Annotated in this window: 50 protein-coding genes and 2 tRNA genes (2 of these 52 cut by a window edge); 31 read left to right on the top strand and 21 right to left on the bottom strand. The window is 63.5% G+C overall.

The window, feature by feature from the left end; translation table 11 throughout:
- The 7 genes from rfbG to ACFPPA_RS12855 all read right to left on the bottom strand — a co-directional run.
- A protein-coding gene (gene rfbG / locus ACFPPA_RS12885) for a CDP-glucose 4,6-dehydratase (protein ID WP_377320458.1) crosses the window boundary here: on the bottom strand, positions 1-300 show its 5' portion. 777 nt of this gene lie to the left of the window's left edge; 300 of the gene's 1077 nt are visible here — the first part of the coding sequence; the start codon lies at positions 298-300; its stop codon lies off the left edge, out of view.
- Positions 297-1067 carry a glucose-1-phosphate cytidylyltransferase gene (gene rfbF / locus ACFPPA_RS12880; protein ID WP_377320456.1) on the bottom strand — a complete coding sequence of 257 codons (771 nt, stop codon included), beginning with the start codon at positions 1065-1067 and terminating at the stop codon, positions 297-299. The genes rfbG and rfbF overlap by 4 nt, the downstream gene beginning before the upstream one ends.
- 97 nt (positions 1068-1164) lie before the next feature.
- Positions 1165-3267: a tetratricopeptide repeat protein gene (locus tag ACFPPA_RS12875; RefSeq protein WP_377320717.1), complete on the bottom strand. Its 2103-nt coding sequence runs from the start codon at positions 3265-3267 to the stop codon at positions 1165-1167.
- Positions 3267-5321, bottom strand: a complete 2055-nt coding sequence (locus ACFPPA_RS12870; RefSeq protein ID WP_377320454.1) for a tetratricopeptide repeat protein — start codon at positions 5319-5321, stop codon at positions 3267-3269. The genes ACFPPA_RS12875 and ACFPPA_RS12870 overlap by 1 nt, the downstream gene beginning before the upstream one ends.
- A gap of 42 nt (positions 5322-5363) precedes the next feature.
- Complete coding sequence (locus ACFPPA_RS12865; protein ID WP_377320452.1) at positions 5364-5798, bottom strand: pilin; 435 nt, start codon at positions 5796-5798, stop codon at positions 5364-5366.
- 345 nt (positions 5799-6143) lie between these two features.
- Positions 6144-6587: a pilin gene (locus tag ACFPPA_RS12860; protein ID WP_377320450.1), complete on the bottom strand. Its 444-nt coding sequence runs from the start codon at positions 6585-6587 to the stop codon at positions 6144-6146.
- A 73-nt stretch (positions 6588-6660) separates the two neighbouring features.
- Positions 6661-8103, bottom strand: coding sequence for an ArnT family glycosyltransferase (locus ACFPPA_RS12855; protein WP_377320448.1), 1443 nt, complete (start codon positions 8101-8103; stop codon positions 6661-6663).
- Positions 8104-8294: 191 nt separating this feature from the next.
- Between ACFPPA_RS12855 and ACFPPA_RS12850 the strand changes: the two genes are divergently transcribed.
- Positions 8295-9029, top strand: coding sequence for a class I SAM-dependent methyltransferase (locus tag ACFPPA_RS12850; protein ID WP_377320446.1), 735 nt, complete (start codon positions 8295-8297; stop codon positions 9027-9029).
- A gap of 498 nt (positions 9030-9527) precedes the next feature.
- Positions 9528-11657 (top strand): prolyl oligopeptidase family serine peptidase, encoded by a 2130-nt coding sequence (locus tag ACFPPA_RS12845; RefSeq protein ID WP_377320444.1) that lies wholly within the window; start codon positions 9528-9530, stop codon positions 11655-11657.
- A gap of 162 nt (positions 11658-11819) precedes the next feature.
- Here the strand turns inward: ACFPPA_RS12845 and ACFPPA_RS12840 are convergent, their stop codons facing one another.
- The 6 genes from ACFPPA_RS12840 to ACFPPA_RS12815 all read right to left on the bottom strand — a co-directional run bounded on the left by ACFPPA_RS12840 (position 11820) and on the right by ACFPPA_RS12815 (position 17471).
- Positions 11820-12095 carry a transposase gene (locus tag ACFPPA_RS12840; RefSeq protein ID WP_377320442.1) on the bottom strand — a complete coding sequence of 92 codons (276 nt, stop codon included), beginning with the start codon at positions 12093-12095 and terminating at the stop codon, positions 11820-11822.
- A 438-nt stretch (positions 12096-12533) separates the two neighbouring features.
- Positions 12534-13553, bottom strand: coding sequence for a magnesium/cobalt transporter CorA (gene corA, locus ACFPPA_RS12835; RefSeq protein ID WP_377320440.1), 1020 nt, complete (start codon positions 13551-13553; stop codon positions 12534-12536).
- A 111-nt stretch (positions 13554-13664) separates the two neighbouring features.
- Positions 13665-14867 (bottom strand): lipoprotein N-acyltransferase Lnb domain-containing protein, encoded by a 1203-nt coding sequence (locus tag ACFPPA_RS12830; RefSeq protein WP_377320438.1) that lies wholly within the window; start codon positions 14865-14867, stop codon positions 13665-13667.
- Between the two features lie 56 nt (positions 14868-14923).
- Positions 14924-15766: an HlyC/CorC family transporter gene (locus tag ACFPPA_RS12825; RefSeq protein ID WP_377320436.1), complete on the bottom strand. Its 843-nt coding sequence runs from the start codon at positions 15764-15766 to the stop codon at positions 14924-14926.
- Positions 15767-15936: 170 nt separating this feature from the next.
- Positions 15937-16407 carry an rRNA maturation RNase YbeY gene (ybeY, locus tag ACFPPA_RS12820; protein ID WP_377320715.1) on the bottom strand — a complete coding sequence of 157 codons (471 nt, stop codon included), beginning with the start codon at positions 16405-16407 and terminating at the stop codon, positions 15937-15939.
- Positions 16408-16490: 83 nt separating this feature from the next.
- Entirely contained in the window at positions 16491-17471 is a 981-nt protein-coding gene (locus tag ACFPPA_RS12815) for a PhoH family protein (RefSeq protein WP_377320434.1), read from the bottom strand.
- 132 nt (positions 17472-17603) lie between these two features.
- Between ACFPPA_RS12815 and ACFPPA_RS12810 the strand changes: the two genes are divergently transcribed.
- The 4 genes from ACFPPA_RS12810 to ACFPPA_RS12795 are packed head-to-tail and all read left to right on the top strand — an operon-like array spanning position 17604 to position 21335.
- A complete protein-coding gene (locus tag ACFPPA_RS12810; RefSeq protein WP_377320432.1) occupies positions 17604-18284 on the top strand; it encodes a TetR/AcrR family transcriptional regulator in 681 nt (226 codons plus the stop codon).
- Positions 18281-19255: an HlyD family secretion protein gene (locus ACFPPA_RS12805; protein WP_377320430.1), complete on the top strand. Its 975-nt coding sequence runs from the start codon at positions 18281-18283 to the stop codon at positions 19253-19255. The genes ACFPPA_RS12810 and ACFPPA_RS12805 overlap by 4 nt, the downstream gene beginning before the upstream one ends.
- A 23-nt stretch (positions 19256-19278) precedes the next feature.
- Positions 19279-20229 carry an ABC transporter ATP-binding protein gene (locus tag ACFPPA_RS12800; RefSeq protein WP_377320713.1) on the top strand — a complete coding sequence of 317 codons (951 nt, stop codon included), beginning with the start codon at positions 19279-19281 and terminating at the stop codon, positions 20227-20229.
- Positions 20226-21335 (top strand): ABC transporter permease, encoded by a 1110-nt coding sequence (locus ACFPPA_RS12795; RefSeq protein ID WP_377320428.1) that lies wholly within the window; start codon positions 20226-20228, stop codon positions 21333-21335. Before ACFPPA_RS12800 ends, ACFPPA_RS12795 begins: the two co-directional genes overlap by 4 nt.
- An 84-nt stretch (positions 21336-21419) precedes the next feature.
- Here the strand turns inward: ACFPPA_RS12795 and miaB are convergent, their stop codons facing one another.
- Positions 21420-22763, bottom strand: coding sequence for a tRNA (N6-isopentenyl adenosine(37)-C2)-methylthiotransferase MiaB (gene miaB / locus ACFPPA_RS12790; RefSeq protein WP_377320426.1), 1344 nt, complete (start codon positions 22761-22763; stop codon positions 21420-21422).
- 443 nt (positions 22764-23206) lie between these two features.
- Here miaB and ACFPPA_RS12785 point away from each other — a divergent pair, with 443 nt between their 5' ends.
- Positions 23207-24196: a lytic transglycosylase domain-containing protein gene (locus ACFPPA_RS12785; RefSeq protein ID WP_377320424.1), complete on the top strand. Its 990-nt coding sequence runs from the start codon at positions 23207-23209 to the stop codon at positions 24194-24196.
- Between the two features lie 44 nt (positions 24197-24240).
- Here the strand turns inward: ACFPPA_RS12785 and ACFPPA_RS12780 are convergent, their stop codons facing one another.
- Entirely contained in the window at positions 24241-25419 is a 1179-nt protein-coding gene (locus ACFPPA_RS12780) for a S1C family serine protease (RefSeq protein WP_377320422.1), read from the bottom strand.
- Positions 25420-25590: 171 nt separating this feature from the next.
- Between ACFPPA_RS12780 and petA the strand changes: the two genes are divergently transcribed.
- From petA to ACFPPA_RS12755, 5 genes are all read left to right on the top strand, one after another.
- Positions 25591-26187, top strand: a complete 597-nt coding sequence (gene petA / locus ACFPPA_RS12775) for a ubiquinol-cytochrome c reductase iron-sulfur subunit (RefSeq protein WP_377320420.1) — start codon at positions 25591-25593, stop codon at positions 26185-26187.
- Entirely contained in the window at positions 26187-27488 is a 1302-nt protein-coding gene (locus tag ACFPPA_RS12770) for a cytochrome b (RefSeq protein ID WP_377320418.1), read from the top strand. Before petA ends, ACFPPA_RS12770 begins: the two co-directional genes overlap by 1 nt.
- A 13-nt stretch (positions 27489-27501) precedes the next feature.
- Entirely contained in the window at positions 27502-28242 is a 741-nt protein-coding gene (locus ACFPPA_RS12765) for a cytochrome c1 (protein ID WP_377320416.1), read from the top strand.
- A 69-nt stretch (positions 28243-28311) separates the two neighbouring features.
- Complete coding sequence (locus tag ACFPPA_RS12760; protein WP_377320414.1) at positions 28312-28950, top strand: glutathione S-transferase N-terminal domain-containing protein; 639 nt, start codon at positions 28312-28314, stop codon at positions 28948-28950.
- Positions 28951-28960: 10 nt separating this feature from the next.
- Positions 28961-29389, top strand: coding sequence for a ClpXP protease specificity-enhancing factor (locus tag ACFPPA_RS12755; protein ID WP_377320711.1), 429 nt, complete (start codon positions 28961-28963; stop codon positions 29387-29389).
- Between the two features lie 44 nt (positions 29390-29433).
- Here the strand turns inward: ACFPPA_RS12755 and ACFPPA_RS12750 are convergent, their stop codons facing one another.
- From ACFPPA_RS12750 to ACFPPA_RS12735, 4 genes are all read right to left on the bottom strand, one after another.
- The gene (locus ACFPPA_RS12750) at positions 29434-29838 is read right to left on the bottom strand and encodes a DUF3301 domain-containing protein (protein WP_377320412.1); all 405 of its coding nucleotides are present in this window, start codon (positions 29836-29838) and stop codon (positions 29434-29436) included.
- Between the two features lie 48 nt (positions 29839-29886).
- Positions 29887-30744 (bottom strand): carboxylating nicotinate-nucleotide diphosphorylase, encoded by an 858-nt coding sequence (gene nadC, locus ACFPPA_RS12745; RefSeq protein WP_377320410.1) that lies wholly within the window; start codon positions 30742-30744, stop codon positions 29887-29889.
- On the bottom strand, positions 30741-33038 hold the full coding sequence (locus tag ACFPPA_RS12740; RefSeq protein WP_377320408.1) for a DUF1631 domain-containing protein: 2298 nt from the start codon (positions 33036-33038) through the stop codon (positions 30741-30743). The genes nadC and ACFPPA_RS12740 overlap by 4 nt, the downstream gene beginning before the upstream one ends.
- A gap of 121 nt (positions 33039-33159) precedes the next feature.
- The gene (locus ACFPPA_RS12735) at positions 33160-33429 is read right to left on the bottom strand and encodes a Trm112 family protein (protein ID WP_377320709.1); all 270 of its coding nucleotides are present in this window, start codon (positions 33427-33429) and stop codon (positions 33160-33162) included.
- Positions 33430-33496: 67 nt separating this feature from the next.
- Between ACFPPA_RS12735 and purE the strand changes: the two genes are divergently transcribed.
- From purE to ACFPPA_RS12720, 3 genes are all read left to right on the top strand, one after another.
- Positions 33497-34000, top strand: a complete 504-nt coding sequence (gene purE, locus ACFPPA_RS12730; RefSeq protein WP_377320406.1) for a 5-(carboxyamino)imidazole ribonucleotide mutase — start codon at positions 33497-33499, stop codon at positions 33998-34000.
- On the top strand, positions 33997-35154 hold the full coding sequence (locus ACFPPA_RS12725) for a 5-(carboxyamino)imidazole ribonucleotide synthase (RefSeq protein WP_377320404.1): 1158 nt from the start codon (positions 33997-33999) through the stop codon (positions 35152-35154). Before purE ends, ACFPPA_RS12725 begins: the two co-directional genes overlap by 4 nt.
- A 188-nt stretch (positions 35155-35342) precedes the next feature.
- On the top strand, positions 35343-36845 hold the full coding sequence (locus ACFPPA_RS12720) for a SulP family inorganic anion transporter (protein ID WP_377320402.1): 1503 nt from the start codon (positions 35343-35345) through the stop codon (positions 36843-36845).
- A 65-nt stretch (positions 36846-36910) separates the two neighbouring features.
- Here ACFPPA_RS12720 and ACFPPA_RS12715 read toward each other — a convergent pair whose 3' ends face one another.
- Entirely contained in the window at positions 36911-37489 is a 579-nt protein-coding gene (locus ACFPPA_RS12715; RefSeq protein ID WP_377320400.1) for a superoxide dismutase, read from the bottom strand.
- Positions 37490-37601: 112 nt separating this feature from the next.
- Between ACFPPA_RS12715 and grxD the strand changes: the two genes are divergently transcribed.
- The 7 genes from grxD to ACFPPA_RS12680 all read left to right on the top strand — a co-directional run bounded on the left by grxD (position 37602) and on the right by ACFPPA_RS12680 (position 46494).
- Positions 37602-37925 (top strand): Grx4 family monothiol glutaredoxin, encoded by a 324-nt coding sequence (grxD, locus tag ACFPPA_RS12710; RefSeq protein WP_377320398.1) that lies wholly within the window; start codon positions 37602-37604, stop codon positions 37923-37925.
- Entirely contained in the window at positions 37925-38692 is a 768-nt protein-coding gene (locus tag ACFPPA_RS12705; RefSeq protein WP_377320396.1) for an SDR family NAD(P)-dependent oxidoreductase, read from the top strand. Before grxD ends, ACFPPA_RS12705 begins: the two co-directional genes overlap by 1 nt.
- 71 nt (positions 38693-38763) lie before the next feature.
- A complete protein-coding gene (locus ACFPPA_RS12700) occupies positions 38764-39363 on the top strand; it encodes a YhgN family NAAT transporter (RefSeq protein WP_377320707.1) in 600 nt (199 codons plus the stop codon).
- Positions 39364-39459: 96 nt separating this feature from the next.
- Positions 39460-41172, top strand: coding sequence for a bifunctional ornithine lipid synthase OlsF (olsF, locus tag ACFPPA_RS12695; protein ID WP_377320394.1), 1713 nt, complete (start codon positions 39460-39462; stop codon positions 41170-41172).
- A gap of 385 nt (positions 41173-41557) precedes the next feature.
- A complete protein-coding gene (locus ACFPPA_RS12690) occupies positions 41558-44797 on the top strand; it encodes a TonB-dependent receptor (protein ID WP_377320392.1) in 3240 nt (1079 codons plus the stop codon).
- A 150-nt stretch (positions 44798-44947) separates the two neighbouring features.
- Positions 44948-46348, top strand: a complete 1401-nt coding sequence (gene ppnN / locus ACFPPA_RS12685; RefSeq protein ID WP_377320390.1) for a nucleotide 5'-monophosphate nucleosidase PpnN — start codon at positions 44948-44950, stop codon at positions 46346-46348.
- A 69-nt stretch (positions 46349-46417) separates the two neighbouring features.
- A tRNA-Asn gene (locus ACFPPA_RS12680) sits at positions 46418-46494 on the top strand.
- Between the two features lie 236 nt (positions 46495-46730).
- On the opposite strand, the gene ACFPPA_RS12675 is transcribed toward ACFPPA_RS12680, so the two are convergent.
- Positions 46731-47249: a GspH/FimT family pseudopilin gene (locus tag ACFPPA_RS12675; RefSeq protein ID WP_377320388.1), complete on the bottom strand. Its 519-nt coding sequence runs from the start codon at positions 47247-47249 to the stop codon at positions 46731-46733.
- Positions 47250-47445: 196 nt separating this feature from the next.
- Between ACFPPA_RS12675 and uvrB the strand changes: the two genes are divergently transcribed.
- From uvrB to tssG, 9 genes are all read left to right on the top strand, one after another.
- On the top strand, positions 47446-49470 hold the full coding sequence (gene uvrB, locus ACFPPA_RS12670; protein ID WP_377320386.1) for an excinuclease ABC subunit UvrB: 2025 nt from the start codon (positions 47446-47448) through the stop codon (positions 49468-49470).
- Positions 49471-49557: 87 nt separating this feature from the next.
- Positions 49558-49632: transfer RNA gene (locus tag ACFPPA_RS12665), tRNA-Val, on the top strand.
- Positions 49633-50862: 1230 nt separating this feature from the next.
- The gene (gene tssB, locus ACFPPA_RS12660; protein WP_377320705.1) at positions 50863-51384 is read left to right on the top strand and encodes a type VI secretion system contractile sheath small subunit; all 522 of its coding nucleotides are present in this window, start codon (positions 50863-50865) and stop codon (positions 51382-51384) included.
- Between the two features lie 6 nt (positions 51385-51390).
- Complete coding sequence (gene tssC, locus ACFPPA_RS12655) at positions 51391-52884, top strand: type VI secretion system contractile sheath large subunit (protein ID WP_377320385.1); 1494 nt, start codon at positions 51391-51393, stop codon at positions 52882-52884.
- Positions 52885-53006: 122 nt separating this feature from the next.
- Positions 53007-53501, top strand: coding sequence for an Hcp family type VI secretion system effector (locus ACFPPA_RS12650; RefSeq protein ID WP_377320383.1), 495 nt, complete (start codon positions 53007-53009; stop codon positions 53499-53501).
- 204 nt (positions 53502-53705) lie between these two features.
- The gene (locus ACFPPA_RS12645; protein ID WP_377320703.1) at positions 53706-54497 is read left to right on the top strand and encodes a type VI secretion system accessory protein TagJ; all 792 of its coding nucleotides are present in this window, start codon (positions 53706-53708) and stop codon (positions 54495-54497) included.
- An 18-nt stretch (positions 54498-54515) separates the two neighbouring features.
- Complete coding sequence (tssE, locus tag ACFPPA_RS12640; protein ID WP_377320381.1) at positions 54516-55019, top strand: type VI secretion system baseplate subunit TssE; 504 nt, start codon at positions 54516-54518, stop codon at positions 55017-55019.
- Positions 55020-55025: 6 nt separating this feature from the next.
- Entirely contained in the window at positions 55026-56909 is a 1884-nt protein-coding gene (tssF, locus tag ACFPPA_RS12635; protein WP_377320379.1) for a type VI secretion system baseplate subunit TssF, read from the top strand.
- On the top strand, positions 56873-56989 hold the start of the coding sequence (gene tssG / locus ACFPPA_RS12630; protein ID WP_377320377.1) for a type VI secretion system baseplate subunit TssG. Its footprint extends 906 nt past the window's final position; 117 of the gene's 1023 nt are visible here — the first part of the coding sequence; its start codon is at positions 56873-56875; its stop codon lies off the right edge, out of view. The genes tssF and tssG overlap by 37 nt, the downstream gene beginning before the upstream one ends.

Genomic DNA, 56989 nt, shown 5'->3' with positions numbered 1-56989 from the left:
TTCGCGATAACTGCGGCGGACCAGGGGTTGGGCGGCCAGGTGGAAGATGATTTCCGGCTGCGCGTGCTGCAGGGTCTGCCGCACCGCTGCTGCGTCGCGCAGATCCACGTGCAAGTCCTCCACTTCGCTCAGGCCAAGCAGGTTCCAGTGCGCCGGTTCAGTGTCAGGTGCCAGGGCCAGCCCCGTAACACGTGCGCCCAGCGCGGTCAGCCACAGACACAGCCATGAGCCCTTGAAACCGGTATGGCCGCTGACCAGCACCCGTCGTCCGGCGTAGACGCCTCCAAACAGATCGTTCAAGGCCAGACTTTCCATGGGGCATCGCCGTTTTGCCAGAGCTCCTCGAGTTTCAGCTTGTCACGCAGCGTATCCATCGGCTGCCAGAACCCGTTGTGCGTGTACGCGGAAAGCTGGCCATCACGCGCCAGCGCCTCGAGCGGGTCGCGCTCCCAGATCGTGGCGTCGCTCTTGATGTAGTCGAGCACGGCGGGCTCAAGGATGAAAAAGCCGCCGTTGATCCATGAGCCATCGCCCGAAGGCTTTTCCTCGAAGCGGGTGATCCGGTGGTCCTGGATATCGATGGCACCGAAGCGGCCCGGCGGCTGCACCGCGCACATGGTGGCCAGGCTTGCCCTGGCCCTGTGGAAGTCCAGTTGCGCGGTGATGTCGATATCGGCGAGGCCGTCGCCGTAGGTGAAACAGAACGTCTCGCCGTCCAGGTAATTTTCAACGCGCTTCAGTCGACCACCGGTTTGGGTCTGGTCGCCGGTATCGACCAGGGTGACCCGCCACGGCTCGGCATGCTGATGGTGCACGTCCATGCGGTTGTTGGCCAGATCGAAGGTAACGTCCGAGGTGTGCAGGAAATAGTTCGCGAAATACTCCTTGACCATGTAGCCCTTGTAGCCCAGGCAGATGATGAAGTCGTTGATCCCGTACTGCGAGTAGATCTTCAGGATATGCCAGAGCACGGGCTTGCCGCCGATGTCGATCATCGGCTTGGGGCGCACTACGGTCTCTTCACTGATTCGTGTGCCCAGACCGCCTGCGAGGATGACTGCTTTCATAGGTATCTGGTTTGCCATATGACCTGACGATTAGAGACCAAGGATAAAGGGTTGGCGCGGGAATGAAATCCCTGCACTGCCTTGGTGTCCGTGCCGGTTATTTGAGACCCGGCAGGGTATGCAGGGTAGACAGGTCATGATCCAGCCTGCCGCCGATGTTCAAGGCAGCGAGCTGCTGTAGTGCGTGTTCGGCTTCGGCCCTTCGGCCTTGCGCCGCCAGCATGCGAATCAGGGTAATCTGGTACGCAGGCTCATTCGGGCTGCCGTTGACGGCGTCCTGGATCATGCGCTCACCAAGCGCATGGTCGTCCAGTACGTTCCAGGCGTAGTCGCCATACGTGGCGAGCAGGCGCGGGCTGGAACCCGGATGTGCCAGCGCCGCCAGGAACGCTGCCGTCATGGGAGCCTGGGGCAGGTCGCAGCGCTGCTCCCGTACGCACTGCGTCAGCGCCGCCAGGGAGCTTTCGTCTTGCACGCCGGGTTTGTGTGCCTTCAGTTTGGCGATCATGCTGATCCACCACGCATCCTTGATCGGCAAGTGCATGCGCGCATTCATGAAGATCAGCGCCTGTTCGGGCAAGATCGAAGAATCCGGCAGCGCGGCAGCTCTTTCCAGCGGCGCATAAACCAGTTTCGTGAATGGGGAAGCCGGGTCGTAGCGGGAATAGATGATGTAGGTGCGGCCCAGTTCGTACTGTGCGCGCGGCGATCGCGGCGCGCGGCTGGCAAGATCCTCGGCAAGCCGCAGCGGATTGCTCCATGCGTAGGCCGTAAAAGCGGTGAGCGCCGTCCAGCACACCATCAGTCCGCCGAGCAGCACATGACGGGGCAGCGCGAAGGGCGCGGTGCGGGGCGCGGCGAGCATGGGTGCGACGGCCAGCAGCAAGCCGAAACTGGCGAAGTAGTTGCGGTGTTCGTAAATCAGCTCCAGCGGCAGGATGGTGCCGGTAAGCAGCTGGCAGCCGAGGAACAGCGCGATGCCGAGTGCGGCCAGCGGCTGGCGTCGGCGCAGCCAGAACATCAGCACGATCAACGCGGCGAGGAACACGATGCTGACCAGGGTGCTCCACGGCGTCAGCAGCCCCTGCGAGATATGGAAATCGTCGTGATAGAACGAGAGCGCACCCGGGGTCGGCAGCAGCGTCCACCCGATGTAGTCGACTACGATGCGTGCCTCGCTGAGCAGGCGCGTGGTCAAGGTGAAATCACGGCTGGCCCATGCCCCTGAATTCAATATGCCCGGCAGCAACCATGCCAGCCCCGCGATCATGGGTAGCACCAGCACCAGCAGAAACAGGCCGATTACGCGACGATCGCGCGGCGGAGGCGGTAACGCATTCGGTCCTGGCTCCAGGGCAGCGTTCCGCCGGGATTGAAAGTCGAACACAATCCACTCGATCAGCAGCGCATACAGCGGCAACATCACCGCTGTTTCCTTGGCCAGGATGCCGACGGCTGCCGGGATGGTGATGCTGGCAAGACAGAGGATGAAGCCCCGGCTGCTGGTTGAAGGGCAATCCCACTCCAGCATGCGGCGGCGCCCGGCAACATAGCCGATCAGGCCAAGCAGCACGAACAGGTTGGCCATGCTCTCCATCCGCTGCACGACATACAGCACGCCGGTGAGGTTGATCGGCAGCAGCATCCAGCCGGCGGCGACCAGGGCCGCGATGACGCCGATGCGGCTCCGCGTCTCAGGGATGCTCCCTCCGATCGTAGGAGCGCACCCTGTGCGCAATGGCTCTACGTGATCTGGCAAAAGAGCGTCGCGCACGACCGGAGGAAGTCCCTTCTTGTAGACAGGGTGCGCTCCTACCAATGAAGCAGGCCAACGTGGGACCGGCGAGGAACGCAGCAATGCCCGTGTCAACAGGAACACCAGCAAGCCGTTGAGCAGGTGGATGACCAGGTTGGTCAGTTTCATCCAGTACGGATCGAGCCCGCTAGCGAGGTAGTTGGCGGCGAAGCTCAGCGACGCCAGCGGCCGCTTGAATTCGCTCGATGGCGAGGACAGCGCGGCGTTTACCAGTGACGACAGGCTGGCGTCATGCGGCTGCACGCCGTGGTTGTCGACAATGTTGGGAAAGTCGTCGAATACGAAGCCACCTGACAGGCCGGGCCAGTAGACGGTTGTCGTGACGGCGAAGGCCGCCAGCAAGATCCACCGATGCCAGGATGGGCGAGAGGGTGTTGGATGCATCAGGGTGTTGTGCTCTGGAGCGGTACAGGTACGGCAGTATTGTTGCTGCTGGCGCGCGCGTCGAGCGTAAGCTGATGTCTCAAGCGGTCCACCTCGCGCGGCCAGAAATCCTGCCGGGCAAGCACCCATGCGTGGACCATCGGCATGCCGATATTTGGAGCCATGGTCTGATCACGAACCTGCTCATAGTGGTCGAGCAGACTGAGGCCTTGTTTCGGATACTCGTGGGCGCCAAGCAAGGCTGCTGCCTGCAGGGCCATGCCCGGACGCACCTGAAGATCGAGCGCGTGGACGAAATTGGCCAGTGCTCGATCCGGCTGGTGTTGCGCGAGGGCGATGCGGCCCCGCAGGTAGATCAGGTCCTGCCTTGGGCCGGCCGCGGTCAGTCGCGGATTTTGGAGGCCCGCATCGATCAGGCTCAGCAGGACCGCGGGGCTCCATCCGGGACAGCGCAGCGAGATGGCCAGCGGCAGGCTGCGCTCGCTCCATTGAATCAGGAGCGATCCGGTGTTGGCCGTGCCAAGCATGGCCTTGCGAGCCACAGTGATGTCCCCAGAGTCGATGCCGCCGGTCATGCAGCGCGCATCGATCAGATTGAATACGAGCTGGGCCTGATCGGGTTGTTTCGCAAGCAGTTGCTGCAAGCGACGAATGGCATCCTGCGGATGTCCTGTACGCATCTCGACATCGGCTGCGTTGGCTTGGGCGCGTGGTGAATCGGGATTGATACGGGCCCAGATCAAAGCCTGCGCCTGCGGGTTGCCCCATAGCTCGGCGCGGGTATGGGTCATCCAGGCCAGTGCCAGCGGTAGCGCCAGCATCAGCGCGCGTTTGAGCACCAGCAGGCTCCGCGTATCGGCTAGCCACAGGCCCAACGGCCAGAACATCAGCATCGCCGGCAAATAGTTGCGATGCTCGAAATACAGTTCCAGTGGAATCGAGGTGGATTCCAGCAACTGGCCCGCGAAATAGAACAATATCGCCAGCGCCAGCGCCGGGTATCGCCGGCGTTGCCACCAGGCGCCCGCGATCAGCACGAACACCGCGAGCATCGCGGGGAGCGTCGTGGCTGGATGCAGCCACGAGGTCGAGGCCACGTACTGGTCGTTGAACAGCCCGCTGGAAAACGGTCGCGGCAGCCACAGCAGGCGCAGGTAGTCCAGCAGCACGCGCGGCTCGGTCAACAGCCTTTGGGCGTAGCTCCATGGGCGTATTCCCGGGGTGCCGCCAACCAGCATGCCGTGGATTGCGGTCCAGCCGAGATAGCCAAGGAAGGCGGCGGCGGGGACGATGGTGAATAGCAGCAGGAAAAGACGATAGGCTCGGCCCGCCCGGGCCGGCAGCGGCCAGCGCGGCGCCAGCACGATCACCTCGATCAGCAACGCGTAAAGCGGCAACAGCGCTCCATTGGCCTTGGCCAGTACCCCGAGCAAGGTAAAGCTACCCAAGCCCAGCGCACACCAGACCAGGCCCGCACCCCGCCGGTTGTCCTCCAGCCGCTGACGACCGTGCAACCACAGCAGCAGTCCGGCCATGCCGCAGGTCGCTGGCAGCATCGCTTCCCGCTGGACGATATACAACGTGGTCGAGACCAGCAGCGGGTGCAGCAGCCATAACGTGCTGCCTAGCGCGGCGGCAAGTCGTGCGCGCCGCAAGTCGTGCCCCAACCGCTGGCCGAGCGCGGCCAGCAGCAGATAGAGCAGGCTTCCATTGGCCAAGTGAAGCAGCAGGTTGGTGCGCTTGAACGGATAGGGATCGGCCGGCCAGTTGTGCGCGTCGAGCAGAAAGGTCAGCAGGGTCAGTGGTCTGCCCGTGGGATCCGCCTTGCCCGACGTGATGTAGCGCCAGAATACATCCCAGTGATCGATCGGCCCGCTGTTGCCCAGGGCCGGCAGACTGCCAAAGTCGTCAAACAGAAAGCTTCCCTGCAGGCCCGGCCAGTAGACGATCAGTGCGAGCAGCAGCGCCGACAGCAAAAGGGCGAGAGCCATTGGAATGCGGATGCGGTAATGCATGATGCCCAACGCGAGGCCGAAAGAAGAAGGGCCGCGCATGGCGGCCCTTCCAGGTAGATCTTTACTGCTGATGTCAGCAGATCACTTGCGGCAGGAGCTGGGCAGATATTTCTGGTCGACCGTGGACTTGGTGGCGCAGGTCCAGTTGATGCTGCCGCCGTTGTCCACCGCCGACAGCACAAACGCCTTGCTGGCAATCTTGCTGCTGGACTGGTTGCCGAAGTTGGCGGTGATGATGCCGGCCGTGATGGTCACATCTTTGACGTACTTGCCCGAAATGGATGCGGCGGCGGTAGGCAGGCCGGCCGAGGCGTTGTTCGGCGGGAAGTTGCCGTGGTTCGCGTAGTACTCGGCGACCGCGGTCTTGGCGCCGTCGCTGAGTGTGGCGCCTTCGGACACCTGCGAACGAACCAGGTAATCCTGATAGGCCGGGATGGCGATGGCGGCGAGGATCGCGATAATCGCAACCACGATCATCAGTTCGATCAGGGTAAAGCCCTTTTGCATGTTCTTCATGGTGGTTCCTCTGTTTTGGTTAGCTAACCGTGTGATGCCCCCTGAGCCCCAGTCCCTATCCCCCTAGGCGGGATCGGACCCCATACTCTCGGTCAGGAACGACCAGGAAGCTCGCGGCAAATGAAGCAGATTATGTGCCACAAGTGCCGCGGGTGTATTCCCGCACAACCGCAGGCATTGGGATTGTGCCCTCCGTCACGATAGGCTGCAAGCGCTGTGGCGACAGGTCCTCCGACGACTGAAATGTGAACCCGTTAGCAGGGTGGTACCTGTCGCGACCGGGCAGATAGTGACGATTTTTGTCAACTTGTGTGCCTGTGCCAACACAAGGAAAGTCCGCGGCGCTCAGTTGCGACAGGACGAGGGCAAGTACTGGCTTTCCAGCGTGCTGGGTGTGCAGGTCCAGACGATGCTGCCGGTCAGATTGATGGGAGACAGCACCAGATATTTGCTGCTGTTGTTGATGTGGCTGTTGGCCTTCGGTTCTTGGAACCATACTTGGATTTTGCCGTTTGTGACATCGACGCGGGAAGCGTAGCTACCAGTTATCGACGTGTTGGCGGCGAGGCCGGCGGACTGGTTGTTGGGTGGAAAGCGCCCGGTGTTCGAGACAAAGTCCAGGACCGCGTCCTTCGCACCGCCAGCCAGGGTCAGGCCTTCGGTAACTTGGGCGCGCACAACATAGTCCTGGTATGCCGGAATCGCGATGGCGGCAAGAATCGCGATTATCGCAACTACGATCATCAGTTCGATCAAGGCAAACCCCAAAGAAATGCACTGACGCAACATGGTCGACTCCCCTGTAAGTGAACCAAATGCCCGCACGTTTTGTACCAAGCGGCAGGTACGAGTGTGGGCTGCATCACCTTTCTGGCGTCGAGCTAGAGGAGGGCGGGTCGGCATGGTTGACTTGTGAGGGCTGCCGACTGGCCCGCGGGCTTAAGCGTCTGTTGTTCTGCCACCAGCGGGCAACCGCCCAAAGCGGCGTGATAGCCAGCAGTATCTCGAACGACCGAAACGGAATGGAATAGCGCGGTTCCGACTGCAGGCTCGTATAGACCGCCGTCACGAAGGCTGCCAGGGCCAAGACAGTTATGAAGCTGGCGCGGCTGTATGGCTTCTCCAGGCTGGCGAATGGTCGCCGAGCGGGCCATGCGAGGAATGCACTGGCAAAGCCAAGCAACATCAATGGCAGGTTGAGTGCGTGGCAAAGTGCTGCCAATGCGATCCACGCGGGCCGGGTCTGGAAGGGCGAGTTCGCAGTCGGGTAGACATAAATGTCGCCCTGTCCGATCTCGATGTTCCAACCCCACAAAAGATACGGCTTCTCGATCAGATACCACCTTGCGTAACGCAGAGGGTGTTGAGCAAAGCGTCCAGTCAGTGCCGCTGCGCCCAGGCGCGGATCACTGCGCAGCAGCTGATATTCCGCATCAACCTGGCGCAGCACGACCTGAGCCGGGATGCGTGCGGCGGGAGTGCCCACGGCAGACTGCCGCCACGCGAACTGAAAGTCGGGCCAGCTACCCTGCTCAAGATTCTGCAGCGCGCGAGCCAGTGACGAGCTTTCTGCCGCTGGCGGGGCGATTTGCGCATTTCGGATGGCCCAGGCGCCGGGGAGCAGTATGCAGCCGATAGCCAGCACGATGCAGACCCCCGGACGAGCCAGTCTTCGCCAAGCGAAAAAAATAGCCAGCAGGACGCCGAAAGGGAGCAGCATCGCATTGGTCAGCGAGGCCATCCCGAAGACGACACCAGCAAAGATCGCCCAAAGCCGGCTTTCGCGTCGGAATGCGCTCGCGCACAACAGGGCGGCGAGCACGCACAGGAAACCAAACAAGGTCTCGCTGAGCAGGTAGCTGGTGATGGTGATGCTGTGTGGCCATACAGCCATCAAAACGCCGGCGGCGAAGGCCCAGCGCGATGGCAACCAATACCTGCCCAATTGGGAGGCCAACATGACAGTCAGCGCGCCCAAAAACGCCTGGCATAGCAGCACGGCTGAATACCAAGCATCCCCGTCTCCCAGCCATTTCATCCAGATGGCGAGAAACAGCGGGTAGCCTGGGTCGCGGTAATTGTCCGGATGGATGACCGCAGCTCCCGGGGCGTCCTTGGCAAATACGGCATGCTGGGCGAGGTTCCACGCGTAGGCGACATACTGCGTTGCATCGCCGCGAACTGGTTGCAGCACCAGCGCCGTGCTGACGTAATACCAGCGCAACGCCAAGGCGAGCAGGCTGACGGCGAGCAACGCCAAGGGCCAGCGCCAGCGCTTGCCGGCGGTTGAATCGTTGAACTTCATGATGTGCCTGTAGCTTCGTCTGGAGATCTAGTATGCATGGGCGCGTATGGACGAAGGTATCGCTCCCAAGGGGGGGCGAGTTATGGGGAGCCAGCACATTTTCGACTCGCTACGGACGCGCTCGTGGCACACTCATGACTGCCTTGGGCCTGCTTTGGGGAGGGCAGCCTCTTGTTGATGATGGATAGAGCATGAATCCGGAAGCCTATTTGGAAATGGCGAGCACCGAATCCAGGCATTGGTGGTTCGCCGCACGCAGGGAAATCCTGAGCAGGATCATCGAAGGTCTTGCCTTGCCGCCATCGGCCAGGATTCTCGAGGCGGGTTCTGGCACTGGTGGAAATCTGATGATGCTGTCGGCGTATGGCTTGGTCAGCGCTATCGAGATGGACGAGGGTGCATGTGCAGTCTCCAGGCTAAAAACCGAGGGCCGCTTCGTCATCCGCCAAGGTTGTTTTCCTGACGATGTGCCTTACGAGGGCGAGACCTTCGACCTGATATTCATGGCCGACGTACTCGAGCATGTCGAACGGAATGTCGAGACCCTGGTGGCGCTGCGTCGTATGCTTGCGCCGGGTGGGCGCATGCTGATCACGGTGCCGGCCTACCAATGGCTGTGGAGCCCGCATGATGTCTTCCTCCAGCACACACGGCGCTATACATCGAAAAGTCTGAGGCAGGTGCTGATGCAGGCGGGTTTGAGGGTGGACAGACTGTCCTATTTCAACGCCTTGCTACTGCCGCTGGCGATCCTCGCACGGGTCAAGGACCGCATGATGTGGGGCGGGAAATCGTCCGGGACGACCACTCCACCCGCCTTGGTCAATCGAACACTGTTCTCCATTTTTCGCAGCGAGCGGCGTCTGCTAGGCAGGTTCAATCTGCCTGCGGGCGTTTCCGTGTTGGCCATCGCCCGCGCCGAATGATACCGGTGTTTCATATTCATCCGAAAGCCAGAAGCCACCTAGATGCGTGCGCCAATGCCGCCAAACACGGGTGCTGGCGATGATGATCGTCGGCGTCCAACTTGCCAAAGCGCAGGTCCAGACGTCCACCTCCCCCGTGAGTGGGATCATCAAACGGCGCGCACCGACTGCGATGAAATGGGGTGGCGGAAACTAGCGGCATTAGGGCAGTACACCGATACCCGCCGCAAGCCCGGAGCCGATGTCTGGATGGGTGGTGGCCGCGTTCCAGCGGTTCATGGATCGGTTTTTCTAGGGAACTCGTGGCCGGAATTACCGTTTGCCATGGCATTGGCACGAGCATCTTCATGCGCGTCATCGGTGGACGCCCGTTGTGCTTTCTCGCGGGTCGATGCCTTCCTTTCGGGCGATTGAGCGCGCTATTTGTCTGGCAGTTTGCTTGCGTTCCACCCTCTCCACACTTAACGTCATGCTTTCAGCCAACTGGAAATACTTGTCATGAAACCTCTGATTGCCGCGCTCCTGCTTGCGTTGATGGCTGCGCCTGCATTGGCGGGTGATGTCGTGAACACCAGCTTCGTCAAGGCGCAGGGTTCGCATCCCTTCAACGTGCGCGACCTGGTGATGATGGATCGGATCAGCGACCCGCAGCTGTCGCCGGACGGACGCTATGCCGCGTTCGGTGTGCGCAGCACGGATTACGCCGCCAACAAGGGGATTCATGCGATCCATGTGCTGGATCTGGCGGATGGCGGCAAGCCGGTGAAGGTGGTGGACAAGGGCAGCTCGGCGCGCTGGTCGGCGGATGGGCGCAGCCTGTACTTCATCGCGCCGGCCAAGGGCGTGGCGCAGCTGTGGCGGCTGGACCTGGGTGGCAAGGCCGGCTTGAACCTGGCGAAGCACGCGGCACCGGTGCAGGTCAGCCATTCGGTGCTGGACCTTGGCGGCTACAAGCTGTCACCGGACGGCAAACGCGTGCTGCTGTCGTATGAGGTGTTCACCGATTGCGCCACCCTCGCCTGCACGGAACAGCGGATCAAGGCGCGCGAGCAGGACAAGGCCAGCGGCACGCTGTATACCAAATTGTTCGTGCGGCACTGGGATACCTGGGCCAACGGTCGCCGCAATCAGCTCTTCGTGGCCAGCTTCGACGGCAAGGGCCGGCTGCCGGCCGAGCCAAACCTGCTCAGTCGCGGCATCGACGGCGACGTGCCGAGCAAGCCGTTCGGCGATGAGGGCGAGTTCTCGTTCGCGCCGGACGGCAGGACGGCTTATTTCGATGTGCGCATCGCCGGCACCACCGAGCCGTGGTCGACCAACTTCGACGTCTACAGCGTGCCAGTGGATGGTTCGGCTGCACCGAAGAACCTGACCGGCGAGAACAAGGCCTGGGATGCGGATCCGGTGGCGTCGCCGGACGGCAGGACGCTGTACTACCTGGCAATGAAGACGCCGGGCTTCGAGGCCGATCGCTTCGCGATCATGGCGCTGGACCTGGCGACCGGGGCGAAGCGTGAGGTCGATCCGACGTGGGATCAGTCGGCCGGCGGGCTCACGCTATCCGCTGATGGCAAGACGCTCTACACCACGACCGACGACAACGGCCAGCATCCGCTGTTCGCGATAGACGCGGCCAGCGGCAAGGTGACCCAGTTGGTCGGCGACGGCACAGTGGCTGGCTATTCGTTTGCTGCCGGCAAGCTGTTGCTGGCGCGCGACGACCTGAAACGGCCGGCCGATCTGTATCTGGCACAAGCCGATGGCCGCGACCTGAAACAGGTCACCCACTACAACGCGGCCGACCTGAAGAACGCCAGGGTTGGCGACTTCGAGTTCTTCGACTTCAAGGGTTGGCACGACCAGAGCGTACAGGGCTACGTGGTGAAGCCGGTCGGCTACCAGCCGGGCAAGACCTATCCGGTGGCCTTCATCATCCATGGTGGCCCACAGGGTGCGATGACCAACGGCTGGAGCTACCGCTGGAATCCGCAGACCTATGCCGGCCAGGGGTTTGCGGTGGTGACGATCAATTTCCACGGCTCCACCGGCTACGGACAGGCCTTCACCGATGCGATCTCCGGCGACTGGGGCGGCAAGCCGCTGGAGGATCTGAAGCTGGGCTGGAAGGCGGCGCTGGACAAGTACAGTTTCCTCGACGGCCACCGGGCCTGCGCGCTGGGCGCCAGCTACGGCGGCTACATGACGTACTGGATCGCCGGGGTGTGGAACCAGCCGTGGAAATGCCTGATCGACCATGATGGCGTGTTCGATACGCGTGCGATGTATTACGACACCGAGGAGCTGTGGTTCGAGGAGAAGGAGAATGGCGGCACTCCGTGGGAGCACCCCGCCAATTACGAGAAGTTCAACCCGGTCAACCACGTCAAGGACTGGCGCGTGCCGATGCTGGTGGTGCACAGCGGCGATGATTTCCGCATCCCGATCACCCAGGGTCTTGGCGCGTTCACCGTGTTGCAGCGCCGCGGCATCCCCAGCGAATTCCTGACTTTCCCGGACGAGAACCACTGGATCCTGAAGCCGCACAACAGCGTGCAGTGGCATGACACGGTGAATGCGTGGCTGAAGAAGTGGACGGCAACGGATAGGCCGCAAGCCGCCTCGAACTGAGGTGGGTTGATGCCCTCGAACGGCGGCCCGAGGGCCGCCGTTTTTTGTTGTGTGTGGGACTTTGCGCCAAGAGCATCGCGACTGAAGTCGCTCCTGCAACACCCTCAAATCCGGTGATTCTGTGGGAGCGACTTCAGTCGCGATGCCTTTTCCTTTCGACGCTCACCCATAAACGTTATCGCGGTCAACGAACCATGCGTCCCAATACGGATAGTCCATCGGGTCGCGCACTAGGCCGGCACGCACCGGATTGGCGATGATGTAGCGGGCTGCTTTTTCGACAGATTCGTCCCGACGCAGCGCGTGATCATGGAACCCTTTCTCCCAGAGTCTTCCTTCAAAGGGGCATTGTTGTTTGACGCGGCGAGCGGTGCCCCCCCTTGATGCGTTGCATGGTTGCCGGCAGGTTGGCGCCATCGCCCAGTTCGACCAGTCCATGCCAGTGATCAGGCATCAATACCCAGCATGGGCAGCGACTGGGAATCCAGAGCTCTGCATGGTTCATTGCGCGAGCTGTCGCTCGTGCCAGTTCGCAGTCAAGAAAACGAGCTTGCCGATTTCGGGTAACTGTAGTGATCAGGTACAACTGACAGGGGACGGATCGCCGACCGTTTCGCAGCTGTCGATAGCCGAGCGTGGGGATAGATGACATGTCTGTAATCTGCATGACCACGATCCGGGTGTCATGCAGCGAGGGCTCGCCGGGGTGTAGTCGGGGCAGGGCTCTTGAGGTAGGGCATCGCGACTGAAGTCGCTCCCACAGGGCTGTCGCCAATCGGTGGGAGCGGTTTCAGCCGCGATGTTCCCTGGTGGGTGTTCCGAACAGCCTTCGCGACTGAAGTCGCTCCTACAGGGTGTGCCCTTGCACGGATCTGCTCAGAACCACTTGGCCCGCTTCAGCCCGGCATAAATGCCACCTACGACCAGCACCATCACGGTGATCATGGCCGGATAGGCCCATGGTTTGCTGAGCTCGGGCATGTGCTGGAAATTCATGCCGTACCAGCTGGTGAGCAGGGTCGGGGCGGCGAGCATGGCGGCCCAGCCGGCAAGTTTCTTCATTACCTCGTTCTGGCCGAAACTGACCAGCGAGAGGTTGACGCTGATCGCGGCGGCGAGCATCTCGCGCATCGCGCCGATCGATTCGTTGACCCGGAACACGTGGTCGTAGACATCGCGGAAGTAGGCGCGCAATTCGTCGGTAATCAGGTGCGGGTGCAGCCGCACCAGCTGGCTGATGATGTCCTGCAGCGGCGCAACGGCGAGGCGCAGCGTCATCAGGTCGCGCTGCATGTTGTACAGCCGGCGTATCGTGCCGCGATTGAAGGTCTCCGCGAAGATGTCCTGCTCGAGCTGCTGCAGTTCCTCGCGGAAATCGCGCACGATCGGCAGCAGGTTGTCGACGATGAAATCGAGCACGCCATACAGGCCGTAGCTGGGCCCGTGGGCCAGCAACTCCGGTGTGTGTTCGCAGTTGCGTCGCGCCGGCGCATAGGACAGCGAGGCGCCGTGCCGGATCGTGACCAGATAGCGCGGTCCGAGAAAGATGTGGGTTTCGCCGAACTCCAGCTGGCCCTCGATCAGCTGGGCGGTCTGTACCACCAGGAACAGCGAGTCGCCGTAGGTTTCCAGCTTGGTACGCTGGTGCGCGTTGTGGGCGTCCTCGATCGCCAGGTCGTGCAGGCCGAATTCTTCCTGCAACTTTTCCAGCAGGGGTTCGTCCGGCTCATGCAGGCCGACCCAGACGAAGGTATCCGGCTCCGCCAGCACGTCGCTGATCGCGTCGAGACTGATCTCGCCGATCCGGTTGCCATCGCGGTGATAGGCGATGCAGTTGACCACCATCGGCTGGTCGGCAGTCGACGATACGGCAGGTGGCGGCGTGATCAGATTCATGTGCGCATGATGCCCCGCGCCGGAAGGCGGGGCAATTGCGTCTTGTCATGGAATCGGCCGGGTCGGCCGGTCGTCGTGCCACCATCCGGAAATCCTCCGGCGTGTTTGCTGCTATCGGCGGCGCATGCCCGAGGCCAGGGTCAGCCAGCAGGGCAGGGCGAACAGCAGCCACGGCTGGTTCTGCTGCACGGTGCCGGGCAGCAGGTGCAACAGCACGGCGATCATGACCGCGAGCAGCTGCACGGCGATCACGCCATCCGTGAAGCGCGAGGCGGCCAGGCCGCGACGGGATCGCCACAGTGCCGGCAGCAGCAGGAACGCGAGCGGACTGAACAGCAGCAGGTTGGCGTTGGCCCAGGCGGCATGGTGGCTGGTCAGCGTCCACAGGACCAGCAGCACGAGTCCGACGAAGCCGGCCGAGAGCAGATAGACGGTGGCGAGCAGGACGTATCCGATGGGCCACCAGCGTCGCGTCGCCACGATCGATCCGCCGACCAGGAGGCCGGCCAGGGTCAGTGGCAGGCGCAGGTCGGGCGCAGAGGGGGGCGGGACCTCCAGCCGATTCGGCGAGACGAGCCGCTCGTTCTGCACCAGCGGCTGCCGTCCGCCGTGACCATTCGACACGCTTGCTTCGCGCAACCGGGTCTGCAACACCTCGGGCAGAAAGCTCTCCTGCCAGGCATTCAGCGGCCGGTCGGCATACGGTCCCAACCCCAGATCCAGCACCAGCATCAGCCAGGGCTGCGCACTCATCAGGCGCACGGTCTGCTGGCGGTAGGTCATGCCGCCGGGGCGGGCGTCGAGCTGGGTTTTCAGGATGCCGCCGAGCGCCTTGTCCAGCGCGTCGCGAACCCGGGTGGTGCAATTGTCGACGTAATAGTCGTAGTGGTAGCCGGCGTTTTCCGGGCGCAGATTCCACAGCAGGAAATCGCGCAACGCGGCGGCCTGCCCGGCGGTGAACGCGAGCCGTTGGCGGGTGACCGAGCGGCCGCTTTCGACGTAGAACCTTTCGTCGTAGGCGCTGGGGTCGGCGTCCATCAGGTAGTGCATGCGGCCGCGAGCGAAGTTGAGGAAGAAGTTCGCCTCGTTGAAATCGAACACGCCGTAGTTGAAGTTGATCGCCTCGCCCGAGACGCTGTCGCGCAGCTCGATCGCATCGTGGCCGAAGCGCTCCCAGTACGTTTCACCGGGGCCGTAGGTGATCAGCGATACCTCGAGGTTGGCGCCGGGCGCATTGGCGACACTGGCATGGGCTGGCTGCACAAGGAGCAGCCATGCCAGCAGAGCAAGAAACGTGAATCCGACGTAACGCATGAATACCGCCTGGTCGAGGTGCCGGTTGGTCCGGTGGGGGAGTCGCTCCCACCACATCAGCGTTGACGCACCATGCGGAACTGCTGCACGCGACGATCGTCGGCTTCGGTGACGTGGAACAGGTAGTCGCCGATGGCGACTTCTTCGCCGACCTCGGGCAGGTGACCGAATTCGGACGTGACCATGCCACCGACCGTGTCGTATTCCTCGTCGGAGAATTCGGCGCCGGTCAGTTCGTTGAAATCCTCGATCGGAGTCAGCGCGCTGACCAGCCACTCGCCGCCGGGCTGTTCGTGCATCAGCTCGGGTTCTTCCTCGTCGTCGTGTTCGTCGTCGATCTCGCCGACGATCTGCTCGAGTACGTCCTCGATGGTGATCAGGCCGGCCACGCCGCCGTATTCGTTGACCACCAGCGCCATGTGATTGCGGCTGAGGCGGAATTCTTCCAGCAGCACGTTCAGGCGCATCGATTCGGGAATCAGCACGGCCGGCCGCAGGATCGTGCGGATGTCGAAATGCTCGGCTTCACCGAAGAATTTCAGCAGGTCCTTGGCCAGCAGGATGCCCAGGATCTCGTCCTTGTCCTCGCCATGCACGGGGAAGCGCGAGTGACCCGATTCCACCACCACGGCAAGCAGGTCGGGCAGCGGCGATTCGACCGCCAGCATCACGATCTGGGCTCGCGGCACCATCACGTCGTCCACGCTCAGTTCGGTGACCTTGATCGCGCCCTCGACCATGGTGAGCGTGTCGGCGGACAACAGCCCGTTGGACTGGGCGGAGCGCAACTCCTCGAGCAGTTCGCTGCGGTTGCGTGGCTCGCCGGAGAACATGTGGCCCAGCCGATCCCACCATGTTCGGTGTGCCGGGCCGCTGGTACTGCCAGGGTCGTCGTTCATTACTCTTTGCGATTCAGCCCAAGCGGGCGGAACATCGATTCTAGCGGAAAAATTCTGACGCTTCAGAGCGTCAGCGCGCAGATACGCCGACCGTGTCCGCCGGTGGGGTAGCCGGGGAGCCCGCCTGAACGTCCACCCGCAGTCGAACGAGACGCATGGGGTCGCGCCGGTCAGGCATACGGATCGGCGATGCCGAGGCCGGCCAGGATGCGGGTTTCCAGCGCTTCCATCGCTTCGGCCTCGGCTTCGTCCTGGTGATCGTAGCCAAGCAGGTGCAACACGCCGTGGATGGTCAGATGGGCCCAGTGCGCGCGCGGCGACTTGCCCTGTTCGGCGGCCTCGCGCTGCACGACGGGGGCGCAGATTGCCAGGTCGCCGATCAGCGGCAAGGCGGCGCCGGACGGCAGTTCGGCAGGGAACGACAGTACGTTGGTCGCGTAGTCCTTGCCGCGATAATCGCGGTTGAGTGCGCGGCCCTCGTCGGCGTCGACGATCCGGATCGACAGTTCCGCCGGCTTGCGTCGCCGGGCACCCCGCAGGGCCGCGTCCACCCAGCGCCGGAAGCTGATGGACGAGGGCAGGCCGGCGCGTGGCACGACGTATCCGACATGCACCACATGGTTCGACTGCGGCGATGCCAGTGGGAGCGACTTCAGTCGCGATGCCTCTGCTCGGGAAGCTGTCGCGGCTGAAGCCGCTCCCACAGGGGCGCGAGATCGCCGGTTCATTGCCCCTCCTCGGCCTTCTGTTCGAACGCCTCGTAGGCGCGCACGATCTTCGCCACCAGCGGATGGCGCACCACGTCGCGCGAGGTGAAGAAAGTGAAGCTGATGCCGCTGACGCCGCGCAGTACCTCGACCGCCTGGCGCAGTCCCGAGCGGGTGTTGCGCGGCAGGTCGACCTGGGTGACGTCGCCGGTGATCACCGCCACCGTGCCGAAACCGATGCGGGTCAGGAACATCTTCATCTGTTCGACGGTGGTGTTCTGCGCTTCGTCGAGGATCACGTACGAATCGTTGAGGGTGCGCCCGCGCATGTAGGCCAGCGGGGCGATCTCGATCACGTTGCGCTCGATCAGCTTGGCGACTTTCTCGAAGCCGAGCATCTCGTACAGTGCGTCGTACAGCGGGCGCAGGTAGGGATCGACCTTCTGCGACAGGTCGCCGGGCAGGAAGCCGAGCTTTTCGCCGGCCTCCACGGCCGGGCGCACCAGCAGCAGGCGCTGCACGCGGTTGGCCTCCAGCGCCTCGACCGCGCTGGCCACGGCCAGATAGGTCTTGCCGGTGCCGGCCGGACCCACGCCGAAGTTGATGTCATGGCTGGCGATCGCGTGCAGGTAGCGCGCCTGGTTCGCGCCGCGACCCTTGATCAGGCCGCGCTTGACCTTGATCACGACTTCCTGGGTGCCTTCGACCGCCGCCTCGGTGATCGCGTCGATGCCGGATTCGGCCAGCACCAGGTTGATCTTCGCACCGCTCAGCGACTCGTCCCCGGCGCTGGCATACAGCGTGCGCAGCACCTTCTCGGCGGCCCGCGTGACGGCGTCTTCTCCGATCACCTGGAACAGGTTGCCGCGGTGGTTGATCTCCACGCCGAGGCGCAGTTCGACCTGGCGCAGGTGTTCGTCGAACGGCCCGCACAGGTTGGCGAGGCGGGCATTGTCTTCCGGGTCGAGCGCGAAGTCGCGCTGGTTCAGTTCGCTCATAAGCCGACTAGGTTAACGCGCGCCCGGTAGCGGAGCCACTGCTGTCGTCGGTGCTGCCCCGTGTGCCTTGGCGTGGGCATCGGGTCACCCGTGGCCATTGCATTAAATTAATCATTGAATTAATTTAAGCGCATGACCGGACCCGAGCCATCCCGCAAGTCCTCACGAAGCCGCGGGGCAGGTCGCCCCAGCGGCGACGAGCGCGACCTGCGCGAGCGTCTGCTCGACGTGGCGGCCGCGCTGTTCGCGCGCACGGGCATCGAAGCCACCTCGTTGCGCGCGATCGCCACCGAGGCCCGGGTGACCCCGGCGATGCTGCACTACTACTTCGGCGACAAGGCTCGCTTCACCCAGGCGCTGATCGAGGAGCGCCTGCTGCCGGCGGTGGCGCCCCTGCGCGCGCACCTGGAACGGGCCGGCGACGATCCGCGGGCACTGGTCGAGGCGTTTGCGCGCGGGGTCGGCGAGATCGTCGCGCGCAACCCGTGGCTGCCGCCGCTGTGGGTGCGCGAGGTGTTGTGCGAGGGCGGTTCGCTGCGCGAGCTGATGTTCAGCCGGATCGTGCCGAACCTGCCGCAGATGCTGGCGCAGCGTTTCGCATCGGCCCAGGCCAGGGGGCTGCTCAATGCGGCGCTCGACCCGCGGCTGCTGGTCGTTTCACTGGTCGGCCTGACCCTGTTCCCTGCCGCTGGCGCGCCGATCTGGCGGCACGCCTTCGGTGCGGAAGAGCTTGATGCGGATGCACTGCTCAACCATACGCTGGCGCTGCTGGATCATGGCGTGGGCGCGGCTGAATCGGGAGACTCTTCATGATCATCGCGGGAAACTTCGGCCGTGTCCTCGCTCTCGTCGTGCTGGCCACGGCGGCGCTGTCGGGTTGCAGCAAGGCGCCACCGCAGGCGCTGGGCACCCTGGAATACGACCGCATCACCCTGCCGGCGGTGGTGGCGGAACGGATCGTTGCAATCGACGTGCACGAGGGCGAGCGCGTCACCGCCGGGCAGACCCTGCTGCAACTGGACGAGGCGCAGACCCGGGCTGGGTTGGCCGCGGCCCTGGCCCAGGCGCAACAGCAGCAGGACGTCCTGACCGAACGGGTGAACGGTCCCCGCAGCGAGGATATCGCCCAAGCCCGGGCGAGCCTGGCGGCTGCCCTGGCGCAGGCGCGGGAGACGCGTGCGTACTACCAGCGATTGCAGGCGCTGAAGACCCGCAACTACGTGGCCGCGGATGATCTCGACCGTGCCCGCGCCGCCGCGGGTAGTGCCGACGGCCAGGTGGCGGCAACGAGGGCGGCGCTCGACCTGCTGCTGCACGGAACCCGTCCGGAGCAGGTCGCCCAGGCACGCGCCGCGCTGGCGGCGGCGCGGGCGCAGGCCGAGGCCGACCGTGTGCTGCTGGGGAAATTGCATGTGGTGGCACCGCGCGCGGGGGTGGTCGACAGCCTGCCGTACCGGCTCGGCGATCAGGCACCGGTCGGCGCGCCGCTGGCCATCCTGCTGGTCGGCGACGCGCCGTACGCACGCATCTACGTGCCGGTGCAGCAACGGGCGAACGTGCACGTGGGCGACAAATTGCAGGTGTTCGTGGGCGACCGCAAGCAACCCTACGCGGGCAAGGTGCGGATGCTGCGCAGCGAGCCGGACTTCACCCCTTATTACGCGCTGATCGGCGATGACGCGGCCCGCCTGAGCTACCTGGCCGAGGTGTCGCTTGGCCCGGACGCGGCCACCCTGCCTGCCGGCCTGCCGGTCAGGGTCGAGTTCGCCGGGAGCGGCAAATGAAGGGGGAGGGCGCCGCCGTTGCGATCCGGGCGCACGGGCTGACCCGCCGCTTCGGTGACCTGGTGGCGGTCGATCATGTCGACCTGGAAGTGCCGTCGCGGCAGGTCTACGGCTTTCTCGGGCCGAACGGTTCGGGCAAGTCCACCACGATCCGCATGCTCTGTGGCCTGCTGACTCCGAGCGCAGGCGAGATCGAGGTGCTGGGTTTGCGCATTCCCGCGGAAGCCGAGGCGCTGCGTTCCCACATTGGCTACATGACCCAGAAATTCTCGCTGTTCGAGGATCTCACCGTGCGCGAAAACCTGGAGTTCCTGGCCGCGATCCAGGGCGTGCCGCGCCAGCGCACGCGGGCCCGCATCGACGAACTGGTCGAGCAATATCATTTCGGCGATCTGCAGAAACAGCTCGCCGGCACGATGAGCGGCGGACAGAAACAGCGCCTCGCGCTGGCCTGCGCGGTGATCCACGAGCCCGAGTTGCTGTTCCTGGACGAGCCGACCAGTGCGGTCGATCCCGAATCGCGCCGCGACTTCTGGGAGAAGCTGTTCGAGCTGGCCGACGCCGGCACCACGTTGCTGGTCTCCACCCACCTGATGGACGAGGCCGAGCGTTGCCACCGGCTGGCGATTCTCGATCACGGGGTGCTGGTCGCCGACGGCACGCCGCACGAACTGACCGCCCGGCTGAGCCGGCGCACGTTCATGGTCGAGGCGGCCGATCCGCGGCGCGCGCAAAAACGGATCGTCGATCTGCCGGGGGTGCTCAGCGTCGCCCAGGTCGGCAACAGCCTGCGCGTGCTGATGGACGAGCCCGCAGCCGACGGCGAGGGCGCGGAACATACCTGCCGGGTCATCGACGATGCCTTGTCCGGGGCCGGTCAGCAGGCAACCACCGTGGCGGTGCAGGCGAACCTCGAGGACGTGTTCGTCGCGTTCACCCGCCACGATGCAGATCAGCGGCAGCAGGCGGCATGAACTGGCGCCGGCTCTGGGCGATCGTGATCAAGGAGCTGCGGCAGCTGAGCCGCGACCGCATCACGCTGGCGATGGTCGTCGGCATCCCGGTGATCCAGCTGGTGCTGTTCGGCTACGCGATCAACCTGAATTTGCGCGGGCTCGATGCCGGCATCGTGGATCAGGCCAACAGCGCCGGTTCGCGGGCGCTGGTGATGGACATGCTGGCCACCGACGTGGTCTCACCGGTGGCCCACGCCGATACTCCGCAGCAGCTGATGGCGATGATCCGTCGCGGCCAGATCAGCATCGGCATCGTGGTGCCGGCGGATTTCGAGCGTCGCCGCATCGACGGCCGCCAGGTGGCCCAGATCCTGGTCGATGGCAGCGACAGCACGGTGCAGGTGGCGGCGGCCCAGCTTGCGCAGACCCCGCTGGACAGCGCTGCGCCGGATACGCGCGCGCCGGCCACCAGCACGCCGATGCAGCCGCGGATCAGCGTGGTCGGCTTCTACAATCCGCAGCGCCGCTCGGCGATCAACATCGTGCCCGGTCTGATCGGCGTGATCCTGACCATGACCATGGTGTTGTTCACCGCCATCGCGATCGTGCGCGAGCGCGAGCGCGGCAACATGGAGCTGCTGATCGCCACCCCGCTGACCAGCGCCGAGCTGATGGTCGGCAAGGTGCTGCCGTATGTGGTGATCGGGCTGGTACAGACCACGGTCATCCTGGCGCTGGGCATCTGGCTGTTCCAGGTGCCGATTCGTGGCAGCGTGCTGGACGTCTACCTGGCCACCGGCCTGCTGATCCTGGCCAATCTCTCGCTGGGCCTGTTGATCTCGAGCCGGGCCCAGTCGCAGTTCCAGGCGATGCAGATCACCTTCTTCGTGTTCCTGCCGTCGATCCTGCTGTCGGGTTTCATGTTCCCGTTCGCCGGCATGCCGAAGCTGGCGCAATGGCTTGCCGAAGTGCTGCCGCTGACCCATTTCCTGCGACTGATCCGCGGCGTGATGCTGCGCGGCGCGAGCCTGTGGGAGTTGTGGCCCGACGGGCTGGCGCTGCTCGCATTCATCGTGGTGATGATGACCGCCGCGATCCTGCGCTTCCGCAAGCGGCTGGATTGATATTGCTGTGGGAGCGACTTCAGTCGCGATGCCTGACTTGTCGGAGAGCTATCGCGGCTGAAGTCGCTCCCACAGGGGTTTGCGTCAGGCAGCTTCTTCAGCCGCCAGCTTCACCCGTCCGCGCAACGAGTTGCTCATCGCCTCGGTGATCAGCACGTCGACGAAATGGCCGATCAGGCGCGGGTGGCCGGCAAAGTTGACGAAGCGCATGTTCTCGGTGCGCCCGGTCAGCTCGCTGGCGTCGCGGGTGCTGGGCTTTTCCACCAGCACGCGCTGCACGCTGCCGATCATCGACTGGCTGATCTTCTTCGCGTTGGCGTTGATCGCCGCCTGCAGCCGCATCAGGCGATCGTGCTTTTCCGTCGCCGGGGTGTCGTCGGCGAGGTTCGCGGCCGGCGTGCCGGGACGCGAGGAGAAGATGAAGGAGAAACTCTGGTCGAAGCCGATGTCCTCGATCAGTTTCATGGTCTTGCCGAAGTCCTCCTCGGTCTCGCCAGGGAAACCGACGATGAAGTCCGACGACACGCAGATGTCCGGGCGCACCGCGCGGAGCTTGCGGATCTTCTGCTTGAATTCCAGCGCGGTGTAGCCGCGCTTCATCGCGCTGAGGATGCGGTCGGAGCCGGCCTGCACCGGCAGGTGCAGGTAGTTCGCCAGCTGTGGCACGTTGGCGTAGGCCTCGATCAGCGAGTCGGAGAACTCCAGTGGATGCGAGGTGGTGAAGCGGATCCGGCCGATGCCGTCGATCTGGGCGATCGCATGGATCAGCACCGCGAGGTCGGCGATGCCGCCGTCGTGGGTGGGGCCGCGGTAGGCGTTGACGTTCTGGCCCAGAAGATTGACCTCGCGCACGCCCTGGGCGGCCAGCTTGGCCACTTCCACCAGCACGTCGTCGAACGGACGGCTGAGTTCCTCGCCACGGGTGTACGGCACCACGCAGTAGCTGCAGTACTTCGAGCAGCCTTCCATGATCGAGACGAACGCGGTCGGGCCTTCGGCGCGCGGCTCGGGCAGGCAGTCGAATTTCTCGATCTCGGGGAAGCTGATGTCCACCTGCGGCTTGCCGCTGGCGCGCTGCCTGTCGATCAGCTCCGGCAGGCGGTGCAGGGTCTGCGGACCGAACACCAGGTCGACGTAGGGCGCGCGCTTGACGATCGCCTCGCCTTCCTGCGAGGCCACGCAGCCACCCACGCCGATCAGCACCGGCTTGCCGTCCTTCTTGTGCTGCTTCCAGCGACCGAGCTGGCTGAACACCTTCTCCTGCGCCTTCTCGCGAATCGAGCAGGTGTTGATCAGGATCACGTCCGCCTCGGATTCATCCAGGGTCAGTTCCATGCCGTGCGACGCCTTCAGCACGTCGGCCATCTTGGCCGAGTCGTACTCGTTCATCTGGCAGCCGTGGGTCTTGATGAAGAGTTTGCCGCTCATGGCGTGGGTACCGTGGTTCGTGAAGCAGGAGGTGCGATCCGCTGAACCGTGCAGTTTACCCGGGCGACGGCCGACTCGCCAGTTGATCGGCAAGGCAGATCAAGCACTTGCGGCGGGCGGGCGGCGGTGGAGCGGGCCTTCCCGATCGGCTTCCGGGCCGGAAGCGAGGCGGAGGGCGGTGCTGTTCCCGCTTCGCGTCGGGCGAGAGGAAACGCTGCGTGGTGCACGAAACGACCGCCGCACACTTGGCGTGGGCGGCGCATGGCGGCACACTGCGTCCCATGTTCGACGTCGCAAGCCAAGGGGGAAGCGTCGATCGGCCTGCCGGGGGCTTCCCATTACGTTCGATCCTGTCCTGGGTCGTGCTGGGTTGTGCCTTTCTGTGGTGGCCGGCTGCGCGAGCGGGTGTCCTGTATCGGTGCACCGGCGCCAGCGGGGAGGCGGTGTTCAGCAGCAGCAAGGCGGGCTACCACGGCTGCAAGGCGATCAGTACCTATGCCGCGCCGACGCGGCACCAGCGGACGCCGCCAGCGGCGCGGGCCTCGCTGACCGGTGTCACGGGTTCGGTCGCGACCACGGCGCGCGATCTGACGTCGCGCGGCAACGAATCGACCTCGCTGACCCGTGTGCGCGGCACCGTCGAGACCAGCGCGCAGCGAGTGGGTGAGATGCCGGAACCACAAGCGTCGCTGGCAGCGGTGCGCGGCGCGGCCGAGACCACCGCCAGACTTCCGCTGGCGGCTGCGGCCGCCGGAACGCCAGGTCAATGGCTCTATCGCGAATCGCACGATGCGCCGGCACCGGCGGCGCCGCTAGCCAGTGCGTCGGCCGACCGGGTCCTGCGGGGCGCGGTCTACCGCATCGTGCGTGCGGATGGCAGCGTGGAGTACACCAATTTGCGTCCCGCCCGCCAGCGGGGGCGGGCGGTCACCATGTTGTTCACTTACATCGCGACCTGTGCTGCCTGCGATGTCCATTCGACGATCCGCTGGGGCCGCGTTTCGCTCAATCTCAACGCGTACGCCGACACCATCCGCGCCGCCAGCCTCGAATATGGCGTCGACGAGGCCTTCCTGCGCGCGATCATCCATGCCGAGAGCGCGTTCAATCCGCGCGCGCTGTCACTCAAGGGCGCGCAGGGACTGATGCAGCTGATGCCGGCCACGGCCAGCGACATGGGCGTGCTGGACGCGTTCGACTCCGCCCAGAACATTCGCGGCGGAGCGCGTTACCTGAGTCTGTTGCTGCACGATTTCAACGGCAACGAACGACTGGCCGCGGCCGCCTACAACGCCGGTCCCGGTGCGGTGCAGCGTTACAAGGGGGTGCCGCCCTATGCCGAAACCCAGGTGTATGTGGAACGGGTGGACACCCTGCGCAAGCGCTATGGCGCGGTGATCCATCCACCGCTGGCCTCGCGCGGACCCGGTTGAATCCCGTCGCGCCGTTGCCGGGGTCAGCACCCGGGCGGTGCACCTCAATCGTTCAGACTGGGACCGGCGTTCATCAATGGCCGTTGCGCCAGGGTGACCTCGAGATGGAACGGGCTGCCGTTGCGCAATCCGGAAACCTCCACCTTGCTGCCGGGCTTGAGCGCCGCTTCGCGCCGACGCAGGTCGGCGGGGTCGAGGATGTCGTCGTCGCCGATACGCAGCAGGATGTCACGGGGCTTGATCCCGGCCTGCGCGGCGGGGCCGCCGGGATAGATCGCGGTGACCTGCGCACCGCGCGCCGCCGCGGGCAGGCCGCTGTCGGCAGCCACCGGCACGAACGCGTAGTCCGCGCCGATCCAGCCACGCACCACATGGCCGGTGCTGATGATCTGGTCCAGCACCTTCTTGGCGGTGCCCACCGGGATGGCAAAGCCGATGCCTTCGGCGCCTGCGGCCTTGCCGATCAGCAAGGTGTTGATGCCGACCAGCTCGCCCGCGGTATTGACCAGCGCCCCACCCGAGTTGCCCAGGTTGATGGCGGCGTCGGTCTGGATGAAATCCTCGGCGCTGGAGCTGTTCAACTGCCGCCCGATCGCGCTGACGATGCCCATCGTCACGGTCTGGTTGAGGCCGAGCGGGTTGCCGATCGCCAGCACCACGTCGCCGGGACGCAGTGGCGTCTTGTCGGCCAGGTGGATCACCGGCAGGTTGCTGGCGTCGATCTTCAGGACCGCCAGGTCGGACTCCTCATCCGCCCCGACCAGGGTGGCCTTGGCGATGCGCCCGTCGTACAGCAGCACCTGGATGTCGGCGGCGTGGGCGATCACATGATTGTTGGTCAGCACGTAGCCCTGGCCCTGCGCGCTGACGATCACGCCCGAGCCGAGCGTCTGCTCGCGGTGCTGGTAGATGGTCGGCTGGCCGCCGAAAAGCTGCTGCAGCACCGGGTTGTCGTACATCCGCAAGGCCTGCTCGGTGACGATCTTGTTGGCGTAGATGTTCACCACCGAGGGCGCCGCGGCGGCCACCGCATCCGCGTATGAGACCGGACCATTGCCGGCATGGACCTCGCTGGCAGGCGGAGCGGCGGGCGCGCTCAGTCCGAAGCGTGCGCGCAGGCGTTCTCCACTGCCGGGCCAGAGCAGGCCGACCACGAAGGCCATCGCCAGTCCGAGAATGGCGAAGCGGGCGATGAACAGGAGCGTGCCGGCGGCATGTTTCATGTCGAAAGGGAGGCGTTCCGGCAAGTCGTGACTAAATGTTGCGGCGAATGGCTCTCGCCCGGATCGTTTATTGTACGGGGCTGGCCCTGACGCTACACTAACGCGATTTTTACGGGGCCCCAAACCCCACCCCAGAATGACATTGCAAATACGCAAGTACCGGAGAGCCTGATGGCGAACGAAGTCGTCGATCACGGCCGCCGCCGCTTCCTTACAGCAACCACCGCGGTGGTTGGTGGCATAGGAATCGTGTCGGCAGCTGTGCCCTTCATCAAGTCGTGGGAACCCAGCGCGCGTGCCAAGGCCGCTGGTGCTCCGGTTACACAGTCGCTGAAAAAGATCGAGCTCGGTCAACAGCTGATCGTGGGCTGGCGCAGCCTGCCGGTGTTCATCGTCAATCGAACCCCGGAGCAGTTGAAGGTATTGCCGGCGCAGGATCCGCGTCTGGTCGATCCCAAGTCCCTGATGGACCAGCAGCCGAAATACGCGCAGAACGGTACCCGCTCGATCAAGCCCGAGTGGCTGGTGATGATCGGCATCTGCACCCACCTGGGCTGCGTTCCCGATTTCAAGGGGGAGATCAAGCCGGAGCCTTTCGATCCGAACTGGCAGGGTGGCTACTACTGCCCGTGCCACCATTCCCGTTATGACATCGCTGGCCGTGTCTACCAGAATGTTCCGGCGCCGAAGAACATGGTCATACCGCCGTACCACTTCGTCGACGACATGACTGTGCAGATCGGCGTGGATCCACAGGAGGCTGGCTGATGGCCAACGTATTCACGAACATCGGCGATTGGGTCAACGAGCGGGCGCCGGGCATGATGCCGATGTACCGCGCACACATGACCGAGTACTACGCGCCGAAGAACTTCAACCTCTGGTACTACTTCGGTTCGCTGGCGATGCTGGTGCTGGTCAACCAGATCGTTACCGGCATCTTCCTGACCATGAACTACAACCCGAGCGCGGCGGGTGCGTTCGACTCGGTGCAGTACATCATGCGGGACGTGGAGTGGGGCTGGCTGATCCGCTACATGCACTCCACCGGTGCCTCGCTGTTCTTCGTGGTGGTGTTCCTGCACATGTTCCGCGGCATCATCTACGGTTCGTACAAGCGGCCGCGGGAGCTGGTGTGGCTGCTGGGCATGATGATCTTCCTGGCATTGATGGCCGAGGCGTTCATGGGCTACGTGCTGCCATGGGGCAACATGTCGTTCTGGGGTGCCAAGGTGATCATCTCGTTGTTCGGCACGATTCCCTACATCGGCGACACGCTGGTGCAATGGATCATGGGCGACTTCCTGCCCGGTGACGCGACGCTGAATCGATTCTTTGCCTTGCACGTGATCGCGCTGCCGCTGGTGCTGCTGCTACTGGTGGTGCTGCACATCGCCGCGCTGCACGAAGTGGGTTCGAACAACCCGGACGGCGTGGAAATCAAGAAAGGTCCCAAGGGCAACCGTTGGGATGCGCTGAAGCCGGCCGACGGCATTCCGTTCCACCCGTACTACACGGTGAAGGATCTGGTTGGCGTGGGCTTCTTCCTGCTGATCGCCGCGTTCATCATCTTCTTCGCGCCGACGCTGGGTGGCTGGTTCCTGGAGCATGACAACGCGATCCGGGCGAACAATCTGGTGACCCCGGCCGAGATCAAACCGGTGTGGTATTTCACCCCGTTCTACGCGATCGTGCGGATGATCCCGTCCTTCCTCGGCTCGGCCGTGTGGGGCGTGATAGCGATGTTCGGTTCGATCGGCGTGCTGTTCGCGATGCCATGGATCGATCGCGGCAAGGTGAAGTCGATTCGCTATCGAGGTACCGGCTTCAAGGTGGCGTTGGGCATGTTTGTCGTGGCGTTCTTCAGCCTCGGCGCGGTCGGTGCCGGTATCACGGCTGAAGTGATTCCGGAATGGTTCGGCAACGTTGATCTGACGACCTGGGAAAACCTTTTCGGCCGGACCATGACCTTGCTCTATTTCGGCTTCTTCGTCTTCCTCTGGGCCTACACGTATTTCGGCTGGGAAAAGACCAAGCCGGTTCCGGAACGGGTGACCACGCATGACTAACCGGCGGCTGCTAATGAAGCGATACATTTCCATCATCGCGCTGACGTTCGGCCTGCTGCTCGGCGGCGTGTCGGCACATGCCGAAGAAGGCAGCGGGCTGCTCAAGTCCGGCAGCGACGTGCGTGACCAGGCGTCGCTCCAGCGTGGTGCCAAGCTGTTTTTCAACTACTGCGTCGGTTGCCATTCGCTGAAATACATGCGCTATTCGCGGATGGCCGACGATCTGGGCCTGACCGAAAGCGAGGTGATGCAAAACCTCAATTTCACCGGCGCCCGATTCGATGACCCGGTGATCTCGCACATGCCGGCGACACTGGCGAATACCTGGTTCGGCAAGGCTCCGCCGGATCTGTCGCTGGAGGTGGAGGCCAGGGGCACCGATTGGGTCTATACCTACCTCAATTCGTTCTATCTGGACCCGAATAGTCCGATCGGCTGGAACAACACCACGCTGCCGAATGCAGCGATGCCGTTCCCGTTGTGGGAGTTGCAGGGCATGCAGACGGCGGACATGACGCCGGCCAAGGCCGGTGAGGTTCCGGTGGTGGAAAAGCTGGTGTTGTCGCATCCGGGCAAGCTGACCCCCGCCCAGTACCAGCAGGCGACCCGCGACCTGACCAGTTTCCTGGAATATGTTTCCGAGCCAGCGGCCCTGCAGCGGCATTACTACGGCATCTGGGTTCTGCTGTTCCTGGCGTTCTTCACCTTGCTGGCCTCCATGCTCAAGAAGGAGTACTGGAAGGACGTGCACTGAGCCGGATAGCATCATCCGATGGCGGCGGCTGCGAGCCGCCGCCATCGTCTCATCGACAGGGAATCGCGCATGGTTCAAAGTGCCCGTTTGCGTAGCGCACTGACGCTCTACACCACGGCCGATGACGTACAGTGTCATCGTGCGAGGCTGGTGCTGGCAGCGAAGGGGGTCAGCTACGACCGCGTACTGGTCGATCCGGGCAAGCCTCCGGAGGATCTGGTCGATCTCAACCCCTATGCCAGCACACCGACCCTGGTCGACCGCGACTTGACCCTGTTCGATACTTCGGTGGTATGCGAGTACATTGACGAGCGTTATCCGCATCCCCCATTGATGCCGATCGATCCACAATCGCGCGCACGCTTGCGAGTGGCTGCGGTGCGGATCGAGAAGGACTGGTTGCCCGAGTTGGACACGATTCGCAGCGGTGGCCGTGCGGCGGAGGCAGGGCGCAAGCGGTTGCGCGAGCAGTTGCTGTCCACGCTTCCGTTGTTCAAGGCCTCGAAGTTCTTCCTCAGTCCGGAGATGAGTCTGGTCGATTGCCTGGTGGCACCGGTGATCTGGCGACTGCCCTGGTTGGGTGTCGAGCTGGGGCGCGAAGGGAAGCCGATCATCGATTACGGTGAGCGGTTGTTTCACAGTCAGGGTTTTGCGCGCAGCATGACCGATCAGGAAAAGGCGATGCGGCAAGATCATGAGCAAGAATGACGCGGTTCCAATGAGCTCCAATCGTCCGTACCTGTTGCGGGCGATCTACGACTGGATCAGCGACAACAGTCTGACTCCCTATGTGCTGGTCGACGCCGGCTTTGCCGGCGTGCGAGTGCCCCCGCAGGTCATCAAGAACGGTCAGGTGGTGCTGAACCTGGCGATGCGTGCTGTCGCGAATCTGGACCTGGGCAATGAGTGGATCAGTTTCCAGGCACGTTTTTCCGGGGTCAGCCAGACCATCCAGATTCCGGTACAGGCCGTGCTGGCGCTTTATGCGCAGGAAAACGGGCAGGGCATGATGTTCCCGGCCGATGAGGAAGGTGGCGATACGCCTCCCCCGCGGCCCGCACCCGAGCCCGACGAGACGACTCCCGGTGGCGATGGCGACGACAACAAGCCGAAGCGCGGAGCGCCACATCTGAGGGTAGTCAAGTAGCGCACCGCGGCGGCTGATCAGGCTCGCCGGATGCCTCTCACCGGTCAGTGCAGCCGGCGATGGTCCGGGCGGGGGCGAAACGGCAGGATATTGCCACGGGTTGCCGGCAGCGTGACGTCGTCGGGTGCTTCATGCGACAGCAAATCAATGGTCGGCAGACTCAGGCCGCTGAGCGCGTTGCCGACCATCCACAGCCGCCCCGACTCGCGGTCGTGCCCATCGGTACTCACCTCGAAACCGTAGCAGCGCTCGATCATGTGCAAGCCATCGATGCGGCGAAGGCGCATCGCCCGCAGGCCGACCGTTTCGTCCAGTAGCTGCAGGCCATGCTGCTGGCACTGCCGCCGCGCCTCCTGTACCGCGCGCTCGCGCGCCACGCTGAGCTTCAGCCACAGACCCACGATGGCACCCAGCGCCAGCAGCAACAGCAGATCGGAAAGGTCACTCATCCTTGCAGTGTGTGGGCTGTATCGGGCTGGCGCAAGCCGGCTGCCGCTTCAATCCAGTTGCAGGCGCAAAGAAAGGTCGACCGCGTGCACGTGCTTGGTCAGCGCGCCGACCGAGATGAAATCCACGCCGGTGCGGGCAAACTGGCCGATGCTGTGCAGGTCGACATTGCCGGAAACTTCAAGCGGTGCGCGACCGGCCGTGTACCGCACGGCCTCGAGCATCTGTGCCAGTTCGAAATTGTCCAGCATGATCCGGTCGGCGCCGGCATCCAGCGCCTGGGCCAGCTCGTCGAGGTTCTCGACTTCGACTTCGACCAGCAGGTTCGGCTGTTGCCGGCGCGCGGCCATGACCGCGGCGCCGATGCCACCGGCGGCGATGATGTGGTTTTCCTTGATCAGGATCGCGTCGTACAGGCCCATTCGCTGATTGTGGCCGCCGCCGCAGCGCACTGCGTACTTTTGCGCGACGCGCAGGCCGGGGATGGTCTTGCGGGTATCCAGTACGCGTACGCTGGTACCGGCCACGGCAGCCACATATTCAGCCGTGACGGTAGCGGTGGCGGAAAGCAGCTGCAGGAAGTTCAGCGCCGCGCGCTCCGCGGTGACCAGTGAACGTGCGTGGCCTGAGAGGCGGCAGATCACCGTATCGGCATCGACCCTTTCGCCGTCGTGGAACAGCCATTCGATCTGCACCGCCGGATCGAGCCGGCGAAAGCAGGCATCGAACCAGGCGCTTCCGGCGATTATTGCCGGATCGCGACAGGTCAGTACCGCGTGGGCGTGCGCCTCGACCGGCAGCAATCCGGCGGTGGCGTCGCCGCTGCCGAGATCTTCGGCAAGGGCGCGTTCGACGTCGATGGCGATATGGGCGGCATCCGGCCGCGCAAACGATGGAGCCTGGCTCATTCAGTGTCCGTGGACGGCGTGGCTGCAGATTCCGGCTGGCTCAGCTTGCCGACGATCGCGCTCATGGCGCGATCGAACAGCGCGTTGGCAGCCAGCACACGGGCCTGGCCCTCGGCGAACAGGATGGCGAGCTCCTGCGGTGCGTAATCGGCCACCTTCAGGCCGCGCCGATTGACGAACAGGTAACGGCCACTCATCGGGCTGATCCACGACAGCTTGGCACGGGTCATCGGTTCATCGGCTAGGCAGAATTCCAGCCAGTTGCCCGGTTGCAGGGCCTGCACCTTGTGCCATTCCGGACTGTCCGGCGGTACCTCGACGGTTTCTTCCTCGGGGATCTCATCCGGTGCGGGGCTACTGTCGATGACCGGCTGGATGCTGTCGGGTATCGCCAGCATGGCCGCGTCCTCTTCGATCGTGACGACCTCGGATTCTTCCAGCGTCTCACCGAGCTGTTGCCGATAGTAGTTGTGCAACTGGCCAAGCAGGCGCTCGATGTCCTGTTCCTGGAATGCCACGTTGGCGAGACCCAGGCGCAGTGCGCGTTGAATCCCGGGCAGCATCTGCCGCAATGTCTGACGACTCTGGACATCGTTTGCCGGGCGGGTACTGGCGATGAATTCGTCAATGAAGCGCAGTGCGGTCTTGAACTCGGGGGAAGCCTCGCCCTGACGGAGCAGGGTCAGCACCAGATGATTGGCCCACGCCCGGGCGAGTACGCCATGCACCAGCGGTGGCAGTTTCTGCTCGCCGATGCGGTCGAGAATCTCGCGAGCGGCACGGCGGCGTGCCTGCTCGAGCTTCTCGCGACCACGGGTGGATTCGGCAACCCGCTGCTCGGCCAGTTCGGCCCGGCGCTTGTTGGCTTCCTGGAACTGCTGCAGGTCGTTCAGCAGGCGCTCGAAGATGCCCATGTCATCGTCAAAGTCGTGCAGCAGCTTGTCGACGATCGACTTCACCTTCTCGTGCAGGCGATGGTCGCGATCGGATTCCTCCGACCAGCTCTTGGCCTGTTCGGCCAGGCCGTCCAGCAGGCGCCGTGCCGGGTGCTGCCGATGGGAAAACAGCTTGCGGTCGAGAATGGCGGCCTTGAGATAGGGGATCTGCAGCCGGGCCAGCATCACCTGCATCGCGGTGGGCAGGTTGCGGTCTTCCAGGATGAACTCGAACAGCATGCCGACCAGATCGATCGTGTCCTCGTCGATGTTGGCCACGTGACTGGGGCGCTCACCACGCAATGCGCCGATCTGGGTCAGCAACTGCCCTTTCAGCTCCAATACCTCGCGGCTCAGCGCGATGGCGTCATCTGGCTGCGCATAAGGCAGCGGGCCGGCGCTGGCAATCTGGCTCTGCAGCACGCTGAGTGCGCCGAGCAATTCATTCGCCGACGGCAACGGACCGCTCGGCATGGCGTGCATGCCGCCGTCAGAGGTGGTCCCGAGGCCGCCGCCGGGAACGACGGGACCCCGGCGCGCGCTGAACAATGCGTGCAGGGTCTGCAGCAGGTCGGTGGGGATCTCGCCTGCCTCGTCCGCGCCCGCGACGCCGGCCGATTGGCCGTCGACACCGCTGGCTTTCGTCTTGGTGCCGCGCAGCACTTCGTGGCGCAGCTGCGGCAATACCCCGGCGCGGACCAGTTCGATATTGATGTCGTGGTAGAGCTCTTCCAGCATCGACAGCACGTAGCGATCGAACAGTTTGTAGATGATCAGCTTGACCCGCATGTCCGCACTGAACTCGTGCAGGGCCGAGCGGAAGGCCTGTGCCAGGTTTGCCGGAGCCACCGGATTGTTGCTGTCATCGATCTTGTGGCCACCGCAGATCACCGACAGCCGCTGGTTGACCGCGAACAGGTCGCGCGACAGTCTCGATTCGTTCTTGCCGATCATGCTGGTAATGGCCAGCGATTCTTCCAGCTCGTTGTCGGCCACCAGCGACAACTCGATGGAGCCGTGTGGCGTGGGCGTGGCCGGACCGGGTTGCTGCACGGGCCTCGTCAGCTCGCCGAGTTTGCGGCTGATCGCGCCCAGAAAGTTGCGTTCGACGGCGGGCCGGTGTTTACGCACTTCGCGCATGCCATCGAAGTAGTGCATCTGGGCAGCGTTGTTCTCGGCTTTTTCGGCGAGGTCGAACAGCGCATCGTCGACCTGCTCGAACGCGTTGCCGATCCACTGCTGCAGGCGCTTGTTGGCGATGTTGCGCACGGCGTTGAGCAGCTCGCCCACGCGCTCGCTGGCGGGATCCATGCGCTGGCTCAAGTTGACGACTTTGGATGGCTCAATGGCTTCGTTCATCGCCGAATCCCTGAAACGTTTGTACGCACAGCCGAACCCGAATGAGCGGCCCAGGCACCGACAATAAGCCAAAGCGGGTAGCTATGTCATTTCCAGACCGCCAAGAGCAGCCAGTTTGACCTCAGGCCGTGGGAAAATCTGCGAACTGCGTCGTGCCGATGCCTTCTTCGGGCAACATCACCGGGATGCCGTCCTCGATGCGGTAGATCACCTTGCCATCGATGGTGATCAGGGCTTCGGCGATCCGTTCCCGCACGGCCACGCCGGCCACCGAGTCGACCTTGCCGGCCGCAATCGCGTCATTCAGGGTATCCAGTTCGCGCTTGCTCAGCGGGCGTACCGGCGTTTTGCTGACAGGGCAGCACAGGATATCGAGTAGACGCTTGTCCATGGCGGGGGCTTCGGCTGTGCCGGACTGTGGAAAGCCCGTACAATAGCCGTTTTGGGACGGTCCGGCCATGACAGGAACAACCAAGCCGCCACGCGTGGGCGTGGTGATGGGTTCGCGTTCGGATTGGGAAACGATGCAACACGCGGCCAATGTATTGACCGAGCTGGGCGTGCCGCATGAGGTGCAGGTGGTTTCCGCCCATCGCACCCCGGATTTGCTGTTCAGCTATGCCGAGCAGGCGCTGGCGCGCGGCATCCAGGTGATCATTGCCGGCGCCGGTGGCGCTGCGCATCTGCCGGGGATGCTGGCCGCCAAGACCCGCCTGCCGGTCCTGGGCGTGCCGGTGCAATCGAAGGCATTGAACGGGATGGATTCACTGCTCTCGATCGCGCAGATGCCTGCCGGCATCCCGGTCGGCACCCTGGCGATCGGTCGCGCGGGCGCGGTGAACGCCGGCTTGCTGGCGGCGGCGGTGCTGGCGTTGCACGATCCAGACCTGGCCAGGACGCTGGAAAACTGGCGGAGCCGACAGACCCAGGCCGTGATCGAGCAACCGGATCCGCGCTCATGAGTGAGCGACGGCAGCCGGTACTGGGCATCCTCGGTGGCGGCCAGCTGGCACGCATGCTGGCGCTGGCTGCGGCGCCGCTGGGGGGCAAGACGCTGGTGGTGGACAGTTCCGCCGATGCCTGTGCGGGGCAGGTTGCGCCGCTGGTAGTGGCCGACTGGACCGATTACGCCGCGCTGGAAGCCTTTGCCGCGCAGGTCGATGTGGTCACCTTCGATTTCGAGAACGTACCCGCCGAGACTGCGCACTGGCTGGCCGAGCGGGTTGCGGTATATCCCGCGCCGCAGGCACTTGCGGTGGCGCAGGATCGCCTGGCCGAGAAAACCCTGTTTCGTGAATGCGGTTTGCCTACCCCGGCCTTCATGACAGTCGATACGCGCGAGCAGCTGGATCAGGCATTGGCGACGGTGGGGGTGCCGGCGATTCTCAAGACGCGCCGGCTGGGCTATGACGGCAAGGGTCAGTTTCGCCTCACCCGGCAGGCCGATGCCGATGCGGCGTGGGCGGCGCTCGGCGCGCAGGCCTCGAAGCATGGACTGATCCTGGAGGCCTTCGTGCCGTTCGAGCGCGAGTTGTCGGTGATCGCCGTGCGCGGGCGCGACGGCGAGTTCCGCATCTGGCCATTGACGCGCAACTGGCATGTCGACGGTGTGCTGTCGATGAGCCTGGCGCCGGCGCCGGATATCGAACAGTTGCAGCGGCGCGCCAGCGAACTCGCGCGCACGCTGGCCGAACGGCTGGACTACGTGGGCGTGTTCGCGCTGGAGCTGTTCGTCAAGGACGGCGAGTTGCTCGGCAACGAGATGGCGCCGCGGGTACACAACTCGGGTCACTGGACGATCGAGGGCGCTTACACCAGCCAGTTCGAAAACCATGTACGGGCGGTGCTCGGCCTGCCGCTGGGCGACACCGGCGCGCGGGGTTTGTCGGCGATGCTCAACTGGATCGGTGAATTGCCCGAGCCGACCGCCGTACTCAAGACGTCCGATGCGCACTGGCACGACTACGGCAAGCAGGCCCGGCCGGGGCGCAAGGTGGGTCATGCCACGGTGTGCGCCGCCGATGCGGTCGCGCTGGCCGAGCGGCTGGATGCGCTGGCCGCCGCGCTCACCCGGCAGGCACAAGTGCAGCCGACCCTGGACGTATTGCACAGCTGACAGCATGACCGGCCAGGCGGCGCGGTCGCCTGGCCGAACGCATTTCCACCCGGGTGGAAGTGCGTTCCGTCATTTGCCGTGGCATCGCCATCGCCCGACGTTGCGCGCGTCCGCGGATCTCCAGATCACCGTGTGGCGAGACTCCGTGCCACGCCGGTGCGGGAACCGATCATTTCAAGGATTTCCCGATGTCCCTTTCGTTCGCGCAAGCGAAGAACAATGTCCTGTCAGGTCTCACGGTCGCCTTCGCCCTGGTGCCGGAGGCGATCGCGTTCGCGGTGATCGCCCATGTCAATCCACTGACCGGGCTGTATGCCGCCTTCATGATGTGCCTGATCACCGCCGTGCTCGGCGGCCGGCCCGGAATGATCTCCGGTGCCACTGGTGCGATTGCGGTGGTAATCGTGGCACTGGTGGTGCAGCACGGCGTGCAATACCTGTTTGCCGCGGTGGTCGTGATGGGCCTGCTGCAGCTGCTGTTCGGCGCGTTGCGGCTGGGCAAGTTCATCCGCATGGTGCCGCATCCGGTGATGCTGGGCTTCGTCAATGGCCTGGCGATCGTGATCTTCCTGGCCCAGATGCCGCACTTCCTGCAGCACGGCGCATGGATCGTCGGGCGGGCGTTGTGGGTGATGCTGGGGCTGGTCGCGCTGGCGATGGCGATCATCTACCTGCTGCCGCGTGCAACCAAGGCGGTGCCGTCGGCGCTGGTGGCGATCGTGGCGGTCGCCCTGCTGACCAATTTCCTCGGCATCGAAACCCGTACCGTCGGTGACCTGGCTTCGATCAAGGGTGGTTTGCCCAGCTTCCACTTTCCCGATGTGCCATGGAATCTCGCCACGCTGCGCATCGTGTTTCCGTATGCGCTGATCATGGCCCTGGTCGGACTGATCGAGTCATTGCTGACGCTGAACCTGATCGACGAGATGACCGACACCCGCGGCAAGCCGAATCGCGAATGCCTGGCGCAGGGTACTGCCAACATCGTGACCGGGTTTTTCGGTGGCATGGGCGGCTGCGCGATGATCGGGCAGAGCATGATCAACGTCGGCGCCGGAGCGACTCATCGCCTGTCCGGCATCGTCGCCGGGCTGGGGCTGCTCAGCTTCATCCTGTTCGGCTCGGCCCTGATCGAACGGATTCCGCTGGCGGCGCTGATCGGGGTGATGTTCGTGGTTTCGGCCAAGACCTTCGCCTGGGGCAGCGTGCGCGTGCTGGGCAAGGTGCCACGGGCCGATGCGCTGGTGATCGTGGCGGTCACGGTGGTGACCATCTTCACCGACCTGGCGGTGGCGGTGGTGCTCGGTGTGGTGATCTCGGCGCTGGTGTTCGCCTGGCAGCATGCCAGCCAGATCGAGGTGAATACGCGCATCGACGCCTATGGCAGCCGCATCTACGAGCTCAAGGGCACGCTGTTCTTCGCATCGACTCGAAACTTCCAGAACCTGTTCAGTCCGAAGGACGATCCGGAGCAGGTCATCGTGGAGTTTGGCCAGGCCAGGGTGATGGATCACTCCGCGATCGAGGCGATCGATGCGCTGGCCGAGCGTTACCAGAAACTCGGCAAGCGCCTGCATCTTCGCCATCTCAGCGCGGACTGTGCCGAGCTGCTGCTGAAAGCCGGTGGCATGGTCGAATCGAATGCGGCGGAAGATCCGCACTATCACCTGGCGGACGACAGGCTCGGCTGAGCGGGCACAAAAAAAGCGGAGCCGTTGCCGGCTCCGCCTCTCCATGTCATTGCCGGTGCGGGGATTCAGGCGAGATTCTTTGCCGCGAACTCCCAGTTCACCAGGTTCCAGAATGCCTCGACGTACTTCGGCCGGGCATTGCGGTAGTCGATGTAATAGGCGTGTTCCCACACATCCGTGGTGAACAGCGGCTTGTCGCTGCCGGTGATCGGCGTGGCTGCATTCGAGGTGTTGACGATGCCGAGCGAGCCGTCCGGACGCTGCACCAGCCAGGTCCAGCCGGAGCCGAAGTTGCCGGTGGCGGACTTGCTGAATTCTTCCTTGAACTTGTCGAACGAGCCGAATGCCTTGTTGATCGCATCGGCCAGCTTGCCACTGGGTTCGCCACCGCCCTTGGGGCTCATCGAGTGCCAGTAGAAAGTGTGGTTCCAGATCTGCGCCGCATTGTTGAACATGCCGCCGGAGGACTTCCTGATGATGTCTTCCAGCGCGGCATCCGCGAACTCGGTGCCTTCGATCAGCTTGTTCAGATTGGTGACGTAAGCCTGATGATGCTTGCCGTAGTGATACTCCAGCGTCTCGGCGGAAATATGCGGCTCCAGGGCGTTCTTTTCGTACGGAAGCGGGGGAAGTTCGATGGCCATGAGCGGCTCCTTGGCGGTAGCTGAGGGAGATGAGTCGGCGCAACGGACGGCAGCCGACAACTGACTGATACAATATCGGTCTGCCTGCATTGTAAAGATGAAACACCGAACTATGGACATCAACGAACAAATCAAGGCGATTCTGGCCGAGCACCCCATCGTGCTTTTCATGAAAGGGACGCCGCAATTTCCGATGTGCGGTTTTTCCAGTCGTGCCGCCCAGGCGCTGTCCGAATCCGGTGCCGTGTTTCATGTCGTGAATGTGCTGGCCGACCCGCAGATACGTGCCGCGCTGCCGCACTTCGCGAATTGGCCGACCTTTCCGCAATTGTTCATCAACGGTGAGCTGATCGGCGGTTGCGACATCATCGAGGATCTCAAGTCCGCCGGTGAGCTGGTCCGCATGGCGCGCGATGTGGCCGGAGCAGCACTTTGATGGCGCTGCCTGCAACCCGCCTGCCGGATGGCTGGCAGCCGGTGGGCGATACCCTGGCCGATCGCGTTGTGCTGGTCACCGGTGCTTATGGTGGCCTTGGCAGCGCGGTCGCGCGGGCGGCGTCGCGCGCAGGAGCTACCGTGGTGATCACCGGCAAGCGCAAGCGACAGCTGGAGCAGCTGTACGATGCAATGCGAGCCGAAGGCCTGGGTGAGCCAGTGATCCACCCACTGGACATGGAGGTGGCCACACCACGCGAATACAACGCGCTGGCCGAGGGGCTGGAGCGCGATTTTGGTCGGCTGGATGGCATTGTTCATTGCGCGGCGAGCTTTGCCGGGCTCACACCGATTTCGATGCATCGGCCGGACGATTGGCTGCGCGCATTGCACGTCAACGTGTCGGCGCCATTCGCATTGACACAGGCCTGCCTGCCGTTGTTGAACCAGGCCGGCGACAGCGCGGTGGTATTCGTGCTGGACAACCCGGAGCTGCTGCAGCGTGCGCACTGGGGTGGTTACGGCGTGTCGAAGGCAGCGCTGGAACGGTTCGTGGCGATTCTGCACGAGGAGAACGACAGCGGTCCCTTGCGCGTACATGCGATGCTGCCGGCGCCGATGCGCACCGCGCTGCGGCGGCAGGCGTATTTCGGGGAGGACATCATGCAGCGGCCAACGCCGGATGCCACGGCCGCGGCGGCAGTCTATCTGCTCAGTGCGCAGGCGGTCGCGGCGCGTGGCGCGGTTCTGGATCTGCGTGCCGACTGAATTGAAGAGCCTGTCCCGGCGTGGCCGGCGCCGTGTGATTTCACCGGAACGGAGTTGAGATGGAAACGCAGATGACCACGTTGTCGGCGGGGATCATGTTGTTCCTGATCATGGATCCGCTGGGCAATATCCCGTTCTTCCTGAGCCTGCTCAAGGACGTGCCGCCAAGGCGCCGCCGCCTGGTGATGGTGCGAGAGCTGCTGATCGCGCTGGGCGTGCTGCTGGGGTTTCTGTTCGGCGGCCAGCACATCCTCAAGCTGCTGCAGTTGAAGCCGGACTCGATCAGCATCGCCGGTGGCATCGTGCTGTTCCTGATCGGCATCCGCATGGTCTTTCCGCCGGCCGATGGCGGCGGCATCTTCGGCAAGCCCGGTGAGGGCGAGCCGTTCATCGTGCCGATGGCGATTCCCGGAGTGGCGGGCCCGTCGGCGATGGCTGCACTGCTGCTGCTGACCAACACCCAGCCCGGTCGCACCGCCGACTGGGTGATCGCATTGCTGCTGGCCTGGCTGGCCACCTCATTCATTCTGCTGAGTGCCACCTACCTGTTCCGCTGGCTCGGCGAGAGCGTGCTGACCGCATTGGAGCGCGTGATGGGCATGTTGCTGATTGCACTGTCGGTGCAGATGTTCATGGCCGGGGTGGCGTCATTCCTGCACCCGGCAGCCTGACACGATAGCGTGATCGAAATGCAACAAGCGGTTCTTCGATTGACCATTTGGTTGTCATGATCCGACATCAGCATGGGGGTAGCCGAGGAGGCCTCCATGCTCAGAATCGAACAGTCCCTTACCGAGCGCCTGCCATGGCTGGCGCAGTACCCGCGGATCCGTCGACCGATGGCAGGCATGCTGGGACGCCTGGCCGATGAAGACGGCTTCAATCGCGTACTTGAAAGGGTCGCCGGCGCCGAAGGTTTTGATTTCGTCGAGCGCGTGCTGGACGTGCTCGGCACCGGCTATCACGTCGATCCGCGCGAGCGCGAGCATATCCCCGTCGATGGGCCGCTGCTGGTGGTGGCCAATCATCCCCTTGGCATGCAGGACGCACTGGCGCTGCTGCAGCTGATCGGCTCGGTGCGCCGTGACGTGCGCATGCTCGGCAACGACTGGCTGTCGGTGATTCCGCCGCTGGGCAAGCTGCTGCTTCCGGTGGATGTGTTCGGCAAGGGCGCCGCTTCGCGCCTGCGTGGTGTTTACCGGGCGCTGGACAACGGCGAGGCGTTGATCGTGTTTCCCGCCGGCGAAGTCTCCCGGGTACGACCGGACGGCGTGCGTGACGGGCGCTGGTCGGATGGCTTTGCACGGCTGTCGCTGCGCAGCAAGGCACCGGTGCTGCCGGTGCACATCGCCGCGCGCAATTCGACCATGTTCTATGGCCTGTCGATGCTGGCCAGGCCACTGAGTACCGCGATGCTGCCGCGCGAGGCGGTGGCGCCGGGCCGGCGCCGGATCGGCTTGAGCATCGGCGCCCTGATCAGCGCCGAGGAACTGGGGCAGCGCAGCGGCGGTTCGACCGGGCAGGCGGCCAGGCTCATGCGCCGGCATGTCTACCGGGTCGGTCGACACCGTGGACTGATCTTTGGTGGGCAGGCGCCGCTGGCACTCCCCGAACTGGCCGAACAGGTGGCTGCGGAACTGGGTCGATCCGAAAAGCTGGCCGACCTCGGTGACGGCAAGCAGGCGTGGTTGTTCAAGGGCGCGCACGACAGCGCGGTGATGCGCGAGATCGGCCGCCTGCGTGAGTTGACCTTCCGCAAGGTGGGCGAAGGTACTGCCGCCCGACGCGATCTGGATGCGTTCGATCCGCACTACGAGCATCTGGTGCTGTGGGATCCGAAATTGCTGCGCATCGTGGGCGCCTATCGCCTGGGCCACGGCGGCCGGCTGATTGCCGAACGGGGGATGACGGGGTTGTACAGCTCCAGCCTGTTCAACTACTCGCCGGCGCTGGAGTCCCGTCTGGCGCAAGGACTCGAGCTGGGTCGCAGCTTCATCGCGCCCGCCTACTGGCGCTCGCGCGCACTCGATCAGCTGTGGCAGGGCATTGGCCTGTACCTGCAACGGCATCCCGAACTGCGCTTCCTGTTCGGTCCGGTCAGCATGTCGGTCAATCTGCCGCGTGAGGCCCGCGAATGGATTGCCGCGGCGCACCAGCATTATTTCGGCGCGCCCGGGCTGGCCGCAGCACGGCTGCCGTTCGTGATATCCCCGGAAGTGATTCAAGGTGTTCAACTGGCCCTCGAGGGCCTGGACGCCTCGGCTGGCCTGGGCAGGCTCAAGCATCATCTGGATGCGCTGGGCGTCACGATGCCGGTGCTGTACCGGCAGTATGTCGATCTGGTCGAGCCCGACGGCGTGCAGTTTCTCGACTTCGGCGAGGACCCGGATTTTTCAGGCTGTGTCGATGGATTGGTGATGCTGGATCTTGCGCTGCTGAAGCCGGCCAAACGCGCCCGTTATCTGGGCAAATCTCCCTGAGCCCGGCCGGCAAAGCGGCGCAAGGCAGCTCGGTACCACTGGCGGGCTCATCGACAGGCGGCGCAGGTGAATTTCTTCCATGCGATTGATTTCAAAGGATTCATGCCCGACCCTTCGCCGAGGCGACAGTTCGCGCGAATGACGTGCCAGCGTTGCAAAAGTGTCATACAATGTCGTTAATATCCGTTTAACAATCAGTTGGCAGGCGGGAAGGTCCGGCCAACTTTTTCATGTTCCGGACGCATCGTTTTCGATGGGTTCGGGACACCGATAACCTGGGGTAATCCAACGTGGATAGCGGCAAAGCCTGGCGTACGCCGGGCATGGCCATGTTTGGGTCCTGATTCGCAATTACTTTCGTTGCAAGCCTGAGGGTAGATCAAGAATGAACAGCCGAATTCGTACCAAACTCCTGCCGTTCGCCATTGCTGCGTTGCTCGCGGCGACGCCGGTCGTGGCCCAGAACGTCACCTCCTCGGCGGTAGCCGGCCGGGTGGTCGATGCCAGCGGTCAGGCGGTTGCAGGCGCCACCGTGCAGATCGTGCACGTGCCATCGGGCACCACCAAGATCGTCACGACCGACGCCGACGGACGCTATGTCGCACAGGGTCTTCGCGTGGGCGGCCCGTTCGACATCACGGCTTCCAAGGCCGGCCTCAGCCAGGTGGAACAGGACAACGTCTACCTGCAGCTGGGCCAGAGCTCCGCGATCAATCTGCAGATGACCTCCGCCGAGGCGCAGGCGACGACGCTCGGTGGCGTCAACGTCACCGCGTCGGCGCTGACCCAGATTTTCTCGTCGGACAACAAGGGGCTGTCGACCAATGTGTCGCAGCGCCAGCTTGAGGCGACGCCGCAGGGCAATCGTTCGATCGACGATATCGCCCGCCTGGACCCGCGGATCAACGTCACCGATCAGGGTGATGGCTCGATTTCGATGGCGGGCATGCCCAATCGCTACAACAACATCAGCGTCGATGGCATTTCCCAGGGCGACCCGTTCGGTCTCAATGCAAACGGACTGCCCTACCAGGGCTCGCCCATCTCGGTGGACACCATCGGCGAGTACAACATTTCGACGTCGAATTTTGACGTGGCCTCGGATACCGTGGGCGCCGACATCAATGCAGTCACCAAGTCGGGTACGAACCAGTTCCATGGCTCGGTGTATTACGCCTATCGCAACGCCAACAAGATGGTCGGCGACGCCGGTTGGTTGAACAGCGGCGATCCGGGCTACAAGTACAGCGGCTACAGCAAGGACTGGACCGGCGGTTTCACCCTGGGTGGTCCGATCATCAAGGACAAGCTGTTCTTCTTCGTGTCGGCCGAGAAGGAAAAGACCACCGGCATCGGCGCTGATTCGTCCAATGGCCTGGACTCCTCGCTGACGGGCGCCTCGACGTCCAACAAGATTTCGCCGAGTGACCTGCAGCAGGTCATCGACACCGCCAAGGCGCTGGGCCTGCAGCCCGGCTCTTTTGCCAACAGCGGTTCGGTGCTGGACGACCGGCGCTACCTGGGCAAGATCGACTGGAACATCAGCGACAGCCATCGCGCCAGCCTGACTTACCAGTACACCAAGGAGTCCCAGCCGATCGTGCAGGGCAACTCCTCCAACCAGGTGGGTCTGAGCAGCTACTGGTACACCAAGAACAGCCTGACCAAGAACACCGCGGTGCAGTTCTTCGATGACTGGAGCGACAGTTTCTCCACCGAAACCAAGATCAGCTACCAGTCGTTCGAACAGCTTGCCGGCAACGCCATCAACCAGCCGCAGGTGAAGGTCTACCTGGATACCGCCGGGCGTGGCCCCTCGGTCAATCTGGGTGAGGACGAGTTCCGCCACGAGAACGCGATCAGCACCAAGAAGTGGTCGGTGTTCTTTGCCGGCTCGCTTTATCTGGGCGATCACACGATCAAGGGCGGCATCGACTACCAGCGCGACAAGATCTACAACCTGTTCGGTCGTACCGAACATGGCAAGTACACGTTTTACGGCCTGAGTGACTTCGCCGGCGCCAATTACCACGAATACGATCTGTACCAGCCGGCCAGCGGGTACACCCTGAACGATGTGGCCGCGAACTGGGTCTATAGCCAGTACAGCCCGTTCCTGCAGGATACCTGGCAGGTCAACAGCAACCTGTCCATCGCCTACGGCTTGCGCGTGGATATTCCGCACTCGGATCACGCGCCGTTGTACAACGCCGCATTCGAGCAGGCATTCGGTTATCGGAACAACAACAGCCTGGGCAGCAAGAACAAGGTGGTCGAGCCGCGCTTCTCGTTCAATTACAACTTCAACACCGAGCGCATGACGCAGTTGCGCGGTGGCGTGGGCCTGTTCCAGACCTCCCCGCCCACGGTGTGGATGACCAATCCGTACCAGAACAACGGTCTGACTGTCGCCAGCTACAGGTCGTTCGATCCGAGCAGCGCTCCGTTCAGCCCGGACGCCTACAACCAGAACATCCCGAACAGCCCGGGCAGCGTCAGCGGCGACGTCGACACGATCGCGCCGGACTTCAAGTTGCCCACCGTCTGGAAGGCCACGCTGGCACTCGATCGCGAGTTGCCGTGGTGGGGCATGATCGGCTCGGTGGAGCTGCAGCACATCAAGGTCAAGGATGGGATCTACTATCAGGCGATCAATATCGGTGCGCCGGACAACGTGTTGCTGCCGGACGGGCGCTTCCAGTACTGGGCGACGCCGGGCGAGCGCACCAAGAGCAGCGACGCGGCAGCCAACCGCAACCGGTCGTTCGACCAGCTATCGACCCTGCTGACCAATACCAGCAAGGGCAAGTCGGACAGCCTGACCCTGTCCCTGTCCAAGCCGTTCTCGGAAAACTGGTTCGGTGATATCAGCTTCACCATGAACCATGCCACCGAGGTCAACCCGGGCAACAGCTCGCAGGCCTCATCGGGCTATAAATATGTGGTTCGCCAGAACGTCAACGAGGAGGTGGCCGCTACCGCCGATCGCAATATCGCGCGGACGCTCAAGGCTTCGTTGACCTGGCAGCACGCGTTCGTCGGTGACTACAAGACCTCCGTGTCGGCCTTCTACAGTGGCCACAGCGGCCTGCCGTACAGCTGGATTTTCTCCGGCGATGCGAATGGCGACGGCATCACTTACGAGGATCCGGCCTACATCCCGACGCTGAACGATGGCAAGGTCAGCTACGGCACCGCCTCGGCCGCACTGGTGCAGCAATTCCAGGACTACATTTCCAGCAACAAGTATCTCAACGAGCATCGTGGCCAGATTGCCTCCCGCAACGGCGATCACTACGGCTGGGTGAACCAGCTTGACATGAGCTTCTCGCAGGAAGTCCCGGGCATCTTCAAGGGCAACAAGGGCGTGGTGCGACTGGACGTCTACAACTTCCTGAATCTGCTCGACAAGAACTGGGGGCAGACGGTCAACACTCAGTTCAACACACGCACCCTGGCCGGCTATGACGGTGTCAACGCCCAGGGCCAGTACGTGTACTACCTGCCGACCGACAAGAACGGCAACTACCAGCCGCAGCAATTGATTCGTTATGATGCCGGCACCAACCCGACCCGCGTGGTTTCGCGCTGGTCGGCCATGCTGACCCTGCGTTACACGTTCTAAACGGGCAGGTTCGACGCAGTACAGGCCGGCGCCCTCACGGGCGCCGGCCTTTTTTTGCCTTGACCTGTTGATGCGGTCGCGGGAAGCTAACTGGCTCGCCACGGCTCTGCATGAGGCAGCAACGCCGTCAGCGATGGAGATCCACCGGTAATGAACCAGATTCAAGCAAGCAGCGCTGGCAAGCCAGCCACCGTGAGTGCGCGCATTTCACCGATGGGCGGGCTGGATATTCTCTCCCGCAACGAAGTGGCGCGCCTGCGCGGTGCGAGCGACTCGGGCCTGCACGCGCTGCTGCGTCGCTGCGCATTGGCGGTACTCACCTCGGGCAACATCGGCGACGATCCGCGGGCCATCCTGGAGCAGTATCCCGATTTCGACATCCAGGTGCTGCAGCAGGATCGTGGCATCAAGATCGAGCTGTCGCATGCGCCTGCGCAGGCCTTCGTGGACGGCCAGATCATCCGTGGTATCAATGAATTGCTGGTCGCGGTGGTGCGTGACATTGTCTATGTATCCACCCAGCTTGAGCAGGTCGGCTCCGGGCTGGACGGCTCTGCCGGGTTGACCGAGAGCGTCTTCGATATCCTGCGCAACGCGCGCATCCTGGCGCCGCACATCGATCCGAACCTGGTGGTGTGCTGGGGTGGCCACTCGATTTCGCGCGAGGAATACGACTACACCAAGCTGGTCGGCTACCAACTCGGCTTGCGCTGGCTGGACATCTGCACCGGCTGCGGCCCGGGCGCCATGAAAGGGCCGATGAAGGGCGCGACCATCGCGCATGCCAAGCAACGTCGTCTGCCCAACCGCTACATCGGCGTCACCGAGCCGGGCATCATTGCGGCCGAGTCGCCGAACCCGATCGTCAACCACCTGGTGATCATGCCGGACATCGAGAAGCGGCTCGAAGCGTTCGTGCGCATCGGTCATGGCATCATCGTGTTTCCCGGCGGTGTGGGTACGGCCGAGGAGATTCTCTACCTGCTCGGTATCCTGTTGCATCCGGACAACGCGGGCATCCCGTTCCCGCTGATCTTCACCGGCCCGCGTGAATCGGCCGCCTATTTCGAGCAGATCGATCATTTCCTGCGGTTGACCCTGGGCGATGAAGTGGCCGCGCACTATCAGATCATCGTGGATGACCCGGCGTCCGTGGCACGGGCGATGGTCAAAGGGCTCGACAAGGTGCGCCAGAACCGGCTCGACACCAAGGACGCCTTCTTCTTCAACTGGGCGTTGCGGATTCCGCTGGAGTTCCAGTTGCCGTTCCGTCCGAGCCACGAAGCGATGCGTGCGTTGCAGCTTCATCGCGACCGCCCCCGGCATGAGCTGGCCGCGGACCTGCGCCGCGCGTTCTCCGGCATCGTGGCGGGCAACGTCAAGGAGGAGGGAGTGCAGGCAATCGAACGGCACGGCCCATTCGATATCGACGGGGATGCCGACATCATGCGCGCGCTGGACAAGCTGCTGCGGGCGTTCGTCCAGCAGCACCGGATGAAGCTTCCCGGTGGCACGGCGTACGTGCCGTGCTATCGGATCGTGACGCACTGAAAAATGTGCGGCGATATGCTGGTGATGGCTTGACAGCTCGCGTCAGCGTCGACAAACTACGCAGCTCACGCCCGAATAGCTCAGCTGGTTAGAGCACTTGACTGTTAATCAGGGGGTCGTTGGTTCGAGTCCAACTTCGGGCGCCATTATGTGAAGGCTTCGCAGCGATGCGGGGCCTTTCGCGTTTGTGGGCTTTCGTGACTTCGGTGGCAGGACGGTGCCGCCTGCCGCGAACCGCACGATGGGCCTTTACCCACCGCGGTGGATCAGACTTCCTGTGGCAGCGCACGTGACGGCGCGGCCGGGTAGCCCTGAGGGTATCCGGCCCGGGGTCGGTTCTCGGCGGGCCGGGGTTCGACGGCTGCCGGAGCCCCTTTCGGGTTTAATCGGTCTGTTGCAGGCAGGTTTTCGTCTGTGTGGCAGTGGCGACGGCGCCTCGGATACGCCCGGAATTGGATACCACCACGCTGAGCACGGGCTCGTTAGCGCCGGGCAGGCAGAACAACAGTGTCAGGTTGCTGCCCCGGGCGCCGCCTTCCGGCCCGAAGCGCACGTCGTGGCGTCCAGCGCTGCTGATGATCCTCACCCCGGAGTTATAGGCAGATCCCGAGTACGAGGGCAGATGGTCGGGCTGGTGATCGCCATTGGCATCCTGACCGAGCAGCCAGCCGCCGTCCCAACGCGAGCCCTTGCTGCAATGGCGGCCGTCCACGCTCGGACAGAACAGTGTGCGCCTGCCGCTGGTGGCGGCCGTGGCGCGCGCATGCTGCAATGCCGCGATGAAGTCGGTCTGCGCTACCTGCAGTCGATTGTGGCTAAGAACACGATGCAACGGCGGCGCGGCGATGCCGGTCAGGATGGCGACGATGGCAAGCACCATGATCTGCTCGATCAGGCTCATCCCGTGTTGCAGACGAACGGATACGAACTTCCCGGGAGTCATCATGCAATCCCTTCTGCGCTGTGCGGAGGGTCATGCTATGGCGTGAGCGGCGCACGGTCAGTCGCTCGACGGCAGTCCGCACGTCGGCTTCTGCTGACGCCTGCTGTCAGCAGGCCCGATTTAAAATGGTCCCCCGCGCCCACATCTGTAGCCGATGACTGACCGCTTCCAACTTGCCGCCCCTTACCAGCCTGCCGGCGATCAGCCGCAGGCGATCCAGCGTCTGGCCGAAGGCTTCGAGGCAGGCCTCGCGGCGCAGACCCTGCTTGGTGTCACCGGCTCGGGCAAGACCTATACCATCGCCAACGTGATCGAGCGGGTGCAGCGGCCAGTGATCGTGATGGCGCCGAACAAGACCCTGGCCGCGCAGCTGTACGGCGAGTTCAAGGAGTTCTTCCCGCACAACGCGGTGGAGTACTTCGTCAGCTATTACGACTATTACCAGCCGGAAGCCTACGTGGTGGCGTCGGACACCTTCATCGAGAAGGACGCCTCGATCAACGAGCACATCGAACAGATGCGGCTGTCGGCGACCAAGGCGCTGCTGTCGCGGCGGGACTCGATCATCGTCGCCACGGTGTCGGCGATCTACGGCCTGGGCAATCCCGAGGACTACCTGTCGCTGCGGCTGATCCTGGCCACCGGCGAGCGGATCGAACAGCGCAAGCTGATCCATCAGCTGACCGAGCTGCAGTACACCCGCAACGAGATGGAGTTGCGCCGCGGCACCTATCGCGTGCGCGGCGAGATCATCGACGTGTTCCCGGCCGAGTCGGAAACCGAGGCATTGCGCATCGAGTTGTTCGACGGCGAAGTGGAGAAGCTGGCGCTGTTCGATCCGCTCACCGGCGAAACGATCCGCAAGGTGCAGCGCTACACGGTGTATCCGCGCACGCATTACGCCAGCACCCGCGAGAGCGTGCTCAACGCGATCGAGACGGTGAAGGTGGAATTGAAGGAGCGGCTGGAGCAGCTGTACAAGGACAACAAGCTGCTGGAGGCGCAGCGGCTGGAGCAGCGCACCCGTTTCGACATCGAGATGATGGCCGAGGTCGGCTACTGCCAGGGTATCGAGAACTACTCGCGTCACCTGACCCGGCGCGAACCGGGCGAGCCGCCGCCGACGCTGTTCGATTACCTGCCGGCCGACGGTCTGCTGGTGGTGGACGAATCGCACGTCACCGTGCCGCAGCTGGGCGCGATGTACAAGGGCGACCGTTCGCGCAAGGAGACCCTGGTCGAGTTCGGCTTCCGCCTGCCATCGGCGATGGACAACCGGCCGCTGCGTTTCGAGGAGTGGGAACAGCGCGTGCCGCGGGCGATCTACGTCTCGGCCACACCGCGTGCCTACGAGCTGGAGAAGTCCGGCGAGGCGGTGGTCGAGCTGGTGGTGCGCCCGACCGGCCTGGTCGACCCGGAAGTGGAGGTGCGCCCGGTACGCACCCAGGTCGACGACCTTCTGGGCGAAGTGCACAAGCGAGTGGCACTGGGTGATCGGGTGCTGGTCACCACGCTGACCAAGCGGATGGCCGAGAACCTCACCGAATACCTGGCCGAGCACGATGTGAAGGTGCGTTACCTGCACTCGGACATCGAGACGGTCGAGCGCAGCGAGATCATCCGCGACCTGCGCCTGGGGGAGTTCGACGTGCTGGTCGGCATCAACCTGCTGCGCGAAGGCCTGGACATGCCCGAGGTGTCGCTGGTGGCGATCCTCGATGCCGACAAGGAGGGCTTCCTGCGTTCCACCGGTTCGCTGATCCAGACCATCGGCCGCGCGGCGCGCAACGTGCGCGGCAAGGCGATCCTGTACGGCGACACGATCACCCGCTCGATGCAGGCGGCGATCGACGAGACCGCGCGACGCCGGGAAAAGCAGGTGGCGTGGAATCTGCAGCAGGGCATCACCCCCACCACCATCGTGCGGCGCATCGCCGACATCATGGAGGGTGCGCGCAGCGAGGCGGGCAACCGCCGCGGCAGCAAGTCCTCGCGGGGCCGCGCCGCGGCCGTGGCCGAAGTGGCAGCCGACTACGCCGGGCTCAGCGCCCAGCAGGCCGCCGGCATGCTGAAGAAGCTGGAGGCGCAGATGTACAAGCACGCGCAGAACCTGGAATTCGAGGACGCGGCCCGGCTGCGCGACCAGATCCACGAGTTGCGGGAACAGGCCTTGCGTTGAGCTTCCATTCGACGATTTCCGGGATATTGTCGAGGGCCGCCTGCTCCCGTATACTGCGCGGCTCGCGAGGTTGGTCTTGCGCGAGACGGGCGGTTAGCTCAGCGGTAGAGCACTTCCTTGACATGGAAGGGGTCACAAGTTCGATCCTTGTACCGCCCACCAATTCATAACCCATTGATCGAATGGGCCAAGAGGGGGAATCCGCAAGGGTTCCCCCTCTTTCGTTGGTATGCACGGGCTCCTGCGGGGCACGTGTCCGGGCACGGGCCGCGGTTACCGTGAGCTCGGGGACATCTCTCCGCCGACCCGGATCTACGATCAGCATGGCTCGGCCGCGCAGCGCAGCCGCTGCTCCAGGGGTGCGGGTTCGCATGGCGAAGATGACCGGCAGGCACCCGGCAGGCATCGGCACCTGCGGAGCGACGCTGCGATCAGTCGATGATGCAGTGATCGGACTCCGTGCTGCCAGCTAGCCGCGGCGCATCGCGAAGGATGAAGGAGGTGCAATGCGTGGCTTGAATCCACGGATCAGTCGGCAAGCCACGAGCGCAGGGCTGCCCGGGTCCGGCGCAGCAATTTCATCCGACGGTCACCGTTGTGCACTCACGGCGTAATGGTCGAGGGTCCAGTCTGCGTCGCCGGGAAGGCTCCCGTCAGCAGACGAGTCGAACGGACAAAGGCAAGTCAAGTCGCAGGGCTGCGGTTGTTGCCGCGGGGTGCCAATTCAGCTTGCAGCGAACCGTTGACGGATGTAGATTGCTTGACCAGTTGATCGTGACCTTGACGTGAATGGGCGCCTGCTAGGGGCGGCACGTTGAAAGAAACAGGGCATCTCCTGTATTTCCTGACGGCGACGACACCCGCAAGGTGCCGTCAGCTGTTGGGATGACAGGAGGGAAGGTCACTGAACATGCGAGCGAGGCACCGGGGGGTGTCGCTGCTATCGAGCATGTCGAGGTATGTGTTTTACCGATGGTGTAAATCCGCCACACGGAACGAAGGGGGCATACGCTTGCGAACGCACATGACGCTGCTGGGCTTTGGATTGATCGTGTCCGCCTGGAGCTGGCGGGATCGAATCCGCCGGCAAGCCGGCCATGGCCGCATTCAACGGCATTCTCACCAATAACACCCGATCTGCGATGTCCGACCCCGGTTCGCCCGATCCTTGCCGGCACAGGCATTCATTTGCCTCGCTGAGGTCTTGTCGGTTGCAGTCGCGCCGGGCATCACGAAAGCGACGGTGACCAGGTCGTTCGCAACTGGATCGCACGCCGATTCACCGTCGGAATTGACATTCCGCTTCCTCGTGGCGGCAGCTCCGATGCCACGCTGAAACTGATGATTGCTGCATCTCGAAAGCCCAAGAGCAAACCTTACCGGGAGAGTCGCATGGCCAAGCAAAGTAGTCAGAAATTCATCGCGCGCAATCGTGCGCCTCGCGTGCAGATTGAATATGACGTCGAGGTCTACGGCGCCCAGAAGAAGGTCCAGGTGCCTTTCGTGATGGGTGTGATGTCGGATCTTTCCGGTGCCAATGCAGGTGAGTTGCCCTCGATCGAGGATCGCAAGGCGCTGGAAATCGATGTCGATAATTTCGACAGTCGTCTGCAGTCGATGAAGCCGCGGGTGACCTTCGCGGTGCCGAACACGTTGACCGGCGAAGGCAATCTGGCCGTCGACATCACCTTCGAGAGCATGGATGATTTTTCCCCCGCCGCCGTCGCGAAGAAGGTGGGCGCGGTAGCCAAGCTGCTCGAGGCGCGCACCCAGCTCGCCAATCTCGATACGTACATGGACGGCAAGGCCGGCGCCGAGAACCTCATTGCGCAGGCGCTCAAGGATCCGGCACTGCTGCAGTCATTGGTCTCGGCGCCCAAGCCCGCCGATGACACCAACAAAGACGGGGAGTAAGCACGCATGGCAACCGAAAAACTGGCCGAACAGGGCGGCGCCGTACAGACTCTGGATGCTGGCGATTTTGCCGCGCTGCTGAGCAAGGAATTCAAGCCCAAGAGCGATCGCGCGAAAGAGGAAGTGGAGTCCGCGGTACGTACGCTGGCGGAGCAGGTCCTGAACAAGTCCGACATCGTTTCCGAGGATGTCGCACAGACCATCAACGCCTATATCGCCGAGATCGACCGCAAGCTCAGCGAACAGATCAACCTGATCATGCATCACGCGGATTTCCAGAAGCTGGAGAGCGCGTGGCGTGGCCTGCATCACCTGGTCAACAACACCGAGACGGATCAGCAGCTGAAGATCCGGGTGATGAACATCTCCAAGAAGGAACTGGCCAAGACCCTGAAGCGCTACAAGGGCACGGCCTGGGACCAGAGCCCGATTTTCAAGAAGATGTACGAAGAAGAGTACGGCCAGCTGGGTGGCGAGCCGTATGGCTGCCTGGTCGGTGACTATTACTTCGACCACAGCCCGCCCGATGTCGAGCTGCTTGCCGGTATCGCGCAGGTTGCCGCCGCTGCGCATGCTCCGTTCATTGCCTCCGCCAACTCCACCCTCATGGGCATGGACAGCTGGAACGAGCTGGCCAATCCACGTGACCTGGCCAAGGTGTTCTCGACCCCCGACTATGCGGCCTGGCGGTCGCTGCGCGAGTCGGACGATGCCAAATACATCGGCCTCACCATGCCGCGGACGCTGGCCCGTCTGCCGTATGGCGCGAAGACCGATCCGGTCGAGGAGTTCAATTTCGAGGAAGACACCAGCGGCGCGGATTCGGCCAAATACACCTGGCAGAACGCGGCCTATTCGATGGCGGTGAACATCAATCGCTCATTCAAGGAATACGGCTGGTGCTCGCGGATTCGCGGCATCGAGTCCGGCGGTGCGGTGGAAGGCCTGCCCTCCCATACCTTCCCGACCGACGATGGTGGCGTGGACATGAAGTGCCCCACCGAAATTGCGATTACCGATCGGCGTTCTGCCGAGCTGGACAAGATGGGCATGATGCCGTTGGTGCATCGCAAGAACTCGGACATGGCTGCGTTCATCAGTGCGCAGTCGCTGGCCAAACCCGAAGAGTACGACGACCCGGACGCGACGGCGAACGCCGCGCTTGGCGCGCGTTTGCCGTACATGTTCGCCTGCTGTCGTTTTGCGCATTACCTCAAATGCATCGTGCGGGACAAGATCGGTTCATTCAAGGATCGTGATGCGATGGAGCGTTGGCTGACGTCGTGGATCAATCAGTATGTCGACGGCGATCCGGCCAACTCCAGCGAGGAGACCAAGGCACGCAAGCCGTTGTCCGCAGCAGAAGTGGTGGTGGAAGAAGTGGAAGGGGCGCCGGGGTATTACACGTCAAAGTTTTTCCTCAAGCCGCATTATCAGCTGGAAGGCCTGACCGTTTCCCTGAGGCTGGTGTCTCGTTTGCCGTCGGCAGCAAAGAGCTGATCCTGGCAGGCGTTCGTTTCATGCTTTGCGAAGTAGGTTGCTGCACCCGTTATTGCCGGGCGGGCTCGTGACGCGCACGAACCGTTCGGCTCAACTGATCACAATAGACAAGGAGAATTCTCATGGCATTAGACATGCACCTGAAACTGGAAGGTGGCAGCGTCACCTTCACCGGCGAGTCCAAGCATGAAAAACACAAGGACCAGATCCAGCTGCTGGCCTGGTCCTGGGGGCTGTCGCAGAGCGGGTCGTTTGGTCACGGCACCGGCGGTGGTGCCGGCAAGGCGAACGTGCAGGACATCAGTTTCACCAAGTACATCGACAAGAGCTCCACTGCCTTCATCAAGGCACTCGTCACCGGCTCGCATATCACCACGGCAACGTTGTTCATCTCGAAAGCCGGTGGCAAGCAGGAGGATTACTTCACCATCAAGCTCACCAGTGCCATGGTCACCAGTTATTCCACGGGTGGTTCCGGCGGTGAAGACATGCTCACCGAGAACGTGTCGATCAGCTTCGCGAAGTTCGACATCGAGTACTTCAAGCAGGACGACAAGGGTGCAGTAGCCTCGGCGGGCACGGTTGGATACAGCGTCGAGGAAGTCAAGGTCAGCTGATCCAGCACCTCACGTGTTTGATTGAGGCCTGGTTTCAAGGGATCTCTGCGCAAGTCGGTCTTGCCGCGGATTGCCGTACATCAGCTTGTGATGATGCGGGATCGTGTTTCCGACTGCTTGTCCAGAGGTCGCCTTGGTTCCGGGATTTCCTTGCCTGTGGCATGTCGGCGACGTGACCCGACAGGTCGGCTTCCGAGAGATGAAATGACACCCGAAAGCAAACTCAAAGAAGGTCGACCCGACGAAGCGTTGCAGCTGCTGACGGTGGAAGTACGCAACAACCCGGCGGATGCCAAGCGTCGGGTTTTTTTATTCCAGTTGCTGGCCCTGCTGGGGCAGTGGGAACGGGCACAGAACCAGCTGAACGTCAGTGGCGAGATGGATCCGCTCAACGCCATGATGGTCGGTGCCTATACCGAGGCGTTGAAAGGTGAAAAGGTCCGCGCCGAGGTTTTTGCGGGGACGCGCCTGCCCGTCATCATCGGCGAGCCGGAGCAATGGCTGGCGCTGTTGCTGCAGGCGCTGAAGCTGACCGCGGAAGGCCGCCATGAGCAGGCGGCGAGCTTGCGCGAACAGGCCTTTGAACAGGCGGCAGCGGTATCCGGCAACATCGACGGCTCCCCTTTCGAATGGATGGCCGATGCCGATCCCCGGATGGGACCGTGCCTGGAAATCATCGTGAACGGTGGTTATTCCTGGGTGCCGTTCTCCCGCTTGCAGGAGCTCAAATTCGAGGCGCCAACGGATCTGCGCGACAAGATCTGGGTGCCGGTGCAGGTCACCTGGAGCAATGGTGGTCGGGCTGTCGGTTTCATTCCCGGCCGGTATCCGGGCTCCGAACAGGCCGACGACAAGGACCTGGTGATGGGGCGAAAGACGGAATGGATTGATGCGGCGGAGGATCTTCAGATCGGTCTCGGCCAGCGGATGCTGGCGACCGATGCCGGCGACTATCCCTTGCTCGACGCCCGACTGGTCACGTTCGACAACCACTAATCGAGGCATGCGCGCGCCATGGCCGAATTGACCACCCAGGAAAGACTTCAGCCGTCGCTGCTCGATCGACTTACCGACGACGAGCCAGGCAAGCTGGAAGAGAGCCGCGAGAAACGAGTCATCTCGGCGACGCGTCTGCGCGATTGCGTGACGCGCGACATCTCATGGTTGCTCAATTGCGTGAACATGGAGGCGGACGCCACACTGGACGATTATCCGGAAGTGTCCCGCTCGGTCCTGAATTTCGGCATTCCCGACTTGACCGGTGTGGCCTTGTCGGGCATCAATGCCGACATCCTGCAGCGGCAGGTAAGGGATGCGATTCTCGCCTTCGAACCTCGACTTACGGCCCATACGCTGCGGGTCACCGCCACTGCGAAATCCGCCCGGATGGACCGCCAGGCGCTGATGTTCAATATCGAATCGGAAATGTGGGCTCAGCCGATCCCCCTCAATCTCTACCTGAAGACCGAGGTCGATCTGGAGACCGGCAGTTTCAAGGTGTCGGAGGGCTTCGGCTGATTCCCCATGGATCCACGACTGCTGCGCTATTACAACCGGGAACTGCAACACGTCCGTGAAATGGGTGGCGAGTTTGCACGCGAGTACCCGAAGATCGCCGGGCGGCTCGGGCTTGAAGGCTTCGAGTGCGCCGATCCGTATGTCGAGCGCCTGCTGGAGGGATTCGCGTTCCTGGCAGCGCGAGTGCAGCTCAAGCTTGATGCGCAATATCCGGTGTTCACCCAGCATCTGCTGGAGATGATCTACCCACATTACCTGGCCCCGGTGCCCTCGATGGCCGTGGTGCAGATGCAGCCCGACCTGAAGGAGAGCGGTCTGCTCGCTGGCCACACCGTGGCCCGCCATACCGCCCTGCGCAGTCTGACCGGCAAGGATGACCGCACCGCCTGCGAATACCGGACGGCCCACGATGTCACGTTGTGGCCGCTGGAGCTGACCGACGCGAAGTATTTCGAGACCCCGGCGGCGATCGCCGCAGCGGGAGTGACACTGCCTGCCGGCAAGGCGGTGCGTGCGGGTTTGCGGTTGAAGTTCCGGGTGACCGCTGGTGCGCAGGCGAACATGCTTGCACTGGACAATCTGCCCATATTCATCGCCGGTGCGGACGAGTTGCCCAAGCGACTGTATGAACAGCTGCTCGGGAACGCGGTGAGTTTCATCGTGCGTGCTCAGGGTGCCAGCGGCGAGCTGAGCCAGAGCTACGATGCCTCGCATATCCACCGCAAGGGCTTCGAGGACGATGAGGCACTGATTCCCTACGGCGGTCGTTCGTTCAGCGGTTATCGGTTGCTGCAGGAATACTTCGCGTGCCCGGAACGTTTCCTGTTTGCCGAGTTCACCGGCCTGAAATCCGTGCTGGCCCGCTCCAGGGGCAGCGAATTCGAGATCGTGGTGCTGTTCGATCGCAGTGTGGCCAGCCTGCACAACGCGATCGACGCGAGCAACTTTCGCCTGTTCTGCACGCCCGCGATCAACCTGTTTCCACGCCGTGCCGACCGTATCCACCTGCAGCAGGGCAAGACCGAATATCACATTCTCGCCGACCGCACCCGTCCGATGGACTTCGAGGTCCACAGCATCAGCCAGGTCGAGGGTTTCGGCGACAAGCAGGAGCCGGAGCAGCGCTTCCTGCCGTTCTATGGTTGCGACGAACGTACCTGGCACAGCCAGCACTCCGCCTATTACACGATACGCCGCGAGCCCCGGCTGATTTCCTCGCGGCAGAAGCGGCAGGGCGCACGCTCCAGCTATATCGGCAACGAGATGTTCATCGCCCTGGTCGATTCCGGCGAGGCGCCTTACTCCACCGAACTGCGGCAGATCGGCATGCAGCTGATGTGCACCAATCGCGATCTGCCGCTGCAGATGCCGGTGGGCAAGTCCAGGACCGACTTCACCCTGGAGACCGGCGCGCCGGTGGAGTCGATCCGCTGCGTTGCCGGCCCGACCAAGCCCCGCGCCCCGGCGGCGAATGGCGAGACCGCATGGCGATTGCTGAGTCACCTGCAGTTGAACTACGTATCGTTGCTGGAGAACAACAACGGCGAAGGAGCCTCGGCCCTGCGCGAGATGCTGACTCTGTACTGCGACGAATTCGATTCCGGCGCATTGCGCCAGGTCGAAGGCGTGAAGGCAGTCAGCTCGCAGCCGATCGTGCGAAGGGTGCCGGTGCCGGGGCCGATCACATTCGGCCGCGGACTGGAAATCACCCTGACCTGCGACGACGGCGCATTCGAGGGCACCGGTGCGTTCCTTCTTGGTGCGGTGATGCAGCAGTTCTTTGCACGCTACGTATCCGTCAATTCATTCACCGAAACCGTTCTGCGCACACTGGAACGCAACGAGGTCGCTCGATGGCCCGCAAGGCTGGGAACACGGCAGACGCTGTAGCACTGGAGAACGCACTGCGCGACCACCCCGAGGCCTTCGAATTCTTCGAGGCTGCCCGTCGGCTGGAGTGCGTGTTTCCG

Origin of the sequence: Rhodanobacter ginsengisoli (assembly GCF_042657065.1) — a bacterium.
GTDB classification, from domain to species: domain Bacteria; phylum Pseudomonadota; class Gammaproteobacteria; order Xanthomonadales; family Rhodanobacteraceae; genus Rhodanobacter; species Rhodanobacter ginsengisoli.
The sequence above is the reverse complement of the archived record's forward strand: the minus strand, read 5'-3'. Positions and strand labels throughout refer to the sequence as shown.

Bases quoted from the DNA above. Each gene is read 5' to 3' on its own strand.
- rfbF (WP_377320456.1), bottom strand. From the start codon at position 1,067: ATGAAAGCAGTCATCCTCGCAGGCGGTCTGGGCACACGAATCAGTGAA.
- ACFPPA_RS12875 (WP_377320717.1), bottom strand. From the start codon at position 3,267: ATGCATCCAACACCCTCTCGCCCATCCTGGCATCGGTGGATCTTGCTG.
- ACFPPA_RS12870 (WP_377320454.1), bottom strand. From the start codon at position 5,321: ATGCGCGGCCCTTCTTCTTTCGGCCTCGCGTTGGGCATCATGCATTAC.
- ACFPPA_RS12865 (WP_377320452.1), bottom strand. From the start codon at position 5,798: ATGAAGAACATGCAAAAGGGCTTTACCCTGATCGAACTGATGATCGTG.
- ACFPPA_RS12860 (WP_377320450.1), bottom strand. From the start codon at position 6,587: ATGTTGCGTCAGTGCATTTCTTTGGGGTTTGCCTTGATCGAACTGATG.
- ACFPPA_RS12855 (WP_377320448.1), bottom strand. From the start codon at position 8,103: ATGAAGTTCAACGATTCAACCGCCGGCAAGCGCTGGCGCTGGCCCTTG.
- ACFPPA_RS12850 (WP_377320446.1), top strand. From the start codon at position 8,295: ATGAATCCGGAAGCCTATTTGGAAATGGCGAGCACCGAATCCAGGCAT.
- ACFPPA_RS12845 (WP_377320444.1), top strand. From the start codon at position 9,528: ATGAAACCTCTGATTGCCGCGCTCCTGCTTGCGTTGATGGCTGCGCCT.
- ACFPPA_RS12840 (WP_377320442.1), bottom strand. From the start codon at position 12,095: ATGGACTGGTCGAACTGGGCGATGGCGCCAACCTGCCGGCAACCATGC.
- corA (WP_377320440.1), bottom strand. From the start codon at position 13,553: ATGAATCTGATCACGCCGCCACCTGCCGTATCGTCGACTGCCGACCAG.
- ACFPPA_RS12830 (WP_377320438.1), bottom strand. From the start codon at position 14,867: ATGCGTTACGTCGGATTCACGTTTCTTGCTCTGCTGGCATGGCTGCTC.
- ACFPPA_RS12825 (WP_377320436.1), bottom strand. From the start codon at position 15,766: ATGAACGACGACCCTGGCAGTACCAGCGGCCCGGCACACCGAACATGG.
- ACFPPA_RS12815 (WP_377320434.1), bottom strand. From the start codon at position 17,471: ATGAGCGAACTGAACCAGCGCGACTTCGCGCTCGACCCGGAAGACAAT.
- ACFPPA_RS12810 (WP_377320432.1), top strand. From the start codon at position 17,604: ATGACCGGACCCGAGCCATCCCGCAAGTCCTCACGAAGCCGCGGGGCA.
- ACFPPA_RS12805 (WP_377320430.1), top strand. From the start codon at position 18,281: ATGATCATCGCGGGAAACTTCGGCCGTGTCCTCGCTCTCGTCGTGCTG.
- ACFPPA_RS12795 (WP_377320428.1), top strand. From the start codon at position 20,226: ATGAACTGGCGCCGGCTCTGGGCGATCGTGATCAAGGAGCTGCGGCAG.
- miaB (WP_377320426.1), bottom strand. From the start codon at position 22,763: ATGAGCGGCAAACTCTTCATCAAGACCCACGGCTGCCAGATGAACGAG.
- ACFPPA_RS12780 (WP_377320422.1), bottom strand. From the start codon at position 25,419: ATGAAACATGCCGCCGGCACGCTCCTGTTCATCGCCCGCTTCGCCATT.
- petA (WP_377320420.1), top strand. From the start codon at position 25,591: ATGGCGAACGAAGTCGTCGATCACGGCCGCCGCCGCTTCCTTACAGCA.
- ACFPPA_RS12770 (WP_377320418.1), top strand. From the start codon at position 26,187: ATGGCCAACGTATTCACGAACATCGGCGATTGGGTCAACGAGCGGGCG.
- ACFPPA_RS12765 (WP_377320416.1), top strand. From the start codon at position 27,502: ATGAAGCGATACATTTCCATCATCGCGCTGACGTTCGGCCTGCTGCTC.
- ACFPPA_RS12760 (WP_377320414.1), top strand. From the start codon at position 28,312: ATGGTTCAAAGTGCCCGTTTGCGTAGCGCACTGACGCTCTACACCACG.
- ACFPPA_RS12755 (WP_377320711.1), top strand. From the start codon at position 28,961: ATGAGCTCCAATCGTCCGTACCTGTTGCGGGCGATCTACGACTGGATC.
- ACFPPA_RS12750 (WP_377320412.1), bottom strand. From the start codon at position 29,838: ATGAGTGACCTTTCCGATCTGCTGTTGCTGCTGGCGCTGGGTGCCATC.
- nadC (WP_377320410.1), bottom strand. From the start codon at position 30,744: ATGAGCCAGGCTCCATCGTTTGCGCGGCCGGATGCCGCCCATATCGCC.
- ACFPPA_RS12740 (WP_377320408.1), bottom strand. From the start codon at position 33,038: ATGAACGAAGCCATTGAGCCATCCAAAGTCGTCAACTTGAGCCAGCGC.
- ACFPPA_RS12735 (WP_377320709.1), bottom strand. From the start codon at position 33,429: ATGGACAAGCGTCTACTCGATATCCTGTGCTGCCCTGTCAGCAAAACG.
- purE (WP_377320406.1), top strand. From the start codon at position 33,497: ATGACAGGAACAACCAAGCCGCCACGCGTGGGCGTGGTGATGGGTTCG.
- ACFPPA_RS12725 (WP_377320404.1), top strand. From the start codon at position 33,997: ATGAGTGAGCGACGGCAGCCGGTACTGGGCATCCTCGGTGGCGGCCAG.
- ACFPPA_RS12720 (WP_377320402.1), top strand. From the start codon at position 35,343: ATGTCCCTTTCGTTCGCGCAAGCGAAGAACAATGTCCTGTCAGGTCTC.
- ACFPPA_RS12715 (WP_377320400.1), bottom strand. From the start codon at position 37,489: ATGGCCATCGAACTTCCCCCGCTTCCGTACGAAAAGAACGCCCTGGAG.
- grxD (WP_377320398.1), top strand. From the start codon at position 37,602: ATGGACATCAACGAACAAATCAAGGCGATTCTGGCCGAGCACCCCATC.
- ACFPPA_RS12705 (WP_377320396.1), top strand. From the start codon at position 37,925: ATGGCGCTGCCTGCAACCCGCCTGCCGGATGGCTGGCAGCCGGTGGGC.
- ACFPPA_RS12700 (WP_377320707.1), top strand. From the start codon at position 38,764: ATGACCACGTTGTCGGCGGGGATCATGTTGTTCCTGATCATGGATCCG.
- olsF (WP_377320394.1), top strand. From the start codon at position 39,460: ATGCTCAGAATCGAACAGTCCCTTACCGAGCGCCTGCCATGGCTGGCG.
- ACFPPA_RS12690 (WP_377320392.1), top strand. From the start codon at position 41,558: ATGAACAGCCGAATTCGTACCAAACTCCTGCCGTTCGCCATTGCTGCG.
- ppnN (WP_377320390.1), top strand. From the start codon at position 44,948: ATGAACCAGATTCAAGCAAGCAGCGCTGGCAAGCCAGCCACCGTGAGT.
- ACFPPA_RS12675 (WP_377320388.1), bottom strand. From the start codon at position 47,249: ATGAGCCTGATCGAGCAGATCATGGTGCTTGCCATCGTCGCCATCCTG.
- uvrB (WP_377320386.1), top strand. From the start codon at position 47,446: ATGACTGACCGCTTCCAACTTGCCGCCCCTTACCAGCCTGCCGGCGAT.
- tssB (WP_377320705.1), top strand. From the start codon at position 50,863: ATGGCCAAGCAAAGTAGTCAGAAATTCATCGCGCGCAATCGTGCGCCT.
- tssC (WP_377320385.1), top strand. From the start codon at position 51,391: ATGGCAACCGAAAAACTGGCCGAACAGGGCGGCGCCGTACAGACTCTG.
- ACFPPA_RS12650 (WP_377320383.1), top strand. From the start codon at position 53,007: ATGGCATTAGACATGCACCTGAAACTGGAAGGTGGCAGCGTCACCTTC.
- ACFPPA_RS12645 (WP_377320703.1), top strand. From the start codon at position 53,706: ATGACACCCGAAAGCAAACTCAAAGAAGGTCGACCCGACGAAGCGTTG.
- tssE (WP_377320381.1), top strand. From the start codon at position 54,516: ATGGCCGAATTGACCACCCAGGAAAGACTTCAGCCGTCGCTGCTCGAT.
- tssF (WP_377320379.1), top strand. From the start codon at position 55,026: ATGGATCCACGACTGCTGCGCTATTACAACCGGGAACTGCAACACGTC.